Raw genomic sequence first — 55,809 nt, forward strand, 5'->3', positions numbered from 1 at the left:
TGCATGAGAGCTCCTCTGATCTCGTGCGCGGACCGGGTCCAGGCTAAGGCCTGTCTCGTAGATCATGTGAAGTCCCGCGCCGACCACCGGAACCTCAGGGGACCGTGACGACACCCAGCCACCACCCACCTCGACACCCACACCATTCGCCGGAACGCAACCCACACTTTAAATCCGGGGAGGCGGACCAGGTGAAGTCCCGCGCCGACCACCGGAACCTCAGGGGACCGTGACGGTACCCAGCCACCACCCACCTCGATACCCGCACATTCGCCGGGACGCAAGGCACACTTTAAATCCCGGGGAGGCGGACTAGCACGCGGGCCAAGTAGGCGTTGGTGAACTTGCCGGCCGGGTCGCGGTCCCGGCGCAGCTCCGCGAAGTCCGTCCACCGGGGATAGCGCGGGGCCAGGTCCGCGGCGGTGGCCGCGAAGCACTTGCCCCAGTGCGGGCGGGCGCCCAGCGGGAGCAGCGCGGCCTCGAGGTCGGGCAGGAGCGCGAACACGGCGGCGGGCTCCAGCCGCCAGGTGAAGTGGATCGCCACCGCGTCGTAGCCGCTCGCGCCGCTCAGCCACAGGTCGTCGGCGGCGACCGTGCGGACCTCGGTCACGTGCAGCAGGGGTGCCACGCGCTCGCCCATCGCCCGGACCCTGGTCAAGGCTTCGACCGCCGCCGGGCGGGGCACCAGGTACTCGCTCTGCAGCTCCTCGCCGCTGCTCGGCTTGTGGCCCATGCGGAAGTGCGGCAGGCGGTCCAGCCAGGGACCCGGCACCCCGAGCTGCTCGGTGACGGCCGCGGCGGGCTCGCCGTCGATCATGTGCACCGGCACGGGTGACGGTGGCGCGCCGAAGAGGTCCGCCGGCGGGGTCGTGCCGGTCGACTTCACCCAGACCTGCCAGGGGCCCACCCAGTTGGTGAACAAGCTCACGCTGTAGCCGCACGCCAGCACCGCGTCCAGGTCGGCGAGCACCGGTGCCCACGGGACGCGCGGGTAGACGTCCTGCCGCACGGCGAAGGTCGCCAGCACGTCGAGCGTCACCCGGACCACCACGCCGAGCGCCCCGAGCGCGACCACGCTTCCCGCGAACTCCGGGTCCTCGCGGGTGATCCGCCGCAGCTCACCGTCCGCGCCGACGAGCTCGAGCGCGGCCACCGACGTCGACAGGCACCCGTTGCCGACACCCGAGCCGTGCGTCCCGGTGGCAACCGCTCCGGCGACCGAGATGTGCGGCAGCGAGGCGAGGTTCGCCAGCGCCAGCCCCCGCTCCTCGAGCGCGGCGGCGAGCACCCCGTACCTGGTGCCCGCGGAGACCGTCACCGTCTCGCCGTCCACCACGACATCGGGCGGCAACCCCTCGAGCGACACGAGGACCCCGCCGGTGTCGGCGAGGTCGTTGAACGAGTGCCGCGACCCGAGCGCCCGAACCCGCGGATGGTCCACGACCGCCTGCTGCACACCGGCGACACTGGCCGGCCGCAGGATCTCGGCCGCCGAGTAGGTCAGGTTTCCCGCCCAGTTCCGTTCCACTCAGCGATCATGCACTACGCCGGCCAGGGTCGGGGGTCGCGGCGACGTGGAGGGCCGTGCGGATCACGCCCGTCGGGTCGCCCGGGTAGTCGACGGGCGGCCGCTGCGGCACGAGGACATCCGTGCCGAGCGCGCGGCCCAGCCGGACGACCACCTCGGCCCACCACGGAGTGTCCAGAGTGGACGGTCCGGCTACGCCGAGGCGGTCCTCCCCGGCGGTGACCACCGCGCGGACCGTGCCGCCCAGTGTGCGGGCCCGGGGGGCGACCGAGTTCTCTACGGCCAGCTCTCCGCGATCGCCGCGACCACGGCCGCCCGCCCGGCCGGGTCGGTGCGCGGGCCCGGGGCCAGCTCCAGGTGCAGGAACGGCGACCCGCGCCCGGCCGCGGCGATGCCCTGCACGTTGGTGGTCCCCTCCAACCGCCCGCACGTGCCGAGCCACCACCCGGCACACACCCGGAAACCCCGCGCCGCCAACGCATCCCGCGCGGCCACGTGCGCCGCGGTGGCCACGCCGCCGCTTGCCGACGTCACCGCGTCGAACGCCGGCAGGCTCGCCGCCGCGTAGCCGTGCAGCTGGACCTCCGGCGCCCGCGTGCCGAGCACCCCGGCCCATACGTGGAACATCGAGTCCGTCCGGTGCGCGACGTCGGCCGCGCCGCCGCCCGCGGTCCGGTGCGCGCCCGCCACCAGGAGCGCCGAGCCCGGCACCGCGTGGAACAGCTCCAGGCCCAGCCGCGCGGTCCGCCGGTCGGACCTGGGGTGCGGTACCTCGATCACCAGCGTCGGCCGGCCGGTCGGCAGCACCACCGCGCCCCACGCCCGCTCGGTGTCCACCTCGTCGGCGACGAGCGTGTACGGCCGCCCGGTCGTCTCGTCCACACCGGACGAGACCGTGAACCCGAGCGCTGCCAACGAGTCCGCCGGCGCGCCGGCGAGGACCGCCTCGAGCCCGAGGACCCCGGCGTCGAGCTCGGCGGGCAGCGGCGGCCGGTAGGCAGCGCCGGCCCGCATCGCGGTCAACCGCGCGGACAGCCACTCCCGCAGGCCGGCCCGTGCCGGCAGTCCCGTCGCCATCCGCCCAGTCTCGTCGCCCCCGGTCCGGTGCTACGCCGTAGGTTGGGGGTGTGGCTGGGTCCGATGTCGACGCGGTCGTGATCGGGGCCGGGCACAACGGCCTCGTTGCGGCCAACGTGCTGGCCGACGCCGGCTGGCGGGTGCTCGTCGCGGAGGCGGCCGAGGAGCCCGGCGGCGCGGTCCGCTCGGCCGAGATCACCGCGCCGGGCTACCTGAGCGACCTGTGCAGCGCGTTCTACCCGCTGGCCGCCGCGTCGCCGGCGCTGCTCGACCTGGGCCTCGAGCGGTACGGGCTGCGCTGGCGGCACGCGCCCGCGGTGCTCGCGCACGTCTTCCCGGACGGCCGGCACGTGAGCCTGTCGCGCGACCTCGACACGACGGCGGCCTCGGTGGCCACGTTCGCGCCGGAGGACGCCGACGCGTGGCGCGCGGAGTTCGCGTACTGGCAGCGGGTCCGCGACGACGTGCTCGACGCGATCCTGCGGCCGTTCCCCCCGGTGCGCGCGGGCGCGCGGCTGCTGCGCACGCTGGGTGCGGGGGAGGTCCTGCGGCTGGCCAGGATGCTGACGCTGCCGGCGCGCACGCTCGGCCGCGAGCGGTTCGCCGGGGACGGCGCGCGGGTGCTGCTCGCCGGCAACGCGCTGCACACCGACCTCGGGCCGGACAACGCGGGCAGCGGGGTGTTCGGCTGGCTGCTCACGATGCTCGGCCAGGAGGTCGGCTTCCCCGTGCCCGAGGGTGGCGCGGGAAAGATCACCGAGGCGCTGGTGCGCCGGCTGTCCGAACGGGACGGTCGGGTCGACTGCGGCCGGCCGGTCACGGAGGTGCTGGTGGCCGGCGGCCAGGCGGTCGGCGTGCGGGACGCGTCCGGGGTGGCGGTCCGGGCCCGCCGCGCGGTGCTCGCCGACGTGCCCGCCCCGCTGCTGTACCGCGACCTGGTCGGCGAGGCGAACCTGCCGGCGCGGCTGGTGGCCGACCTGGCCCGGTTCCACTGGGACGACGGCACGGTCAAGGTCGACTGGGCGCTGTCCGGCCCGATCCCGTGGACGGCGTCGCCGGTGGGCGCGGCCGGCACGGTCCACCTCGGCGCCGACCTCGACGGGCTGTCCGGGGTCGCCACCGACCTCGCGTGCGGCCGGGTGCCGCGCGCGCCGTTCCTGCTGCTGGGCCAGATGACGACGGCGGACCCGTCCCGCTCGCCGGCCGGCACCGAGGCGGTGTGGGCCTACACGCACGTGCCGCGCGGGGAGTCGTGGCCGGAGGCGCGGCTGCGGCGGCGGGCGGACCGGATCGAGCAGGTGATCGAGGCGCAGGCGCCGGGCTTCCGGGACCGGATCGTGGGCCGCGCCATCGCCGGCCCGGCCGAGCTGCAGGCGCACAACCCGAGCCTGGTCGAGGGCGCGATCAACGCGGGCACGTCGGCGATCCACCAGCAGCTGGTGTTCCGCCCCGTGCCGGGCCTGGGCCGCGCGGACACGCCGGTGGACCGCCTGTTCCTGGCGGGTGCGTCGGCCCACCCGGGTGGCGGCGTCCACGGCGCGGCGGGTGCCAACGCGGCCCGCGCGGCCCTGGCCCGCAACGGCGCCCTGGGTGGTGGCTACCGCGCGTTGATCCAGACGCTGCACCGGTCCCTGTACTGAGGTCAGCCACCCCGGCCGGTCGCCAGGTTGCCGAGGCGGCTGAGCGACTCGCGGTTGCGGGGGATCAGCAGCAGCGCCTGCGCCGACCGGGGCAGCAGCGCCGCCGGGCCGCGCTCCGCCAGCTCGGCCATCGACACCGTCGTGCCGCCCGGTGCCGGGGTCAGCGTGAACCGGACCCGCGCCGCGCCGACCGGCCACACCTGGGCGTCCAACTCGAGCAGCCGGTCCCGCGCGACGGCCGTCACCGTCGTCACGTCGTTCGCCGTCAGGGGCCACGGGCCCACGCTGTGGTGGATCCGCGTGCCGACCGCCGGCCAGCCCTCGTCCACGGCCCGCACGTGCGTGGCGCCCACGACCCACCCCGCGTACGACCAGCCGTCGGCGAGGACGGCGAACACCTGCTCCGGCGGCGCGTCCACCTCGGCCGTCACCTCGATCATCGGGCTACCTCCCCCGTCTGTCCGGCGGGGTTCCCCGGCGCGCCCGGCCGACACCTGCCGCCTCCCGTTCGACCACGTCGCCCAGCACGTGCTGCTGGCCGAACGTCCACACGTTGGTGGCCAGGAAGTACAGCAGCACCGCGATCGGCACCGGGAAGAACGCGCCGGACACCAGGACGCCGACCGGTGCCAGGTACCGCATCACCCGGGTGACCGTCGCCAGCTGCGGGCTCGCCGGGCGCGGACAGCCGCCTCGTGCAGCCGCCTCGGACAGCGGGCGCAGTGGGTCCACACCGGACGGCGTGCCGGGCCGGCGGTGCGGGCGCGCGGCCCGGCCATCCGCCCGCATGCGTCTGTCCCACGTGGCAACCCTCGGATATCGGCGCCGGGTCCGGTGCTGACGGTTACCGCACCGGGTGATCTGGCTCCCTGAAGGTTTCGCCGCTCCCGGTACCGGGCAGCCACTGGCAGGAGGGGATCCACGGGGTTCCCACAGGGGAAAAGAGGAGATCCGAGATGAGCGTGTTCGACAAGGCCAAGGACAAGGCCGAGCAGCTGGTCGGCGAGGCCAAGGAGCGGCTCGGTCGTACGACGGACAACGAGGACCTCGAGAACGCCGGTAAGCGCGACCAGGTGAGCGGCGAGGCCAAGGAGACCGGGCACGACCTGCGGGACAAGGCCGCCGGTGCGGTGCACGACGCCAAGGACCGGATGCAGGGCGACAGGTAAGCCGCGGGGCGCGCGGGCCGGGAGTACGGCCCGCGGCGACCATCGGCGAGACCCGCGGAGGCCGGCGGTGACCCCGTCGGCCTCCGTGCTGTCTGGTCGCTAGGCCGCGCGGGCCACGACCACCGGCTGGTAGTAGCCGGACTCGTCGGGGGTGAGCCAGCGGATGTCCCGGAAGCCCGCGGCGGCCAGTGCGGCGGACAGCTCGTCACGTCGCAGCGCCCGGTAGGTGGTCGAGCGCACCACGGTCGTCCACTCGGGACCGTCCTGGCGCAGGAAGAACACGTTGATCTCGACCGTCCGCCGGTCGGCCGACCACTGCCACGCCTGGCCCACGATCCGCCGCCGGCCCTCCACCTCGCGCACCGCCGGCAGGACGCCGTGCACCTCGTCGCGCAGGAGCTGGTGGTAGTCGCGCGTGCTCGCCACGAAGAGCCCGCCGGTGTCGAGCTGGGTGCGGATCGCGTGCAGCGCGGTGGCGAGGTCGGCGTCGGTGAGCAGGTGCGGCAGCGAGTTGTCGCACGACACGACCGCGTCGAACGGCCGGGCCGGCGCCGGGAGCGCGCGGACGTCGGCCACGGACAGCTCGATGGCGATGCCGCGGTTGTGGGCCTCGGTGGCGGCGCGGGCGACCGCCGCCGTGCTGAGGTCCGACCCGGTAACCCGGAAGCCTTGCGCGGCAAGGGGAAGTGCCTGGGTGCCGATGCCGCACGTGCAGTCCAGCAGGGCGGCCGGCGGGTGGACCCCGTTCCGGCGCAACAGCTCGCCGATGACCACGCCCTGGCGCTCGGCGCTCGCCCACCAGTCGCCGAACATCAGGTGGTAGTCGCCGGCGAGGTCGTCGTAGAACGCGCGCGGGTCGGCCATCGCCTCACTTCCCCGACGGCGGCGCCACGTACGGCAGCAGCACGGCCACGCCGGCGAGCTGGTCGAGCAGCGCGTCGGTCTGCTGCCCGGTCACCGGCTCGGCCTCGGCGACCACGGCGAGCGTGCCCTCGCGCCGGGAGCGGTAGTGCTGGCCGGAGAGCCGGACGTTCGGGATGCCCGCGGTCGCGCCGGGCAGCGGGCTGATCTGGCCGGTGCCCCAGATGTCGTCGATGCGCCGGAACTCCCGCGCCTGGGCGGCGGTGGGGAAGTCGACCCAGGCGACGGCCACCGCGATCGTGCCGCCGCGCGAGTCGCGGATGGTGAACAGCAGCCGGTCGAGCGAGCGGCACGGGGTGCGGGCCAGGTAGGCGCGCACCTGGCCGAAGGCGTTCGCGGCGCAGTCGGTGTCGTGCCGGCGCCCGCCCGGCCCGGCCAGCATGCCCATGGCCCGGGAGGCGGCGGCGAGGTCGCCCCGCTGGGCCGCCGCCTGGCTCGCGGACAGGCCCAGCGCGGCCGCCGGGCCGGTGCCGCCGCCGGGCGCGGCCGTGCGCCCGCCGCCGTTGTTGGCCACGACGAGGGCGAGCACTGCCGCGCCGAGGACGACGCCGGACCGCTTGGCCATGCTGATCCTCCCGGCCCCTTTGTAACCGGGGACGGCCACCGGTCGCGACGAAGTTGCGGACAAAGCGTCCGAATGGCCGAGCGGCGAACCGTCGACAACTCGCGAGTAACAACGGTGCCCGGTTCGGCGACGTACCGTCACGTGGAGGGTACGAAGGGCGAGTTCGCGCAGCTCATGGCGCTGTTCGCGGCCTGGCGGGCGGACATCGACGCGGAGCCGTTCGCGTACACCGACGCCGACCTCCTCGACGCCTGGCGGCGGCCGGAATGCGTGCGCCTCGACCACCGCGCCCGGCTGAGGTTCGCGCCCTTTCCCCGCCCACGTGACGGTGACCGGCCGTAGCCGAAGCCGGGCCGATTGCCCGGCCGGGGTCATGTGATCAGAACGGTGACCACGCCCGACGCGGCGGGGTGGCGGCCGTCCGAGTTTCGGCCGCCACATCTGGTAACCGCGCGACCGCCGGCCGTGGGGCTTGCCGGCGGATTCTGTAAACGGCTGAGAAGAATTCAGCTCTTCTTCGCCCGGGCCCGCCGCTTCGGTGCGCCGTTGGTGGCGGCCTTCGCCTTCTCGTCGGCCTGGGCCTGGCGGTAGGACTCGGCCACGTGCGAGGGAATGCGACCCCGCGCCGCCAGCTCGATGCCGTTCGCCTGGGCCCATTCCCGAATCTGGCCGGCGTCGTTGTTGGCCGCGCCACCGGCGCCGCCGGGACGCCCGCCGCGCTTGACCCGGCCGCCCGTCCGGCGCGCCGAGCCGACGTACTCCGCCAGGAGGTCACGAAGTCGATCTGCGTTGGATTCCGTGAGATCGATCTCATATGTGACCCCGTCCAGCCCGAACTGGACAGTGGTGACATCCTCCGCGCTCGTGCCGTCCAGGTCGTCTATGAGCTGGACAAGTACCTTCTGTGCCATCGTTGTGCTCCCGTAGAGGTGGTGATGCATGCAGACCTGGTGGTTTGTTAGTGCGCACCGTATCCCACGGGTGGCCGTCATGTCATGAGTTGATCGGTGAACTTAACTTTCGGAATGTCGAATGTCTGGCTCGAGGGAAATCAATTCGTGACTCTAGCGCCGCGCCCATGGTCCCGACGATGCCCGCGATCGTACCCAAACCGCCCGGCCTCGTGCCGAACCGGGAACTACTCGAGCAGGTGATTCCGGGCCGGCACCCGGCCGTGTCCGTATTGCGGTTCGATGTTCGGGGTCGAACGGTTGGGAGTCGCCCGCCCGGCTCGGGCCCGTCGAAGGCACGACATTTCCGCACAACCCGGGAATCACCCGCGCCGGCCTCCGGTGAAGTCCGGTCAGGACGCGGGTAACACGTCGAGCCGGTAGGTGAGGGCCACCAGGTCGCCGCCGACGGCGTAGTGCTCGGACACCGAGATGTCCCATTCGGGCGCGCGCCGGTAGCCGAGCTGCTCGTAGAGGCGGACGGCGCCGGCCATGAAGGCGAACGTGTGCAGGCTCAGCGCGGCCGTTCCCGGCGTGGCGGCGAGGCCCGTGCAGTGGGCCATGAGCGCGCGGGCGACCCCGCCGCGGCGCAGCGACGGGTGCACGGCGACGGCGCGGACCCAGGCCCAGTCCGCGGGTAACGGCACCTCCTCGACCTTGCCGGCCGGGTAGAACCGGGCCGTGCCGACGACGCGGTCGTCGTCGAGCGCGACCAGCGTGGTGGCCCGGCCCGCCGCGTGGTCGAGGTCGGTGAGGTCGTGGACGTAGTGCTCGAACAGCGCGGCCGGCACCTCGCCGACGTACTGTCCGTAGGCGGTGGTGAGCAGCGCACGGATCTCGTCGTGCTCACCGGGATGAGCCTCGCGGACGTTCATGCCGCCGTTCTACCAACCACCACCGACAGAACGCACCGGCGTTTCAGCCCGCTCGGTGATCGCGCGGGGCCGCTGCGCCGGCGGCAGGTATGGGCAGTCGTCGCCGATGTCGTGCCGGTGGCATTCGTCGTAGGAATGCATGCGGCGAATGGAGAAATGCACATGGGAAAGCCGGACGTGCTGTCGCGGCCGACCGGTCCGGCCATTTGTGCCGGCGCTGCTCCTCGATCCTCGGGCATGCTGTCCGGATGACGACCGCACGACTGGACGGCGCGATCCGGCTGCCCGACGGGGCCTGGGTGCGGGGGCGGGGACTCCGCAACCCGGCCCCGGCGGGCCCGGCTCCCGACTTCGGGCTCTACCTTGGCACCCGCCGGCTCTGGCTGCGGCACGGGCCGGACCTGCGGTGGCCGCAGCGGTGGATCGGCTGGCCGGACTTCCTGCTGCCGGTCGACCGCGAGCGGGCCGCCGGCCACATCCGGGCGCTGCACGAGCGGGCCCGCGCGGGCGAGCGCGTCGAGGTCGCGTGCGGCGGCGGGGTCGGGCGGACCGGCACGGTCATCGCCTGCCTCGCGGTGCTCGCGGGGGTGCCCGCGGCCGGCGCCGTCGGCTGGGCCAGAGCCAACTTCGATCCGCGCGCGGTCGAGACGCCCTGGCAGCGGGCCTGGGTCGGCCGCTTCGCCGGCACGGTCGCGCGGGGCGGCGTAGCGTCGCAACGGTGACGACCGCGGAGCTGCTCACCGACTGTTTCGGCCGGATCCAGGGCGTTGTCCACCGGGCCGTCGACGGTCTGTCCGTCGACGACCTCGCCTACCGGGTCGACGCCGAGGCCAACTCGATCGCCTGGCTCGTGTGGCACCTGACCCGCATCCAGGACGACCATGTCGCGGGCGTCGCCGGCACCGCGCAGGCGTGGACCGAGCAGGGCTGGGCCGAGCGGTTCGCCCTGCCGTTCGGGTCGGGCGACACCGGCTACGGCCACGGCCCCGACGACGTGGCCAAGGTGCGCGTCGCGGGCGACCTGCTCCTGGGTTACCACGACGCGGTCCACGCGCGGACCGTCGCCTACGTCGGCGGCCTCACCGACGGCGACCTCGCCCGCGTCGTCGACCGGCACTGGGACCCGCCGGTGACCTTGGGCGTGCGCCTCGTGAGCGTCATCTCCGACGACCTGCAGCACGCCGGTCAGGCCGCGTTCGTGCGCGGGGTGGCCGAGCGCCGCTGAGGACGCTCGTCGGCGAGTGGTGACCCAGCGCGGTCCTGCGGAAATTCGCGGAACAGCGCCGTATTTCGGCAGAAATGAAACAGTGATAACGCCGTCACGGCACGCCGTGCGCCTTCGGATCCCCTATCGAGTCCTTTGTGGGCTCGCTGTCATGGGGGTTGTTCGAGGAGAGGTCTGGCTATGCGTGCCACGAGGTCTCGTCTTGCCGCGGCTGTCGTCGCGGCCGGCACGGTGTGTTCGATTCTGGTCACTCCGGGAGTCGCCCAGGCGCATTCCGGGATGACGACCGTCGCGGCTGGGCTCGACAATCCGCGCGGTCTCGCATTCGGGCCGGATGGGTCACTCTACGTGGCCAAGACCGGCCGAGGGGGTACCGCGGTGTCGTCGCGGGGGAAGGTGTCGACAGTCGCGGTCTTCCCGGACCGGCTCGTCGACGCGCCGCCGTTCCTCGGCCTGCCGCCGGGGTACCGACGACGCCCGGCCGCCTCGTGACGGCCGGGCGTCGTTCGTCCACTTCGGACCCGGCGGCTAGTGGACGGCGCGGTGCCGGCTCTGCGCGATGCCCTCGGCCACGCCGATCAGCAGCACCGAGGCGATCACCGCGACGATGAAGCCGAACACGTTCAGCTCCATGATGTCGCCGGTGCCGAGCAGGTTGGCGATCGTGCCGCCGATGATCGACCCGACGAGCCCGAGCAGCAGGGTGGCGAGGATGCCGAGCCGCTGCTTGCCGGGCTTGATGAGCCGGGCGAGCGCGCCGATGATCAGTCCGGCCACGATGAAGCCGATCATGTGGACCTCCAGGGTTGTCGTCGAACCCAGCCTAATGGCGCATTTCGGGCACCGCTGAGCGGGCCCCTCTGGGGTATCCCGCGTCCGCGGCGTCGAAACCGGGGCCGGCACGCCGGATTTGTCCGCGATAACACGGTGCGACCACTTGACTACCGCTCTGTCATGGTCTAGACCATAAAGTGTGGTCTGGACCACGTCGCCGGAGTCCTTCCCTGCATCCCGGGAGATGCCATGAGCCTGAAACGAAAACTGGCCGTACTGTCGGCCGCCGTCGCGCTCGCCCCGCTGAGCCTGCTCGTGCTGCCGGCCGCCACGGCCAGCGCGCACGGCTACATCTCGTCGCCGCCGAGCCGGCAGGCGCAGTGCGCGCAAGGAATCGTGTCCTGCGGTGACATCAAGTACGAGCCGCAGAGCGTGGAAGGCCCCAAGGGCCTGCGCAGCTGCAACGGCGGCGTCGCGCGGTTCGCCGAGCTCAACGACGACAGCAAGCCGTGGCGGGTCACCTCGGTCGGCAGCACGGTGACGTTCAACTGGACGTTCACCGCCCGGCACGCCACCCTGAACTTCGAGTACTACCTGGGCAACACGCGGGTGGCCGTGTTCAACCTCAACAACCAGCAGCCGCCGCCGACGCTCTCGCACACGGTGAACCTCGGCAGCGCGACCGGCCGGCAGAAGCTGCTGGCGGTGTGGAACATCGGCGACACGGCCAACGCGTTCTACTCCTGCGTCGACCTCCAGGTCGGCGGCCGCGCCCCGGCCGCCGCCCCCGCCGCGCAGCAGAGCAACCCCGCGCCCGTCAGCGGCACGTGGTCGGCCAGCACCGCCTACCCGGCCGGCGCGAAGGTCACCTACGGCGGCACGACGTACCGCTGCCTGCGCAGCCACACCGCGCTGCCGGGCTGGGAGCCGTCGAGCACCCCGGCGCTGTGGCGCGCCTTGTAGCACGAGCCGGCCGGCCCTCCGTCGCCCGGCGGGCCGGCCGGCAACCAGGGGCGGCACCCATGACGCGTTGGCTCATCGTGGTGTTGTTGCTGCTGGCCGGTTGTAGCAGCCCGCTCACCGCGACCACGGGCACGGTCGAGAGCGCGCCGCCGCTGCCGAGCGGCTTCAACGACACCGACGTGATGTTCCTGCAGATGCTGATCCCGCACCATCGGCAGGGCGTGCGGATGGCGGAGCTGGCCGAGACCAGGGCCACCAGCGCCGAGGTCCGCGATCTCGCCACCGCGGTGGCCGTCACGCAGAACGACGAGCTCGCGGACATGAAGGCCTGGCTGCGCGCGTGGAACCAGCCGCTCGAGGCAGACGCGGACCCGCACGCGCACGCCGGCCACGGCGGGATGCACACCACCGACCCGGCGGTCGTCGAGTCGCTCGCCACGACGCCGGCCGCGCGGTTCGACCGGACGTTCCTGAACCTGCTCACCGGCCACCAGCACGGCGCGGTCGAGCTGGCCCGGCTGGAGACCGGCGGCGGGGCGGACCCGCGCGCGAAGGACCTGGCCGCGCGGATCGTCAGATCGCGCACGGCGCAGGTCCAGCAGATGGCCCACCTTCTCGAGCGGGCGTAGCCACGGCAGGTGGACGTCGGGCCGACCGGTGGGGGCACCGGCCGGCCCGGCCTGTCCTAGTAGTCCTCGAGGTCGATGCCGGTGGCGAACTTGTCGGTCAGCTTGAGCATGGCGCGCAACAGGAAGCTGGACTTGAAGGTCCAGTTCCGCAGCCGTATCCGCGCCTTCGTACGCGGCGCGAGGAACGGGCCGGCGCTGCCCTGCGCCGAGATCTTGGCGTAGCCGCGGAACTCCTCCTCGTACCGGCGGAACGCGACGCGGTGGTCGCCGCCCGCCGCGCGGAGCTCGCCGGCCAGGACGTACGCGCCGACGATCGCGAGGCCGGTGCCGAAACCGCCCAGCGTGTTGCCGTAGGCGGCGTCCCCGAGCAGCACGACGCGTCCGGTGGCGTAGCGGTCGACGACCACCCGGCTCAGCGAGTCCAGGTAGATGTCGGTGGCGTGCGGGACCTTCGCCATCAGCCCGGGCAGCCGCCAGCCGCCATCGGCATACGCGGCCATCAGGAGCTTCTTCTGCTGCTCGGGGTCGTAACGGTCGTAGCTGAGCTGCTCGGAGGCGAACACGAAGAACGCGGGCGCCTTGGGACCGCCGACCGCGGCCATGCGGCCGGGCTCGTTGTACATCACCGGCTTGCCTTCGCTGCCGCCCAGGTCGGCGAGCGCGTAGTAGTAACCGAGGTGGCGCACGTAGTCCGACTCCGGGCCGAACGCGAGGCGGCGCACGGTGGAGTGGATGCCGTCGGCGCCGACGACGAGGTCGAAGGTGCGGGGGGCGCCGCGCTCGAAGGTGACGTGCACGCCGCTGCCGGTCTCGGTCAGCGAGGTGACCGAGTCGCCGAAGACGTACTCGCAGGTGTCCTTGGTGCGCTGGTAAAGGAGGTCGGCGAGGTCGCCGCGGCGGATCTCGATCTCGCCGCCGGTGAACTCGCCCGGGAGCACGGCGAGCGGCGTCTCGTCGGCGTCGACGATGGTCTGGTCTTGGCCGCCGGTCTGCCGCGCGAGGACCTCCTCGAGGATGCCCATGCGCTCGAGGACGGTGCGGTGGGTGGTGCCCTTGAAGTCGACGGTCTGGCCGCCGGGGCGCATGGTGGCCGCCTTCTCGACGACGGTGACGGTGCAGCCGTAGCGGCTGAGCCAGAGGGCGAGGGCGGGGCCGGCGATGCTCGCGCCGGAGATGAGGACCGTGGTGTTCTTCATGCTCGTCATGGCCCGAAGGTTCGCCGGGCGCGTTGACAGTTGGCTGTCGGTCGGCTGTCAGCCGCCATCGAGGGTGGTCAATGCCCGGTCGGGGGGCATGGCGGCGCCCCGGGCGTAGGCGGCGGCGAACGCGTCCGGGCCGAGGAGGTCGCTCGCCGTGGCGGCCACCCGGGCCACGTCGGGATCGCCGGTGAGGGCGGTGCCGCGCAGGGCCACGGCGGCGCCGAGCAGCAAGGCGGCCCGCTCGGGGTCGGCGGGCAGAGCGGTGCCGGCGAGTCCCTCGACCGCGCCGGCGAGCTCGGCGCGCATCGGCGAGGCGCGGGCGGCGTCGACGGCCTCCCGGTGCTGGCGGCGGGCCTCGGCCGGGTCGCCGCCGGCCTCGGCCAGCCGGCCCAGCGCGGTGCGGATCCGGGCGCGGGTGACCTCGGCACCGAGGTCGCCCTCGGTGGCGGACGCGGTGCCGAGCAGGGCGCGGGCCTCGTCCGGATGGCCGCGCAGCCGGGCGACCTCGGCGAGACCCAGCCGGACCGCCGGCGGGTCGGGCCGCCCCGCGCGGGCGCTGAGCACCGCCGCCCGCCGGTAGTCCGCGGCCGCCGCGTCCAGCGTTGCCTGGCGCACCGCGCAGCCCGCGCGCCGGCACAGGACGTCGACGCACTCCTCGAGCGCGCCGAGCCGTTCGTACAGCTCCAGCGCCTCGGCCCACAGCTCGTGCGCGCGACCCCACTCGCCACGCCAGCCCGCGACCTCGGCCAGCCAGTCCAGCGCCTGGGCCGTGCCCCACCGCTCACCGAGGCCGCGGAACGCCGCCAGCACCTCGCGCAGCTCCTGCTCGCCCTCCGCCGTCCGCCCGCCGAGAACCGCGCGCAGCCCGTTGCCCAACCGGCCCAGCGCCACGTTCCACGGGTCCGTCCCCAGCAGCGGCTCGGCGTCGGCCGGGGGGCCCCACGGGCCGACCGCCATCCCGAACAGGGCCGCCGTGAACGGGTACCGCAGCTCGCCGTCGCGCGGGCGCATGATCTGGTGCGCCCGTGCCCAGTGCTCGGGCGCCGCCCGCGGCACGGCGTGCACCACGCAGCTGACGTACTCCTCCTCGAGCCCCTCCGGCACCTCCTCGGTGAGCAGCGCGGCGGCCGCCTCCCCGGCCTGGCTGCGCCGCCCGGACAACCACCAGTACGCGGCGAGCGCCGCCACCAGCCGCAACGCCGTGACCCGATCCTGGCGCACCGCCCAGCGCAGCGCCGCCATGAGGTTGTCATGCGCCACCGACAGTTCCGCGAGCCACTCGAGCTGTTCGGCCCGCCGCAGGTGCGGGTCGGCGCGCAGAGCCAGGTCGAGGTAGTGGGCCGCGTGCCGGGCGCGGACCGGCTCGCCCGACTCGGCGAGCCGCTCCGCGCAGAACAGCCGGATCGTCTCGAGCATCCGGTAGCGCGTGCCGTCGGTGTCGATCAGCGACCGGTCGACGAGGTCGGCGAGCACGTCGTCGGTCGTTCCGCACACGGCCTCCGCGGCGGCGAGCGGCACGGCGCCGGTGAACACCGAGAACCGCCGGGCCACCGTCTGCTCCTCGGCGCTGAGCAGGTCCCAGCTCCACGCCACCACCGCGCGCAGCGTCCGGTGCCGCGCCGCCGCGGTCCGGTCGCCGCGGGAGAGCAGCCGGAACGGGCCGTGCTCGGCAAGCCGGGCGGCCAGCTCGTCGACGGTGAACTGGCGCAGCCGCGCCGCCGCCAGCTCGATGGCCAGCGGCAGCCCGTCGAGCCGCGCGCAGAGGTCGGTGACCGTCGCCAGGTTGTCCGGCGTGACCGTCCAACCGGGCCGGACGGCCGCCGCCCGATCGGCGAACAGCCGGACGGCGTCGTCGAGCGGCGCCAGCGGCACGAGCGTCTCGCCGGTGAGCCCGAGCGGCTCGCGGCTGGTGGCGACGATCCGCAGTCCCGGGCACTCGGCGAGCAGCGTCCGGGCGAGGGCGGCTACCGCGGCGACGACGTGCTCGCAGTTGTCGAGGATGAGCCGCAGCTCCTCGCGGCCGAGCGCGGCGGCGAGGCGGCGGGTGGGGTCGGTGGCGGGGGCCTGGAGCCCGGCCTCGCGCACGCCGAGCGCCGCGAGCACGGCGTGCGGCACGGTGTCCGGGTCGTCGACCGGCGACAGGTCGGCGAAGCACGCGTCCTCGCGCGCGGACTCGACGGCGAGGCGGGTCTTCCCGATGCCGCCCGGGCCCAGGATCGTGACCAGGCGCGTGTCCCGCAGCGACGCGAGCCGGGCGAGCTCGGCGCCGCGGCCGACGAAGCTGGTCAGCTGGGCGGCCGGGCCCCGGCGGGCGGGTGCCTGGTCCGCGCGCAGGATCGCGAGGTGAACGGCGGCGAGCTCGGGGGAGGGGTCGGTGCCGAGGTCGTCGGCGAGGAGGCGGCGGACGTCCTCGAACTCGGCGAGCGCCTCGGCGGGGCGGCCGCCTGCGTGCAGGGCACGCATCAGGTGGCCACGGAGCCGCTCGCGCAGCGGGTGCTCCTTGGTGAGCCGGCGCAGCTCGGCGACGTCGGTGCCCTCGGGGAGGGCGAGCTCGGCCTCGACGAGGTCCTCGGTCGCGTCGAGGCGCAGGTCGTCGAGGCGGGTTGCCATGGCGGCGCCGTGGGGGAGGTCGGGGAGCGCCGGGCCGCGCCACAGGCCGAGCGCCTCCCGGAGCGTGGCCGCGGCGCGCGCGTGGTCCCCGGCGGCGAGGCTGCGGTGCCCGTCCCGGGCGAGCCGCTCGAAGCGCAGCGCGTCGACGTCGCCGGGGTCGACCGCGAGCCGGTAGCCGGCGCCGGTGAACTCGATGCCGGGGACGGCCTTGCGCAGCCGCGAGACCTGGACCTGCACCGCGTTGGCCGCACCGGCGGGCGGATCGTCGTCGTACTGCCCGGCGATGAGCTGCTCGAGCCCGACCGTGCGCCCGGCGTTGAGCAGCAGCAGCACGAGCAGCGCACGCGGCCGCGGACCGCCCACCACGACCGGCTCACCGGTGGCGGTGCGGACCTCCAGCGGACCGAGGACGCCGAACTGCATGCCGCTGATTCTTGCGGCTCGGGTTCGCTGTCGTGTGCGCGGTCAGTCCATCGCGCGCGTGTCGCGGGGGGCGAGGAACGGTTCCTCGCCCTCCGGCATGCCGCGTTCGATCTGGCGGCCGCGGGCCAGCTCGGCGTCGAGCTCGGCGCCGAGCAGGATCGCGAGGTTGGAGATCCACAGCCAGACCAGGAACACGACGACACCGGCGAGCGAGCCGTACACCTTGTTGTACGAGGCGAAGTTCGCCACGTAGAACGCGAACCCGAGCGAGGCCACCACCCACAGCAGCACCGCGACCGCGCTGCCCGGCGTGACCCAGCGGAACCCGGGGTGCCGCACGTTCGGCGACGCCCAGTACAGCAGCGCGATCGCGAGGCTGATCAGCAGCGCCAGCACCGGCCACTTCGCGATGTTCCACACCAGCACGCCGGTGCTGCCGATGCCGAGCAGGTTGCCGACCCGTTCCGCGAGCGTGCCGGTGAGGACGACGCCGATCGCGCTCACCGCCAGCAGGATCACCATCGCGAGCGTCAGGGCGACCCGCAGCGGCAGCGTCTTCCAGGCCGGCCGCCCCTCCTCGATGTCGTAGATCGCGTTGGACGCGCGGATGAACCCGCCCACGTACGCCGACGCGGCCCACAGCGCGCCGAGCAGGCCGACGACGGCCACCGGGCCGGCCACCGACCCCGAGTCCTCCAGCTGGCGGATCACGTTGACGACCGTGTCGCGGGCCTGGCCGGGGGCGAGCTGCTGGACGTTCTCGATCAGCGGCCGGGTCGCCGACGTGCCGAGCAGCCCCACCCCGGCCATGAGCACCACGATCGCCGGGAAGATGGACATGACGCTGTAGTACGTGAGCGCCGCCGCCCAGTCCGGCATGTCGTCGGCGACGAACTCCCGCACCGTGCGTTTGAGCGCCGCCCACCACGCGTGTCTCGGCAGGTCGCCGGGGGTCTGGTTGGTGTCGCCGCGCTGCTCGGCCATGACGGTTCACTCCTTCGGTGCCCTGCGTGCCGCACCGAATACCCGTCCCGCGCCGGGTGACACCTACGGCCTGCTCACCCCCGGACCGGTGAACGTGTAGCTGTCCAGGTCGAGGATCGCGCCGCCGCCGCCGGTGAACACCACGTACAGGTCCCGCGTCGCGTCGACGGCGTTGGTGACCGGTGCGGTGACGTCGGTGTAGGTCTCCCAGCCACCGGTGTTCGGCACGACGATCCGCGCCACCTCGGGGCCGGTGACCGAGTCGTACCGGAACGTCGCCACGTTGCCGGCCTTGTCCGAGGACACCCTGGCCCGGATGCCGGTGATGCCCTTGAGGCTCACCGGGTGGTAGCGCACCCACTCTCCATTTTGGACGTCACCGAGGCGCTTGCCGCCCTCGGCGCCGGCCGCGGTGATGAGCTGCGGCCCGGACAGCTGCGCGAAGTGCTCGGCCTGCCAGCGCTTCGGCCACAGCGTCAGGTCGGTCTCGCCGGTCAGCGCCACCGTGCCGGACCCGCCGGCGTCGGTGTAGGTGGCCCGCACGACGTAGAACTGGCGCGCGTCGAGTCCGGAGTGGATCGAGCCGGTGTTGAACGTGGCGCCGCAGCCGGTGCCCTGGCCGACCTCGTGCGCGTGGTCCTCGTGGCCCAGGGCGATCCGGACCACCACGCGCGAGCAGTCGATCGTGCCGTCCTGCGGGTCGGTCGCGGTGGCGGTGACGGTGAAGTTCTCGCTCCACTCGTACATCCCGCCGGCCGGCAGCGACGTGATCCGCAGCGTCGGCCGGTCGTTGCCGACCACGATCGGGACCGTCGCGGTGCCGGTCTTGCCCGTGCTGTCCCGCACGGTGAGCCGCGCCTGGAAGCTGCCGTTGCCGGTATAGGTGAACGCCGGGTTCGCCGCGGTCGAGTCGACGCTGCCGTTGTCGGTGAAGTCCCACGCGTAGGTCAGCGCGTCGCCGTCGGGATCGGCGCTGCCGGCGCTGGAGAACGACACGGCGAGCGGCGCGAGGCCGTTGTCCCGGTCGACCGACGCCGTCGCGAGCGGGGACCGGCCGCCCTGCACGAAGTTGATCTTGTACAGGCCCGCGTCCGCCGCGCCGGAGAAGTAGCCGCTGCCGTACTCCAGCAGGTACAGCGACCCGTCCGGGCCGAACTCCAGGTCGATCGGGTGCACCAGGTTCATCCCGGCCAGCACCGGCTCGATCGTCGTCGGCCGCCCGGTCGCTGGGTTGCCGTTGTCGAAGTGGACCTGCTTGATCCAGTTGCGGCAGTACTCGGAGATCAGCCACGTGTTGTCGTAGTACGGCGGCCACTTCACGTCCGAGGCGAGGTTCGCGTCGTAGTGGTAGACCTCGGTGTGGTTGGGCGACCCGCAGCCGCCCGGGTTGTCCAGCTGCGGCCACTCGACGCTGCGCCCGTGCTGCTCCCACACCAGCGCGGGCTGGGTCGGCGGGAGCTGCTGGCGGCCGGTGTTGCGCGGCGAGTTGTTCACCGGACCGGCCGAGCCGCCGCAGGGGAACCAGCCGCGCGGAGCGTTGGCCGCGAAGTCCCAGTCGTTGTAGGCGACGTTGGGGCCGCCGCAGTAGGGCCAGCCGAAGTTGCCGGGGCCGGTGGCGCGGTTGAACTCGTCGTAGGCGGCCGGGCCGCGGTTGGCGATGGTGGCACCGGCGTCCGGGCCGACCTCGCCCCAGTACAGGGTGTTGTTCGCGCGCTTGTCCACCCACACGCGGTACGGGTTGCGCAGGCCCATCACGTAGATCTCGGGCCTGGTCTGCGCGGTGCCGGGGGCGAACAGGTTGCCGCCCGGGACGGTGTAGGTCCCGTTGGCCTCCGGGTGGATCCGGTTGATCTTGCCGCGGAGGTCGTCGGTGTTGGCGGAGGTGCGCTGCGCGTCGTACTGCGGGTTGCGGCTGGTGCGCTCGTCGATGGGTGCCATGCCGGCCGAGTCGCCGCCGGAGTTGGTGTTGTCACCGACGGCGAAGTACAGGTTCTCGTCGCTGTCCCACGTCATCGAGCCCGCCGAGTGGCAGCACAGGTCCCGTTCCGTGGGCCACTCGACGATCATGTCCTCTGTGGACGCCGGGAGCGTGTTCGTGCCGGGGTCGAAGGTGAACCGGGAGATCCGGTTCACCAGCGGCGTGGCCTTGGGCGAGTAGAACAGGTACACGTAACGGTTCGTGGCGAACCGCGGGTGCGGCGTGATGCCGATCAGGCCGTCCTCGAACCGGGCGTCCAGCGGCAGCGTCAGCGCCACGGTCGTCGACTTCGTGGCCGGGTCGTAGAGGCGGACCTGCCCGCCGCCGTCGGTGGTGCCGCGGTTGATGTAGAGCACCTTCTGGTCGGGCAGCACGGCCAGCTCGATCGGCTCGCCCATCGACAGGCCCCCGTCGAGCTTCACCTTCTCGAACCCGCTCGTCGGCGGCGGCGCGGCCGGGGTCGTGCTGGTGCCGTACACGTTGAGGTCCCACAGCGAGTAGCCCCACTGGGTCGCCCGCTGGGTGCCGTAGACCCGGACGTACCGCGCGGTGCCGCTGACCGTGAGGTCGTCGACGCCGCCGTCGCTCGTCGCGGTGGTGTAGACGTCCTGCCACGTCGCGTTGTCGTCGGACGTCTGCACCTGGTAGGCCCGCCCGTACGCGGTCTCCCAGTTGAGCCGGACGCGGTTGAGCTGGCGGGCCTGGCCGAGGTCGACGGTGATCCACTGCGGGTCGGCGTAGGCGCTGCCCCACCGGGTGCCCGCGTTGCCGTCCACCGCGTTGGCCCCGGCGTGCGGGCTGCCCGGCTCCACACTGGACACCGTCACCGGGCGGCCCTGGGCGAGGTCCGTCGGGGGCGGCGGCGTCGAGCCCGCCTTGATGCGGATGTCGCGATAGCTGATGTCCGCGCCGGCGCCGTCGTTCTGCACGCCGACGTACCCGGTGTCGATCGCCCGGGTACTGGTGTAGTCGTTGATCTTGACGCCGTTGAGCCAGATCTCGACCCGTTTGCCGTGCACGCCGATCTCGTAGGTGTTCCACCGGCCCGGCGGGTTCAGCGCCTGCGCGCGCAGGGCGGTGTCCGGCGCCTTGAGGCTGTAGACGCTGCCGGTGGTGCGGGTGGGGTCGGCGTCGGTGGCGTCGATCTGGATCTCGTGGCCCTGGTCCACCGGTTTCCACGGATCGCCCTGCGGGTCGGGGAAGCCGATGAACACGCCGCCGTTGTCGTCGCCGGGCATCATCCAGTCGAGCTTGAGCGAGTAGTCGCCGAACTGCTGCACCGGGTACCACAGCAGGCCCATGCCGCCGAAGGAGGTGAGCGTGCCGTCGGCGAGGGTGAACCCGCCGGGGCCGGCCTGCCGCCATTTGTCCAAACTGGACTGGGTGCCGTCGAAGAGCGTGGTGTAGCCCGTCTCCGGGCGGCAGTCGGCGGCGACGTTGCCGGCCGCGACCTTGATGCCGCCGAGGAGCATGGCGGTGAAGTCGGGGTCGGCGTAGGACTCCTGGGTGTGGCCGAGGCCGGTGTACCAGGCCCGGCCGCCGTCGTAGCTCTTGCACCAGGTGATCGGATGGTCGCCGCTCATGTTGCCGCCGGTGTAGGACGACTCGTCGAGGCTGGCGAGGACCTTGGCCGTGGCGCGCACGTTGGTGCGGTAGTTGTACCACTCGTCGGTGCGGGTCCAGGTCGGCGGCAGGTGCGCGGTGGAGGCGTTCGACCGGTCCTCGACGTTGATGCGGGCTTGCTGGATGGCGGGGTGCGAGTCGAACCACGCGCCGACGAGGTTGCCGTACCAGGCCCAGGCGTACTCGGTGTCGGCGGCGGCGTGGATGCCGACGTACCCGCCGCCGCCGCGGATGTAGGACTCGAAGGCCGCCTGCTGGGTGTCGTCGAGGACGTCGCCGGTCGTCGAGAGCCACACGACGGCGTCGTACTGGGCGAGGTTGGCGGTGGTGAACGCTGCCGCGTCCTCGGTGGCGTCGACGGCGAACCCGTTGCTCGTCCCGAGCTGGCGGATCGCGGCGATGCCGTTCGGGATGGAGTCGTGCCGGAAGCCGGCCGTCTTGGAGAACACGAGGATCTTGGTGAGCGGCTCGGCCGCGGCGGCCGTCGGAGGGGCCGCGAAGGCGAACAGCGAGGCCGCGAGAACAGCGAGGAAAACGACCGCTTTGCGCATGGCTCGGTCCTCTCTCGAGCGCCATGCGAAGGCCCGGCCGCCAGCAGACCACCGGCGGTCCGAGCACGTGCAGGGCGGGATCAGCCGCCCTGCGGGAGCGGGTGACCCAAGGGAGACAGCAGGGATGTGTCACGAGAAGTTAACATCCGAGGTCTCCTTACCGTCAACCGCCGAACGGGCGCCCGGGAAGGGGTCCGTGATCGGTTCCGGAGGTCCGGAAGGTCGGATGTCTGTCAGCCGCCGACGTGGATTCCTGGGCGTTTGTGGGGGTCCCGCTCGTGCTGGCGGATGATCTCGCGCACCACCGGCGGCGTGTCGCCCTGGCCGAGGAGCAGGTAGCGGAACAGGTGGGCGAGCGGGTTGCCCTCCGACCATTCGAAGTGCGCGCGCGGGCGCATGCCGGTGGCGTCGCGCAGGGCCAGCAGGATCGCGGCGATCGCGTTGGGCGCGGCCGGGCTGCTCGCGCGCAGGATGCGGTGGCCGCCCACCTCGACGCCGCGGACCTGGAGCACGTGGCTGAACTCGGACGGGTCCACCACGTCGATCTCGAGGAAGAGCACGTCGGCCGCGCCGGGTAGCGGGTTGAGGCCGCGCTGCTCGGCCTCCTTGGCGTCGTACTCGGCCTTGTCGCCGCGCTGGCGCTTGTTCGCCACGAGGTCCAGCCGGCCGTCGTGCTCGATGTTGTCGGTGATGAAGCTGCGCGCTGTCTCGTCGAACTCGATCTTGTCCACGCGCAGCTCGGTGGTCCGGGTGACGCGGGAGATCAGCGAGACCACCACGATGCCGGCGATGAACGCGGCGGAGATCGCGATGCCGTCCGGCTTCTCGATGACGTTCGCGCCGAGCGCGTACAGCAGGATCAGCGTGAGGATCGTGAACGCGATGCCGGCCTTGCGCTGGCCGTGCCGGAAGGCCGAGATCGTGACCGCGACCGCGCCGGACACCATCATCGCGAGGATCCCCGTGGCGTAGGCACCCGCCTGGGCGTTGACGTCGGCGCCGAAGGCGATCGTGATGCCGATGCTGATCACCGTGTAGACCAGCACGACCGGCCGCACCGCGCGGCCCCACTCCGGTGCCATGCCGTAGGAGGGCAGGTAGCGCGGCACGATGTTGATCAGGCCGGCCATCGCCGAGGCGCCGGCGAACCACAGGATCAGGATGCTGCTGATGTCGTAGATCGTGCCGAAGACATCGCCGAGCAGGTGGTGGGCGAGGTAGGCGAGCGCGCGCCCGTTCGCCGCACCGCCCGGCTCGAACTCCTTCGGCGGGATGAGCACGGTGGTGATGAAGCTGGTGGCGATCAGGTAGACCGACATGATCAGCGCGGCGGTGGCGAGCAGCCGGCCGGTGTTGCGGACCCGGTTGCGCAGCCGTTCCTCGGGGTCCTTCCCGTCCGCGGCGATCAGCGGCATCATGCTGACCCCGGTCTCGAACCCGGACAGACCCAGCACCAGCAACGGGAACGCGACCACCGCCGGGCCGAGGAGGTCGAAGAACCCGCCGCCGTGCGCGGTGAGCGCGTCGACCCAGCGGGACAGCGTGTCGGGGTGGCTGAGCACGTCGGCCAGGCCGACGACCACGATGACCGCGTTGAGCACCAGGAAGACCGCCACGAGCGGGATCGCCACGCCGATGGCCTCGCTGAACCCCACCAGGAACACCGCGCCGAGGATCAGCAGCAGCACGATCGTGATCAGCACCTCGTGCCCGTGCAGGAAACCGGGCAGCGCGGGGTTCTCGACCATGTGCACGGACGCGTCCGCGGCCGACAGCGTGATCGTGACGATCCACGAGGTGGCGACGAAACCCAGCAGCACGAGCACGAAGATCTTGCCGCGCCAGAACGGAAGCAGCTTCTCGAGCATCGCGACCGAGCCCTGCCCGTGCGGGCTCTCCTTGGCGACGCGGCGGTACATCGGCAGCATCCCGCCGAGCGTCAGCGCGACGATGAGCAGCGTGGCCAGCGGGGAGAGCGCGCCGGCGGCGAGGGCGGCGATGGCGGGCAGGTAGGACAGGGTGGAGAAGTAGTCCACTCCGGTCAGGCACATGACCTTCCACCAGGGCTGCGGATCGCCGTGCCCCTCGTCGCTGGCCCGGCCCACCGGCGCGACCTGGTGATGCAGCAACCATTTCCCGAGCCGGCCGCCGGGTTTGTCCGGTTGCGCCGGACTCTCCACACTGGCCGGTACGGCGAGCTCTGGTGCCGCTGCCATCTGTGCCTCCACCCCTGCCTGCTCGTCACCCGCGCCGCACAGGATGCCGGACCGGCCAGGCGCGGCACACCCCGAGGTGCCCTCGTTGCCCGACCGACGGCTCGACCGACTCGATCGGCGGTCGCGCGGACGACGGACCGTGTTACGGCGTGTCGCCATCCGGCGGGGGCATGGGCCACCCGTTCGTGCTGCCCGGCTGAGCCGGCCGTTTCGGCGCGCCGGGCCGGGGTAGTCCATGCTCGTGGACCTCTCGGACGACGGCCCGCTGGGCGGTCGCTACCGGCTCGGCGCCCGGCTGGGCGCCGGCGCGGCGGCGACCGTGTACGTCGCGGAGGATCTCCGGCTGCTCAGGCGGGTCGCGGTGAAGGTCTACCGACCGATGCCCGACGCGCGGAGCCTCAGCCGGTTCGCCGCCGAGGTGCGGCGGCTGGCGGGGCTGTCCCACCGCGGGCTGGCCACCGTGTACGACGTCTGCCTCGACGCGGACCGGCCGTTCCTGGTGATGCGCCTGGTCGGCGGCGGCTCGCTGCGCGGCGTCATCGACCGGGGCACGCCGGCGCCCGGCGCGGTGGCCGGGCTGGGGACGCAGCTTGCCGACGTGCTGGCCTACGTCCACGCCCGGGGCATGGCGCATCGCGCGATCACGCCGTCGACCGTGCTGGTCGACGAGTCCGGGGACGCGTTCCTCGCCGCCTTCACCCCGGCGGAGGCGGACGACGAGCTCGGGCCGGCGCTCGACGTGCACGCGCTCGGCTCGGTGCTGCTGGAGTGCCTCACGGGGGAGCCGGGGGCCGAGGTGCCGGAGTGGTTGGGCCAGGAATGGCGCGACGCGCTCACCGCGATGACCGCCCCGTCGCCGGCGGACCGGCCGGACGCGGCCCGGTGCGTGGACCTGCTCGCGAGCATCGGCGACGGCGAGACCGTCGTGGTGCCGGCGGCCGAGCCCGAGCCGACCGCGCCGTACGGCCTCGACCTGGGCACCGTGACCGACGACGCCGGGTCGGTCGTCGAGTCGGCCGCCGAGCCGGTCGTCGAGCCGGCCGCCGAGTCGGCCGCCGAGCGGACCGTGGTGGTGCCCGCGGTGCCGGCCCCGCGCGCGCCGCAACACACGGTGCGGCCGACGCACGCCGGGCTCGCGGGGATGGGCCTGGCCGCCGCCGTGGTGGCGGTGTTGCTGTCCACGAACACGACGAGCATGTCGGGCACCCCGTCCGGCGACCCCCGCCAGCCACCGGTCCAGCAGGCCACCTCCGAGACCGCCACGACTCCACCGACGACCGCGACCGCGCCGCGGCCGGTCACGGCGGCCGAGGTCGCGCCCGTCGCCCCCGCCCGGACGCGGGCCACGCGGTCCGGCAACTCCGGCCGGGGCAACGGCCATGGCGAGGGAAGGAGCAAGCACAAGGGCGGCGACAACGGGAGCGACAGCGGGGACGGCTCCGGCCGGTCCGGGGACTGACCCGGGGCCGGCGCGTCAGCCGGCGAGGCCGTGCCGGAAGGCGTAGGTCACCGCCTGCGCGCGGTCCCGCACGCCGGTCTTCGCGAACAGGTTGTTGATGTGGGTCTTCACCGTCGCCTGGGTGATGAACAGGCGCTCGGCGATCTCCACATTGGACCGGCCGGCCGCGATCAGGCGCAGCACGTCGGTCTCCCGCGGGGTCAGGCCGTCGGGCAGCGCGGGCGGCGCGGCCGCCGGCACCGTCTCCACCAGCCGGCGCTGGATGGCCGGGTCGAAGTGCGCGTCGCCGCGGTGGACGGTGGCGATGGCGGCCGCGATCTCCGCGCCGCGGGCATCCTTCGTCAGGTAGCCGCGAGCGCCGGCCCGCAGCGCGGCGAACACGGACTCGTCGTCGGAGTAGGTGGACAGCACGACGACCTGGGTGGCGGGGAACTCCGCGCGGATCCGCCGGGTCGCGGCCACCCCGTCCAGCCGCGGCATCCGCAGGTCCATCAGCACGACATCGGGCCGGCACGCCGCTACGACGGTCAGCGCCTGCTCACCGTCCACAGCGGACCCGACCACCTCGACGTCCGGCAGCATCCCGAGGATCAGCACCAGGCCCTCGCGCACCACGGTCTGGTCGTCCACCACGACGACCCGCGCGGTCACGCCGGCACCCGCAGCAGCACCCGGAACCCCGTCCCGGACGGGCCCGCGTCGAGGTTGCCGCCGATCAGCTCCGCCCGCTCACGCATGCCGACCAGGCCGTACCCACTGCCCACATCGGACAACGCGCCGGGCCGGCCACCGGTGTCGCACACGTCCAGCTCGCAGCGGCCGGCCGCGCACCGCAGCGTCACCGTCACCGACGCGGCCGGCGCGTGCTTGTGGACGTTGGTCAGCGCCTCCTGCGCGGTGCGCACCACCGCGAGCCGGGCTTCGGGCGAGAGCACCGCCGGGTTCCCGGAGACCACCACGGCACACGGGTTCCCGGTCGCCGCGCGGAACCCGGCGGCGAGGCTGTCCAGCTCCTCGGCGAGCGACCCCGACTCCCCGCGCAGCGCGGCGACCGCCCGCCTGGTGTCCTCGAGCCCGGCCCGCGCCAGCTCGCCTGCCCGGACGACCCGGTCGAGCACCCGCGCCGGGTCGCCGTCGCGCTCCAGCAACATGCGGGTGCCCTCCAGGTGCACCACCTGCGCGGACAGCGAGTGCGCCAGGATGTCGTGGATCTCCCGGGCCATCCGCTGCCGCTCGGCGAGCACCGCCTCGCCCGCCCGGGCCGCGGCCACCGCCGCCGACTGCCGCTTGGTCGCGGCCAGCTGGTTCAGCACCGCCGCGAAGAACACCGACCAGCCCAGCCCCGCGGCGATCCCGCCGGTGGCGCTGGCCGGCAGGTCGATCGCGATCGACACCCCGACGAACCCACCGGTCGTCAACACGGCCAGCGACACCGCCTGCCACAGCGGCATCCGGAACGGCGCGAGCCAGGTGACGATGAACAGGACGGTCGTGCCGGTGTAGGCCACGTACCCGTGCATCACGAGCCCGGTGACCGCCGCGACGCTCAGCAGCAGCGCGCCGCCCTCGGTGCGCCACGCCAGGAACCCGCACGCGACCCCGACCAGGTACAGCACCACCGTGAGCACCACGCCGAGCCAGCCCTGCTCGTCCGCCGCCGCGACGGCGCTCGCCACGAGGCCCCACCCCAGGTACGCCGCGACGACGACGATCACGGCATAGCGCCACCGGCCCATTCGCGCACCGTAGTCCGGCCGGCCCCGGACCGCCTCCACCCACGGGTGGGGACCTCTCCACCCGCGCCGGCCGGTGCGGAACCCACCCGCGGGGCCAGGCTTTCGCGCACCGTGCCGGGCAGTGTTCCCGGGCATGACCACGATCTCCGTGTCCCACCTGGGGAAGTCGTTCGGCCGGGTCAGGGCCGTCGACGACCTCTCGTTCACCGTCCCGGCCGGCCGGGTCACCGGTTTCCTCGGCCCGAACGGCGCCGGCAAGACCACCACCCTGCGCATGCTGCTCGGCCTCGTCCGGCCGGACACCGGCACCGCGCTCGTCGGCGGGCGCCGCTACGCCGACCTGCCCACGCCCGTGCGCACGGTCGGCGCGGTGCTCGAGGCCACCGCGTTCCACCCCGGCCGCACCGCCCGGGTGCACCTGCGCGCGCTGTGCCTGGCCGCCGGGCTCGCCGCCGGCCGGGTGGCCGAGGTGCTCGACGACGTGGACCTCGCCGCCGCCGCGGACCGCCGGGTCGGCGGCTTCTCCCTCGGCATGCGCCAGCGGCTCGCGCTCGCGTCGGCCCTGCTCGGCGACCCGGAGGTGCTGGTCCTCGACGAGCCCGCCAATGGTCTCGACCCCGAGGGAGTCCACTGGCTGCGCGGGTTCCTCCGGGCCAAGGCCGCCGACGGGCGCACGGTGCTCGTGTCCAGCCACGGGCTCGCCGAGCTCGCCCGCACGGCCGACCGGGTGATCATCATCCGCGGTGGCCGGCTGGTGGCCGAGCGCACGGTTGGCGCGGACCTGGAGGACAGGTACCTCGAGCTGGTCCGGGAGGCGTGATGTTGCGGGCGGAGCTCTTGACGGCGCGATCGACCAGGTCGGTGTGGGCGCTCGCCGGCGTGGCCGTGCTGGCGTGCGCCGGGTGGACGGTCGCGGACGTGCTGGCGTTCATGACCGGGCCGGACGCGGGGCAGGTGGAGAGCGCGTACAGCATGGCCCAGCAGGGCTACCTGTTCGCGATGATCATGGGCGTGCTCGTGGTGGCGGGCGAGTACCGGCACCAGACGATCACCTGGGCGCTGCTGGTGACCCCGCGCCGGGAGCGGGTGATCGCCGGCAAGCTCGTCGCCTGCGGGGTGCTCGGCCTGCTGACCGGTCTCGCGGCGGTGGTGGTGACGGTGCCGGTCGCGGCGTTGCTGCTGGCCGGCGCGGGCTACCCGGCCTGGGCGCCGGGGGTGCCGGTGGCGCTGGCCGGCTCGGTGCTGAGCACGCTGCTGTGGACGATGTTCGGCGGCGCGCTCGGGGCGCTGCTGCGCAACCAGGTGGCCGCGATCGTCGTGGCCTTCGGCTGGTTCTTCTACGCCGAGTGGGCACTGGTGGCGCTCGTGCCGGCAGTGGGCCGGTGGACCCCGACCGGCGCGGCGAAGGCGGTGAGCGGCTGGACGCCGGTCGACGTCGCCGGCCCGCTGCTCCCGATGTGGGCGGGCGGGCTGGTGTTCCTGGGCTACACGGCGGCCGCCGCGGCGGTGGCCACGGCGGTCAGTGTCCGCCGCGACGTCACCTGAGCCTGACTGAGCCCTGTCGGGAGGCGACGCGGGCGCACCATGCGCCGACCCCAAGTCCGCGGCCGTTGCGAGAGATGGAGGGCAGCCGGGCTGACAGCCGGCCGATCCTCGGGCAAGGTGGCGGCCAGGAACACACATGGGAGGACCCAGATGCCAACTCCGGCACAGATCGGCGTCACCGGTCTCGCGGTCATGGGCCGCAACCTCGCCCGCAACCTCGCGCGCAACGGGTTCTCGGTCGCGCTGCACAACCGCAGCGTCGCCAGGACCAAGTCGCTCGTCGAGGAGCACGGGGACGAGGGCACGTTCGTCCCCACCGAGAGCCTCGAGGAGTTCGTCACGGCCCTCGAGCGGCCGCGGCGGGTGGTGATCATGGTGCAGGCGGGCGCGCCGACCGACGCGGTCATCGACCAGCTGGTGCCGCTGCTCGAGGAGGGCGACATCGTCATCGACTGCGGCAACGCGCACTACGCCGACACCCGCCGGCGCGAGGCCGACCTGCGCGAGCGCGGCCTGCACTTCGTCGGCACCGGCGTGTCCGGCGGCGAGGAGGGCGCGCTGCTCGGCCCCAGCATCATGCCCGGCGGCTCGGCGGAGTCCTACAAGACGCTCGGCCCGATGTTCGAGAAGATCGCCGCGCACGTCGACGGCACGCCGTGCTGCGTGCACATCGGCCCGGACGGCGCCGGCCACTTCGTCAAGATGGTGCACAACGGCATCGAGTACGCCGACATGCAGCTGATCGCCGAGGCCTACCACCTGCTGCGCGACGGCCTGGGCGCCACCCCGGCCGAGCTCGCCGCGATCTTCGCCGAGTGGAACTCCGGCGACCTCGAGTCGTTCCTCATCGAGATCACCGCCGAGGTCCTGGGCCACGTCGACGCGGCGACCGGCAAGGCGTTCGTCGACGTCGTGCAGGACCAGGCCGAGCAGAAGGGCACCGGCCGCTGGACCGTGCAGACCGCGCTGGACCTGGGCGTGCCGGTCACCGGGATCGCCGAGGCCACGTTCGCCCGCGCGCTGTCCGCGCACCCCGAGCAGCGTGCGGCCGCCCGCGCGACGCTGCCCGGCCCGGGTTCACCGCAGACGGTGGCCGACCGGGACACCTTCATCGACGACGTGCGCAAGGCGCTCTACGCGTCGAAGGTGGTCGCCTACGCGCAGGGCTACGACCAGATGGCCGCGGCGAGCGCGGAGTACGGCTGGGACATCGACCTCGGCGCCACGGCCACGATCTGGCGCGGCGGCTGCATCATCCGGGCCCGGTTCCTCAACCGCATCCGGGAGGCGTACGCCGACCAGCCGGACCTGCCGTCACTGCTGGTGGCGCCGTACTTCCGGGACGCGGTGGCGCAGGGCCAGGACGCCTGGCGCCGGATCGTGGCGCACGCGGCGCAGGCCGGCATCCCCACGCCGGGCTTCTCCTCCTCGCTCGCCTACTACGACGCGCTGCGGGCCGAGCGCCTGCCGGCCGCGTTGATCCAGGGGCTGCGCGACTTCTTCGGCGCGCACACCTACCGCCGGGTGGACCGCGAGGGCAGCTTCCACACCCTCTGGGGCGCCGACCGCACGGAGGTCGACGCCTGAGCGTGACAGTCCATTAGGGAATCGCGCCGCGCGGGTGAACGCTCACCGGCCCGGCCACGGACCCGAGCTCGCCCGACGCATCGAGGAGACGATCGCCGAGCTGTCCACCCATGACCATCATCATCGTGACCGGATCTTCGCCGCCCCGACCGACGACCGCACCGACGGCTACGTCCACGGCCGCTTCGGCTGACCACCGTTGGCGTGCAGGTCGTGGAGCGCGCCGGTGACGAGTGCACGCGCGGCGGGTCCGTGGACGGCTTGCCGGTTGAGCTCCGCGAACGCCTTGACGTAGAGGGCGATCTCGCGCGGTTGGCTGATGGTCACTTCCGCGGAGATCGTCTCCACGTGCACCATGCGGTCGTCATACATGATGAACTGGTTGGTGGGTACTCGGTACGCGGCACGGGCGGGAATGATGCCGAGGTGGATTCGGGGCAGGGACATGACTGCGAGGAGTCGGTCAAACTGACCCGTCATGACGTCAGCGTCACCGACGATCGTGCAGAGTGCTTGCTCGGCGATGATGAAATGGAATCTGTGATCGCCGCGGTACAGAATCTGTTGGCGCTCCATCCGGGCGGCGACTCCGGCGTCGAGATCGTCGTGGATCTGGTAGAAGTCTATGACCCGACGCATGACGGCTGTCGCGTACTCCACGGTGTGCAGAATTCCGGGAACGAGAAGCGGCTCGTACCAACGCATCAGCCGGGTTTGGGCCTCCAAGTCGTGGGAGACTCGCTGTCGACGGCGGGTTCCGGTGCCGAGCGTTCGCCGCCATTCCACATACATGGCTTCGATGTGCCGCATGGTAGCGACAAGATCCCGCACTTGGTCGGTGGCACCGGTGTGGCGACACCAGGTGTGGATGTCGTCCTCGGACGGTGTCTGTTTCCCGTACTCGATCTTGGAGACCTTGGAGCTGTGCCAACCGGCGAGCTGGGCCAGTTGCTGCCCGTTGAGCCCTGCGTCCCGGCGGATGTCTCGTAGCCGATGACCGAGGGCTTCGCGCGCCTGGTGGACCGAGCTCGTCACAACGCGGAGGGGAATTCGCCGGCGACATACTGGGCGTGCGGAATGGCCAGCTGCCAAAGGCGGTCACGGATGGCGCGACAGTAGCCGACGATCGTGGGATCAACGGTGGACGCCCCGCCTGCGAACCGACCGTCCGGCTCGAACACGGTGAACGCCACCCGGTCATCATCCAGCAGCCAGTAGTCGTCTGCTGGCAGATCGGCGGCATCGACGAAGTGGCGCGGCAGGTATCGAATGTCTTCCCCAGCGGCGATGTTGTGTCGGGCGATCGTGAGTCCCCATCGCGTGTAGTCGACGTGGGGGACGGTGACGACCCGCAGCCGGTGAATGCTCTTACCCGCCTCCGTGACCTCTCGAACGAGACTCAGCCACGGCTCGAACCAGGAAAGGTCGTCCGGCCGGCCCGTCAGAAACGACTGGAACGGACCGGCTTCTTCCGGGGTGTGGTAGCTGTCCTGCACCTCCAGATGAAACGCCTGATGGGCGATGGTACGAAAGAGGTCGTCAAACGCGTCACCCTGTAAGAACTCCACCGAACCAGACCTCTTCCTTCTTCCCCACTTCCACACATGCCTCATGTCCGGGAATGTCCATCTGCGACAGTGCATCGACATCGGTGACCAGCGAGCCCGAGAGCGTGAAGCTGCCGCGTCCGGTGTCATCGAGCGTCGCACCCAGATAGGTGCCCGGTTCCAGAAAGGCCAGCAGCCGTTGCGGGATCTCCACGCTGTCCTGCTTCCCGTCCACCTTCCAGCCCTGCACCACGTAGGTCGACCGGTCCGTGGCGAACAAGGTCGGCGAACCGCCACCCTGGGTTGCCTTGCCCAGAAACTTCAACCGCATGACTGCCCCTCTCGCCGTGCTGTGCATGAGTTTGCTTGGCAGCGAAATATTGCCTCTACCTCGGGAGACTGGTCAATGGCTACCCGCGATCGGACCTCAATTTGAGCAAACTCTAGCAAACTCGTCGGACCGCGGGTGTGCGTCGTCGTAGCGTCACAAGGCCACGCATCGCCGTTGACACCCAGGAGGCATGTGGTGACCACGTCACTGGACAAGACGTCCGACGTTCCGCTTGCGCCGAGCCGCGATTCCGCGGTCGATCGTCGTGTTGTCGTGCCGTATGTGACCAGTTGGAGTGAGGAGGAGGACCCGCCGTACGAGTTGGTGGAGCGTCGGGGGTTCGGTCTTGCGTATGCGGACGAGACGCTGGCCGACCGGGATCGCAGGGGTGTGCTGTGGCAGCGGGCCGGCTTCGGTCCGGGGCGTGGTCGGCCGGAGTTCGGGAAGGTGCATCCGTTGCGGCAGCGGCGGGCGATGCTCAGGTTGTTGTGTCAGGTGTGCGGGGGTCCGGCTGATCGCACCGAGGATGGTGTGTTGTGGTTGTTCCTGGATGATCGCGACGACTGGCCGGGTTGGCCGGAGAACGTGGCCGAGACCGAGCCGCCGGTCTGCCTGGCGTGTGTGCGTACGTCGGTTCGTCTGTGTCCGGCGTTGCGGCGGGGTGCGGTCGCGGTCAGGGCACGCCGGTTCCCGGTCGCCGGTGTTTATGGCGCCGTGTACCGGGCCGGGTCGTCCGGCCCGGTCGCGATGCGAGATGGGCGGATCGCGTTCGACGACCCGGCGATCCGGTGGGTGCAGGCCACGAGGTTGATCCGTGAGCTGCACGAGTGCGCCATCGTGCCTTTGGCTCAACTCTGATCCGCCGACAGCTCAGAGATCACGGCGGTCCGGGCGGTCGGCCAGCAGCGGCAAGGTCGGGTCCCACGTCGTGCCGTCGGCGGCGTCGCGGTGGCGGCGGGCCATCGCGGACAGCACCTCCAGCACCACGCGGTTCGCGAGGAACGAGGTGAGCTCCGCGTGGTCGTACGGCGGGGACACCTCCACCAGGTCCACGCCGAGCACCGGCAGCTCGTAGGCGATGCGGCGCACCGCGTCCAGCAGCTCGCGCGCGGTCAGGCCGCCCGGCTCCGGGGTGCCCGTGCCCGGTGCGTGGCCGGGGTCGCAGACGTCGATGTCCACCGACAGGAACACGCCGTCGCAGTCGTCCAGCGCGATCTCGAACGCCTCGGTCAGGCACGAGGACAGGCCGCGCGCCACGATCTCGGTCATCTCGTAGGACCGCATCCGCTGCTCGGCCATCCAGTCCAGCGTCTCCGGCTCCGGCCAGTACCCACGCAGCCCGAGTTGCAGGAACCGGTCGCCGCGCACCGCGCCGGACTCGATCAGCCGGCGCATCGGCTGGCCGTGCCCCACCAGCGAGCCGAACGTGATGTCGCCCGTGTCCGCGTGCGCGTCGAAGTGGATCATCGACACCCGGCCCTGGCCGACGTGCTGCGCCACGCCCGCCGCGTCCGGCCAGGCGATCGTGTGGTCGCCGCCCAGCACCAGCGGGATCGCGCCGTTGGACGTCACCGTGTGGACGGCGTGCTGGAGGTCGCGCACCGAGCGGGCCGCGTCGCCCGAGAACATCTCCACGTCGCCGGCGTCGAGCACGGCCAGGTCGCGAAGACCGTCCACGCGCAGCGCCAGCGACGGCCGCGAGCCGTCGTGCGGCAGGTAGCACGACTGCCGGATGTACTGCGGCCCGAACCGGGTGCCCGGCCGGTGCGAGGTGCCGCCGTCGAACGGCGCGCCGAGGATCACCACGTCCGCGCCGGCATAGGTCGACGGGTCGGCCCAGTCGCACCGGGGCACCCCGAGGAACGTCAGATCCGGACCGTACTGCGCGCCGTACCGTGCCATGCGCCGATGATCCCGAAGCTCACCCCGCGAGACCAGCGCTCGTCGTCGAGTGGTCCAGCGCGGCCAGGTAGCGCTCGGCGTCCAGCGCCGCCGCGCAGCCCGTGCCCGCCGCCGTGATCGCCTGCCGGTAGGCATGGTCGACGACGTCCCCGCACGCGAACACGCCCGCGACGTTCGTCGCCGTCGACGGGGCACGCACCACCAGGTAGCCCTGCCCGTCGCGGTCCAGCTGGCCGGCGAACAGCTCCGAGCGCGGCTCGTGCCCGACCGCGACGAACAACCCCGCGACCGGCAGGTCCTCGAGCCCGCCGGTGCGCACGTCCCGCACCCGCACGCCGCTGACCGTGCCGTCACCCAGGACGTCGACGACCTCGCTGTGCCAGCGGAACCGGATCTTCTCCTCGGCGAGTGCGCGCTCCTGCATGATCTTCGACGCGCGCAGCTCGCCGCGCCGGTGCACGACCGTCACCGAGGTGGCGAACCGGGTGAGGAACGTGGCCTCCTCCATCGCCGAGTCGCCGCCACCCACGACCGCGATCTCCTGGCCACGGAAGAAGAACCCGTCACACGTCGCGCACGCGGACACGCCGTGCCCGGTGAGCCGCCGTTCGTTGGGCACGCCCAGTTCGCGGTAGCCCGAGCCGGTGGCCACGACGACCGCCCGCGCCCGGTAGCGGGTGCGCGCCGTCGAGACGATCTTGACCGGGCCGGCGAGGTCGACCTCGGTCGCGTCCTCGGCCACGAGCCGCGCACCGAAGCGCGCCGCCTGCCGGCGCAGCCGGTCCATCAGGTCCGGGCCCTCGACGCCGTCGGGGAAGCCGGGGAAGTTCTCCACCGTGGTGGTGGTCATGAGCGCGCCGCCGAACACGGCGCCCTCGAGCACGAGCGGGGCGAGGCTCGCCCGGGCGGCGTAGGTGGCCGCGGTGTACCCGGCCGGGCCGGAGCCGATCACGATCAGGTCGAGCACCTCGTCCACACTTGCCTCCATCCGACGGTCGACGTCGGTTAGTATACGATATATGACTGCCGTTTCTGGAGGAGCGACGATGGACTCTGCTGCCGTGCCCGAGCCGGCCGAGGTCTCCGGCGGCGTCTGGAGCGTCGCGCTGCCGTTCCCGAACCCGCTCGGTTTCGCCTTCTCCTACGTGGTTCCGGCCGCCGGCGGCGTGCTGGTCGTCGACGCGGGCTGGGACTCCGACGAGTGCTGGGACGCGTTCCAGGCCGGGCTCGCCGCCGCGGGTGCGGGCCTCGACGACGTCGTCGGCGTGGTCGTCACGCACGTCCACCCCGACCACTACGGCCTGGCGGAACGGATCCGCGCGTCCTCGCCCGCCTGGATCGCCGTGCATCCGGCCGAGCGGCCGCGGATCGCCGAGGGTGAGCATGACCGGGTCCGCGCGGTCGAGGACATGGCCGGGTGGCTGGGTCAGGCCGGCGCGCCGCCGTCGGAGTTCGCCGAGCTCGAGGCGGACGCGGCCGACATCAGGTCGCGCATCTCCATGGTGGTCCCGGACCACGACCTGGTCGACGGCCAGGCCGTGCCGGGGACCGAGGACGCGCTCGTCGCCGTGCACACCCCCGGTCACACCCCAGGACACCTGTGCTTCCACGACCGGCAGCGGCGCCTGCTGTTCACCGGCGACCACATCCTGCCGCGGGTGACGCCGAACGTCTCCAAGCGCCCGCAGTCCGATGTGGACCCGCTGCGGGACTTCCTCGGCTCGGTCCGCAAGGTCCGCGACTTCGGCGACGTGTCCGTGCTTCCCGGCCACGAGTGGGTCTTCGCCGACCTCGACGCGCGGCTCGACGACCTGCTGGTCCACCACGACGAGCGGCTCGCCGAGATCGAGGCCGCGGTGTGCGCCGGCGCCGGCACGGTCTGGGAGGTCACCCGCGCGGTCACCTGGGCCCGGCCGTTCGACGGGCTGCGGGGCCGTGCCCGCCGCTCGGCCATCGGCGAGACGCTCTCCCACCTGTACCGCCTGGCGGTGGCCGGCCGCATCCGCTGGGTGCCCGGCCGACCGGACCGCTGGCTGCCCGCGTCCGGCACGGCCGGCGAGCAGCGGGCCGACATCGCCTAGCGAACTTGGACGGTGATCCCGTCGACCGCCGGGATCAGCTCGCCCACCACCGGCGCGCCGGGGATCTCGCCCGCCACCAGCAGGCCGCCGGACGTCTGCGCGTCGGCGAGCAGGAGCAGGGTCAGCTCGTCGGCGGTGCCGGGGTCGAGGTGCGGGCGCACCCAGTCGAGGTTGCGCTTGGTGCCGCCGGAGACGAAGCCCTCGCGGGCCGAGGACACCGCGCCGTCCAGGTAGGGCATGTCGGCGGCGGAGACCACCGCGGTCACGCCGCTCGCCCGCGCCAGCTTGTGCAGGTGGCCGAGCAGGCCGAAGCCGGTGACGTCGGTGGCCGCGCGGAGGCCGGCGGCGACCGCGGCCGCGGCGGCGTCCCGGTTGAGCGCGGCCATCGACGCGACGGCGTGCGCGAAGACCTCGCCAGTCTGCTTGTGCCGGTTGTTGAGCACGCCGACGCCGAGCGGCTTGGTGAGGCTGATCGGCAGGCCGGCCGCCGCGGAGTCGTTGCGCAGCAAGCGGTCCGGGTGCGCGGTGCCGGTGACCGCGAGGCCGTACTTGGGCTCCGGGTCGTCGATCGAGTGCCCGCCGGCCAGGTGGCAACGGGCCTCCCCGGCGACCGCGAGGCCGCCGCGCAGCACCTCCTTGGCCAGCTCGGTCGGCAGCACGCCACGCGGCCAGCCCAGCAGGTTCACCGCCAGCAGCGGGGTGCCGCCCATCGCGTAGATGTCCGACAGCGCGTTGGCCGCGGCGATCCGGCCCCAGTCGTAGGCGTCGTCGACGACCGGGGTGAAGAAGTCCGTTGTGGACAGAATGGCGGTGTCCCCGTCGAGCCGCACCGCCGCCGCGTCGTCGCCGTTGTCCAGGCCGACCAGCAGTTCCACGTCCGACGGCCCGGTGCCGAGCAGGTCGCGCACCATGTCCTCGAGCTCGCCGGGCGGGATCTTGCACGCGCAGCCGCCGCCGTGGGCGTACTGGGTCAGCCGAACGGTCATGTGTCGCACGATACCCGCGGGGCGCACCGACGCTATACTCTCTATTCGGAGGCGTACGTGTTCCTGGTGGACGCCGCGGTCTTCAAAACCGACGTGGCCCGGTATCCGGGTCAGGCAGGTTCGATTCCTGTCCGCCTCCGCCATTCTTCCCCGAGGGGCCACGCCATGCACGTTCTCGCCACCGCCGGCCACGTCGACCACGGCAAGTCGACGTTGGTCCGCGCGCTGACCGGGATCGAGCCCGACCGGCTGGCCGAGGAGCGCCGCCGCGGCATGACCCTCGACCTGGGCTTCGCGTGGACCACGCTGCCCGGCGGCGAGACCGTCGCGTTCGTCGACGTGCCCGGGCACGAGCGGTTCATCTCCACCATGCTCGCCGGCGTCGGCCCGGTGCCCGGCGTGGTCGTGGTGGTCGCCGCCGACGAGGGCTGGCGGGCGCAGACCAGCGAGCACGTGAGCGTGCTGGACTCGCTCGGCGTGCGGCACGGCCTGCTCGTCGTCACCCGCGCCGACCTCGCCGACCCCGGGCCCGCGCTGGCGTACGCCCGCGAGCGGCTCACGCGGACCTCGCTCGGCGCGGTCGAGGCGGTCGCGGTCAGCGCGGTCACCGGCGCCGGCCTCGACGAGCTGCGTGCGGCCCTGTCCCGGCTGGTCGCGGCGTTGCCGGCGCCGGTCACCGATGGCCGCGTCCGGCTGTTCGTCGACCGCGCGTTCACCGTCCGGGGCAGCGGCACGGTCGTCACCGGCACGCTCGGCGCGGGCACGATCCGGCACAACGACCGGCTGCTGCTGGCCCCGGCCGGCACCGAGGTCCGGGTGCGGGGCCTGGAGTCGATGGGCGAGAGGCACGACGAGGTCGCCGCGGTGGCGCGGGTCGCGGTCAACCTGCGGGGCCTGCCGGTCGAGGAGGTCCGCCGCGGGCACGTGCTGATCACCCCGGACCGCTGGCCGCTCACCGACGTCGTCGACGTGCGGCTCGCCTCCGTCGACCCGGCCGACCTGCCCGGTGACCTGATGCTGCACATCGGGTCGGCGGCGGTGCCGTGCCGGGTGCGGCCGTTCGCGGGTGGCGTCGACACGGACACCGCGCGGCTGCGGCTCGCGAGCGGGCTGCCGCTGGAGCCGGGGGACCGGGCGGTGCTGCGGGAGCCGTCCAGCAGGCTGGCCACCGGCGTCGTCGTCCTCGACGTCGACCCGCCGGAGCTGCGCAGGCGCGGGGCCGCGCTGAACCGGGCCATCGAGCTGGAGGACGCCACCGGCCGGCCGGACGTGCTCGTCGAGGTGGCCCGGCGGGGGAGCGTCACCCGCCAGTGGCTGGCCGCGCTCGGCGTCCTCGGCGGTGCCGACCCCGCGCCGACCGAGCTGATCGAGATCGGCGAGCACCTCGTCGACCCGGACACCTGGCAGCGCTGGGGCAAGGAGCTGGGCGCGGCGGTCGACGCCCACCGCGCGGCGGCGCCGCTCGAGCCCGGGCTGCCGGCCAAGGCGGCCGCCCAGGCGATCGGCGCGCCGGACCTGCGGCTGGTCGAGGCCCTGGTCCGCGACTCGGGCGGCGCGCTGCTCGCCCGCGGCGGCCGGATCACCCGTCCCGGCACCGCGCCGGGCTTCAGCAACGCGGCCCGCCGCGCCCTCGACGAGGTGTGCCGGCGGCTGGCGGAGGACCCGTTCGCCGCGCCGAGCGTGCCGGAGCTCGCCGAGGCCGGCCTGACCCGCGAGATCCTGGCCGCCGCCGCGGCGGCCGGCATGGTGCTGCGGCTGCCGGGCGAGGTGATCCTGCACCCGTCCGCCCCGCAGGCGGCCGCGACGGCGCTGGCCGGTCTGGACCAGCCGTTCACCCTGTCCGATGCCCGCCAGGCGCTGGGCACGACGCGCCGGGTGGCGGTCCCGCTGTTCGAGCACCTGGACTCGCTCGGCCTCACCGTCCGCGTGGACGGCGCCCTGCGCCGCGTCAGCCCGGCCTGAGGGCTCAAGGACATTCATCACAGCGTGACCACTGTTCCCGAACACAGGAAAGCTATAATATAGCGTCTACCATAGCCGCTACCGCCCTCGCGGCGAGGTTCACGACACGGGCGCACGCGAACGGGAGGTCAGATGAGCGACGACGACGCGAATCCGGAGTACGGCAAGATCACCGACGAGGCCGTGGCCAGACTCAAGGCCAGGCTGGGCAAGCGGTATCCGATTCAGCAGCCGTACCTGCGCTACGTGAACCAGGACAGCATCGCCCACGTGGCCCGGAGCATCGGCGACGACAACCCGCTCTACGTCGACCCCAAGTACGCCACGACCACCCGGTACGGCCGGCTGGTCGCGCCGCCGGCGATCTACTACGCGGCGGCCTGGGGGAGCTGGGACCTGCGGCGCGGCCAGGGCCTGCCCGGGGTGCACGGCCTGCACTCCGGCGACCAGTGGCGTTACTTCCAGCCCCTGTTCGAAGGTGACGAGCTGCACGCCACCAAGGAGCTCGTCCGCGCCGACCCGATGGAGGGGCGGCTCGCCGGCAAGAAGATGTACATCCAGGCCGACGAGATCCGCTTCTACAACCAGCGCGACGAGCTCGTCGCGATCCAGGTGATGCCGGTGATCCGGGCCGAGCGCGAGGAGTCCAAGAAGCGCGGCAAGTACACCCAGATCGCGAAGGCCACCTACACCGACGAGGAGATCGCGCAGATCGACGCGGAGCTCGAGCGGGAGCTGCCGCGCGGGGCGACGCCGCGGTACTTCGAAAGCGTCGAGGTCGGCCAGGACACCGACCCGGTGGTGAAGGGTCCGCTGACATTGCCGGACATGGTCACCTGGTTGCAGGGCATCGGGTCCCCGCACGTGCGCAGCGGCAAGTACTGGATGGAGTACCGCAAGTCCTCGCCGAAGGTGGCGGTGAAGGACCCGGTCACCGGCATCCCGCAGGCGGTGGAGCGGGTGCACTGGGACGACTACATGGCCGCCGAGATCGGTATGCCGGCCGCCTACGACTACGGCTCCCAGCGCGGGGGTTATGCGACGTACTTCGCCACGAACTGGGTCGGCGACGACGGTTGGGTGGCCGAGCTCGACTTCCAGTTCCGCGGCATGTTCTTCAACGGCGACGTGTTCCGGATCGGCGGAAAGGTCGTCGACAAGTGGCGCGGGGCCAAGACCGGCACGGGCTACGTGAAGGTGGAGTTCCACTCGATCAACAACCGCGGCGACGACATCATGCCCGGCACGGGGATCATGGCACTGCCGTCGGAGGAGACTGGTCCCGTCGAGTTCCCGGTGGACGTCCGGGAGGACGGCCGCGCCTAGTTCGTGCCCCCGTTGAAGGAGACCATCATGACCTTGCACGTGTTCCGGCCGGTGCCGTTCGACGACCAGCAACAGCTCCAGCTCGCCCGCCGGCTGGACACGTTGCGCGGCAAGCGGGTCGGCTTCATCGGCAACCTCAAGCCGAACTGCGACGTCCTGTTGCACACCACCGAGGACCTTCTCGGTGCGCGGCAGGGCATCGCGGGGACGGTCTACCGCGAGAAGGCAAGCTGTAGCAGCGGTGCGCCGGTCGCGATGCTCGACGAGCTCGGGCGCACCTGTGACGCGGCCGTCGTCGCACTCGGCGATTGAGGCTCCTGCACGTCGTGGAGTGTCCATGACGCCGTGGAGCTGGAGAAGCGCAACCTGCCGACGGTCACCCTCGTCGGCGAGACGTTCCGCATGATCGCGGAATACGAGAGTGAGGGTCTCGGCCTCGCCGGGCTGCCGCTCGCGATCGTGGAGTACCCGATGGGCGGAGTGCCGACCGAGGAGGCCGTGGCGCGCGCGCATCGTGCGTTCGACCAGATCCTCGCGGGCCTGACTATCCCTGGGAGGCCCTGATGTCCTTCGCGGACAAGGAAGTCACCGGCGACCTGCTCGGCTACGACGACCCCGAGGCGATGGAGGACTTCTTCTACGCTTCGAAGTGGACGGACGGTCTGCCGGTCGTCGCCCCGACCGAGGCCCGCGTCGAGCGCATGCTGGGCGCGGCCGAGGGCGGCGAGCTGCTCGGCACGATGCCACCTCGCTGGCGGCGGACGTATGTCCACCACGTGGCGGTGAACGCGGTGTTGGCGGGTTGTCGCCCGGAGTTCTTCCCGGTCGTGCTCGCCGGCGTCCGGGCGATCCTGGATCCTCGGCTGAACCTGTACGGCGTGCAGGGAACCACGAACCCGGCCGGCGTGATGCTGGTGGTCAACGGCCCGGCCAGACTCGACCTGGACGTCAACAGCGGCCACAACCTCTTCGGCCAGGGCTGGCGGGCGAACGCCACCATCGGTAGGGCGATCCGCCTCTGCATGATCAACATCGGCGGCGGCCTTCCGGTGCTGGGCGACATGTCCACCCTGGGCAACCCGAACAAATACGGTTCGTGCATAGCCGAGAACGAAGAGGAAAGCCCGTGGGACCCGTTCCATGTGGAGCGCGGCTTCGCCCCGGAGGACTCGGTGGTGACGGCGGCGGGGGTGACGGCCCCCCAGAACATCGCGATCCTGTCCCAGGACCCGATAGCGATCCTCGACGGCCTGGCCGGCGCGCTGATGAGCAGTGGGAGCAACCTGTTGCTGTTCACCGCCCAGCCGCTGGTCGTGATAGGCCCGGTACACGCGAAACACCTGTCCCGCAACGGTTACGACAAGCCGTCCATTCGCCGGTACCTGTGGGACCACGGCACGATAGAGCTGACGGGCGTGGGAGGAACGGACGGCAAGGCGATGCGCGAGTGGAAGGCCCGCTGCCTCCACGTGGAGGGCGACCGGGAGTTCCTCCGCCCGTCGGTGACCCCGGAGGACATCGGGATCGTGGTGGCGGGAGGCAAGAGCGGCCCGCACAGCGCGGTGCTGCAGCCGTTCAACATCACGCAGCTGGTGAGCATGCCGGTGACCACCCCCTGACCCACGGCAAAGCGGAGCGAACAGCAGAGCCCTCACCCCGGAAGGCAGCCGGACTCAGCCGTCGGCAGCCGAGGCGAAGTGACACCGCGAAGGATGCCCCTGCCCCCGATCCACCAGCTCCGGCACCTCCGTGCCACACACCTCGGCAGCCTTCCAGCACCGGGTCCGGAACGAACACCCGGAGGGCAAGGCGGTAGGACTGGGCAGGTCCCCCTCCAGCAAGATCCGCCGCACGCTGTCCCGCCGAGAAGGATCCGGAACGGGTACCGCGGACAACAGGGCCTGGGTGTACGGATGAGCAGGCCGGGAGTAGATGGCGTCTTCGGAGCCGAGCTCGACGATCCGCCCGAGATACATGACGGCGACCCGATCCGAGATGTGCCGCACCACGGACAGGTCATGCGCGATGAACACATAGGACAGTCCGAAGTCGGCCTGGATGTCGGCCAGAAGGTTGATCACCTGCGCCTGCACGGAGACGTCCAAGGCGGAGACCGGCTCGTCGCACACGATGATCTCGGGATCCAGGGCCAGCACCCGGGCGATGCCGATCCGCTGCCGCTGCCCCCCGGAGAACTGGTGCGGATAACGGTCCATGAAGGACGGATCCAGCCCGACCCGCTCCAGCAGCTCCCCGGCCCGCACCCGGTGCTTGGCCCGCGGCACGATCCCGCGGTGGATGGCCCACGCCTCGGTCACCAGGTCGCCGACCGTCATCCGCGGGTTCAGTGACGCGTACGGGTCCTGGAAGATGATCTGGATCTTGCGCCGCACCTCCCGCAGCTCGCGCCGGCCCATCGCGAACACGTCCCGCCCGCGGTAGAACACCCGGCCCGAGGTCGGCTCGTCCAGCCGCAGCAGCGTTCTGCCCAAGGTGGACTTCCCGCACCCGGACTCGCCGACCAGCCCGAGCGTCTCACCGGCCCGCAAGGAAAAGCTGACCCCGTTGACCGCCTTGACCTCGCCGGAGTGACGACGTAGCCCCGTGCCCTCCCGCACCGGGAACCACTTCACCACGTTCTCCACCCGCAGCACGGGTTCTTCCACGCTCGCTGTGTTCATGGCTCGCTCCGCTCATCACGCACCACCTCGCCGGCGAAATGACACGCCGACCGCCGGCCGGCGCCCACCTCGACCACCGACGGCCGCTCGACCGAACACACCGGCGCCGCCAGCGGGCAGCGCGGGTGGAACTCGCACCCGGCCGGAATCGCCGACAGGTTCGGCGGCGATCCGTCGATCGCCTCGAGGCGGCCGCCCTTCTGGTCCGCCCGCGGGATCGAGCGCATCAACGCCCGGGTGTACGGGTGCGCCGGGCTGTCGTACACCTCGCCGATCGACCCGTACTCGATGCCGCGGCCGGCGTACATCACCACCGCGTGGTCGGCCACCTCCGCCACCACGCCGAGATCGTGCGTGATGAGCACCAGGCCCATGCCGAGGTCGTGCCGCAGCTCCGCCAGCAGCGCCATGATCTGCGCCTGCACGGTCACGTCCAGCGCGGTGGTCGGCTCGTCGGCGATCAGCAGGTCCGGCTCCAGCGCGATGGCCATCGCGATCATCACCCGCTGCCGCATGCCGCCGGAGAACTGGTGCGGGTAGTCGCCGATCCGGTTGCGTGCGTTGGGGATCCGCACCCGGTCGAGCAGCTCCACGGCCCGGGCGGAGGAGTCGGCGCGGGACATGCCGCGGTGCACCCGGAACATCTCCGCGATCTGGAACCCGACCGTGAACACCGGGTTCAGCGCGGTGAGCGCGTCCTGGAAGATGATCGCTATCCGCTCGCCGCGGATCCTGCGCATCTCCCTGCGGGACAACCGAAGCAGGTCGACGTCGTCGAACAGCACCGCGCCGCCGGTGACGTAGCCGGGCGGCGACTCGACGATGCCGAGCACCGCCCGCGCGGCGACCGACTTGCCCGACCCGGACTCGCCGAGGATCGCCAGCGTCTCCCCGCGGTTCACCGCATAGGACAGCCCGTTGACCGCATTGGTCAGCCCGTAGGAGGTGCGGTACTCGACCCGCAGGTCCCGCACCTCCAGCAGCGGGTGCCCCGCGCCCGACGTGGGCCGGGGCGCCGCCCGGGTCGAGGACACAGGCGAGCTCATCACGGCCAGCCGAGCCACTCGCGTACCCCGCGGCCCATGATCCACTCGAGATCGGCGGGGGAGAGGAACCCGAGCTCGTCGGCGAACAGCCGGCGGACCTCGTCGTAACTACACGTCAGCCGGGTGATGTCGCTGCCCCAGAACACCCGCGGCGGCTCGAAGGCGTCGACCACGCGGCGGATCCGGTCGTGCAGCGACGGGAACGGGTAGCCCTCGGTGACGTTGCTGGGCAGGCAGGTCGCCTTCACCGCGATGTTGTCGTGCCGCGCGAGCTTCACCAGGTCGTCGAGCACCGGGTCGATGCCCTCGTCCCGCACGTCGGTCCGCAGCGCCAGGTGGTCGAGCACCAGGCGCAGGTTCGGGTGCCGCGCGGCGATCTTGTCCACCGCCTCGAGCCCGCCCGGCGCGAACACCATCACCGGCACCCCCGCGGCCTCGGCCTCCGGCCACACCCAGTCCGCGGTGCCGTCGGTGAGCCAGTCCGCGGCCGGTCCCCGGCTGAACGTCACCCGGATGCCGAGCATGCCGGCCTCGTCCCGCCAGGTCGCGAGCTTGCCGCGGCTGGCCTCGTCGGTGAGCGTGATTCGGCCCATCACCCGGAACTTGTCCGGGTGCTCGCGCGCGGCGGCGAGGCAGGTGTCGTTGCGGTCGCCCTCGAACGAGGGCGGTACGAGCACCGCCGCGTCCACCCCGGCGGCCGCCATTTCGGCGAGCAGCTCATCGGCGGCGAACTGGTCGCCGTGGGCGAAGTCCCTCCCACCGGGAAGCCACGGGCGGTCCGGTGTCTCCGGTTCCCAGATGTGTGCCTGGGCATCGGTGATGATCACGTGTGCACGCTCCCGTTCTCGTCGGTCAGCTGGTCTTTCGGCCGGTCCGCGGCTCGACGCGGCGGCTCACCGGCACACCCTGCCCGTGGTTGCCGACGTAGGCGCGGGACTGGTTGCGGCCCGGGTTGCCGGCCACCACGATGTCGATCCACTCGGGACGCATCAGCCCGCGCACCGGCCGCCCGGTCTCCTCGGCGTCGGCGTACTCGGCCGGCGCCTTGCCGCGGGCGACGAGGTCCGGCCACTCGAACTTCTTGCCGCTGACGCCGCGCCCGTAGCGGGCCACCCACGCGCCGTCGAGCCACACGTTGTCGTAGAGGTAGCGCCGCACGTCGTCCTTGGTGAGCCCCTCGGCGGCGATGATCCCGGCGATCGCGGGGCCCAGCACCACGAACGGGTGCTGGGCCTCGTAGATGAAGTTGTGGTAGCACCACGGCCCGAGCACGTCGGTCAGCAGCCGGGCGATCGTGGCGAGGTGGTCGGTGGCGCGGGCGCCGCCGCTGTAGATCGGCGCGCTGGCCGCGTACACGCTGCGGACGGTCACCACGTCGTCGGCCTCGGTGAAGCCCCGGTCGACCCGGTAGGGCGCCCAGCCGATGTCGCGCACGGCCGCCTCGTGCTCGGCCAGCGCGACGTTGAAGGTGGCGCCGATCGCGCCCTTGTCGGTCTCGTCCGGGATCGGCCGCAGGCCCGCCACGTTGCGCAGGTAGAGCCGGAGGAACCGGCCGACCGAGGTGTTGGCCCGCTGACCGACGCGCAGCGCACCGGTGCCGGAGTTGAAGTCCAGCTCCTTCGCCGACGGTCCACTCAGGAGCACCATCGGCTCCCAGCCCGGGGTGCTGCCGGCGTCCTCGACGCGGAACACCGGGTCGGCGATCGCCTCGACCGCGGCGACGAGGATCGGCAGGTACTCCGGCCGGCAGCCGGCCATCACCCCGTTGACGGCGACCGTGTGGACGGTGGCCTCGCGGCTGGCCGGCAGGAGGACGCCGAGGACCTCGCCGGGGTCGCGGCCGGTGTGCCGGAGGAACGCGGCGACCCTGGCGGGGGTCGGGGGGACGATGGGGAGGCCGTCGGTCCAGTGCCGGTCGGTGAAGCCGTCGAGGATCTCGTCGTAGCCGCCGCGCAGGACGATCTCGTCCCGGGCCGGCTCCGGCTCGGGCCGCGCCGGGTGCCGGGTGGGCGTGGTGAGGAGCCCGGCGAGGAGCGCGGGCACGACCTCGGCGTCCACTTTGGACTCGAAGGTGGTGTCGGAGTCGGTCAGCATCACGCCCGGGTAGACCGCGAGCGGGATGTCGGCCACGCCGAGCGCGCCGGCGATCATGCCGGCCATGACCTCGAACTCGGTGGAGACGATCGCGACCGTCGGGACCCCCGCCCGCTCGATCGCCACGCAGGCCCGCAACACGGCGGGCGTGCAGGAGCCTCAAGCCCCGACACCGACGACCGCCGCGTCGATCTCGTGCTGGCGCAGGCGTTGCGGCAACCGGGCGACCGCGTCGTGCTCCTCGGTGGTGGTGCCGTGGATGTTGCCGAACTCCGGGTGCGGGACGAACTCCGTGCCCGCGAAGCGTTCCCGTGCGGCCTGCTCGAAGCGGGCGAACATGAGGTCGCCCTTGAACACGTGGTCCCAGACGAACGCGACCCGCTTGCCGGTGAGGTCGGTCGGTCGCGGGGCGAGGTCGCCGGCCGGCAGGCCGCCACGGCGCCCGAGCGGCCAGAGGACCTCGTAGTGGGGTTCGGGCGGTGTGGTCATCGGCGACCTCGCTTGGTTCCGCGGCTGGCGATAAAAAATATATCCTAGCGACTGGAGCGAATGCTACGTCGCGATGTCCGCCGGCGCCAGAGCCCCCGCGGTCCGCCACTCGTTCTGGACCTCGGCCACCGATGTCGACGCGAACAGGGGCGCGGCCGTACGGACGCCGACCGGCATGCGGCGGAACCGCCACGGGCTCGTGAACGCCAGCCGCTCGCCGAACTCCGGCGACCAGCCGCGGACCAGCACCGACCGGTACAGCTCACCCAGCGCGCCCGGCGCGGTGCCGGCCAGGTGGGCCGGCGTCACCTCCGCCGCGGCCGGCAGCTCGACCTGCGGCGGGTCGGCCCCGCGGTAGTGGCTCACGCAGGTGTTCACCAGCGCACGCAGCTGGGAGAGCAGCAGGTGGCTGCCACCCCGGTCGGCGGCCAGCGCGGACACCACCGCGAAGCTCGCCCAGGCACCGGCGTTCGGGTCGGCCACGCCCCAGTTCAGCAGGCCCAGCGGGGCGCCGGACCGGTCGGTGACCGCGGCCTCGAGGCCGGCGAGCGCGGTGAGCATCGGGGCGTAGCTGCGGGCGAGGTACTCGCCGTCGATCGTCCGGCCGCCCATCGACAGCAGCACCAGCGCGGGGTTGGCCGCGAACAGCCGTGTCGGCGCCAGGTCGAGCCGCTCCAGCACCCCGGTGGCGAAGCTCTCGACGACCACGTCCGCCGACGCGACCAGCGCGAGGAACCGCGCGTGGTCGGCGGGGTCCTTGAGCTCCAGCCGGATGCCGCGCTTGTTCCGGTTCGCCGCGTTGTACAGCCACGCCCGCTCGTACCCGGGCAGCGTCGCCCGGTCCGAGGCCAGCCCGGCCGGGAAGTCCACGCCGCGCCGCCGGCCCACGTCGAGCCGGTCGAGGCTCTCGACCTTGACGACGTCCGCGCCGAGGTCGGCGAGCCACGCGCTCGCCACCGGCGCCGCCCACACCCAGCCGAGGTCGAGCACCCGCAGCCCCGCGAGCGGGCCGCCGGGGCGCGGGGTCCACGAGCACGGGCGCGGCGTGGGCCGGTGCGCGGTGACCGCCGGCACCGGGTCCGTCCCGTCGAGCAGCCGCGGGTCGGCCAGCGCCTCTCCGGCGGTCCGAAGTGGAGCGATCGGCACCCGGAACGCGCGGCCGGCGGCCACGACGTCCTCGACGGTCCGCTCGCGCAGGATCTCGGTGATCAGCGCGGCGACCTCGTCGGCGTGCTCGGCCGCGATCACGAGCTGGTCGGCGAGGTCCGGGCGGGCGGCCCACGGCGGGTCGCCGAGGAGGGCCAGGAACGCCTCCCACTCCACCCGCGCCCGGCAGATGACGACGACCCAGCCGTCGTGGCAGCGGAACATGCGGAACGGGAAGGGGCCGCCGGAGCCCGACGCGCTCGGCCCCGAGCGGCGCCACGGGCGGCCGTAGTTGAGGAACTGGATGGCGTTGACGCCGGACATCCCGGCCAGACAGGCGACCGGGTCGACCACGACGTGCTCGCCGATGCCGTCGCGCCGCGCGCCGAGCCAGCCGGCCAGCGCACCGGTGGCGGCCTGCAGCCCGGCGATCGCCTCGAGCATCCGGCCGGGCGGGGCGAGCCCGGGCCCGTCCGGCTCGCCGATGGCCGCGCCGATGCCGGACAGCTCGGCGATCCGCGCGTTCGCGTCGGGCAGCGCGGCCGGCCACCCGAGCTCGACGAGCGTCAGGCTCCGGTGCGCGGCCGGCCACGGTTCGTCGCCCCCGAGGAGGGCCGCGAGTGGCTCGGGGTCGTCGGTGAGACAGATGTCGAAGTCGGCGAGCTCGCCGGTGGTCTCCACCGGGAAACCGGCTCGCCGCAAGGTGTCCGCGGCGAACCGGCAGGCGTAGCCGCGGCCGAGGGTGAGGATCCGGGGCGTCATGTCGAGACCGCCTGGGGGAGGGCGTCGTACGCGTCTGGGTGCGGAAGGGGCGGGAGCTCCATATCAGGATATGATATAGCAAATCGGTGAGTGAAAGGCGGCAGGCCAATGGCGGCACCGAACACCCTCCAGCCGGACCGGACCAGCGACGCGATGCTCGACCTGGTCCGCTGGGCGGGCGGGCTGACCCTCGCCGACATCCCGGAGGCGGTCCTCGACGGGACCAAGCGGCGGCTGCTCGACCTGGTCGCCGCCGCCCTCGCCGGCACCCAGGCCGACGGCGTCCCGCAGCTGCTGCGCGCGGTCGAGGACTGGGGCGGCCGCCCGGTCGCGAGCGTCATCGGATCCGCGGTCCGCACATCGGTGCCGCACGCGGTGCTGCTCAACGCGACGATCAGCCGTGCGCTCGAGCTCGACGACGTGCACGAGAAGGCGTTGCTGCACCCGACCGTCGCCACCGCGCCGATCGCGTTGGCGCTCGCCGAGCAGGACCCGGCGCTCGACGGCGGCCGGCTGCTGACCGCGCTCGTCGCCGCGCAGGAGGTGATGTGCCGGCTCGGGCTCGCGCCGGAGTACCACGTCGCCGGCCCGCGGCACCGGCCGCGCGGCTGGTCGTTCACCTACCAGTGCGGCGCGCTCGGCGGCGCGCTGGTCGCGGCGCTGCTGCGCGGGCTCGACGAGTCCCGCACGCTCGACGCGCTGGGCAACGCCTACACCGCGCTCGCCGGCAACCAGCAGGCGATCAAGGAGGCGTCGCTGGCGATTCGCGTGCAGCAGGGGGTGACCGCGCAGACCGCCGTGCAGTCCGCCGACCTCGCCGCGCTGGGGATCACCGGGCCGCACGAGGTGCTGGAGGGGGAGTACGGCTGGCTCAGCTACTGGCACGGCGGCACCTACGACCGCTCGGTCCTCGTGTCCGAGCTGGGTGATCGGTGGGAGTCGGCCGGCGCGAGCGTCAAGCCGTACCCGGTCTGCCGGATCACGCACAACACGGTCGGCGCGACGCTGGCCGCCGGGGTCGCGCCCGCGGACATCGAGCGGATCGTGGTGCACGTCAACAGCCAGGAGAGCTGGGACGAGGTGGTGCACCCGCTGGAGCGCCGCCGCCGGCCGGCCTCGTCGATGGACGCGCAGTTCAGCCTGCCGTTCATCGTGGCGATCGCGGCCGTGCGGGGCGCGGTGACGCTGGCCGGCCTGACCGAGTCGGCGATCCGCGATCCCGAGGTGCTGGCGCTGGCCGAACGTGTCGAGCCGGTGCTCGACCCCGGGTTCGACCGGTCCGCCGGCCGGGTCATCCCCATGCCCATCGTGGTGGACGTCCACCGGCGGGACGGCACGGTGGTCACCCGGCGGTCGGAGCATCCGCTGGGGCATCCGGGAAACCCCATGGACTGGGCCGCGGTGGAGGCGAAGGTGTGGGACTGCGCCGCGTGGGGCGCGGCGCCCGCCGACCACGCGGTGGTAGCGGAGCTGGTCGCGGCGGTGCGGGGGCTGGCGGCGGACCGCGCGCCGGGCCGGCTGGCCGGGCTGCTCGCGCGGGCGAAGGCGGTGCCGGCATGAGGGCCGCGCGACTGCACGAGTTCAAGTCCCCGCTGCGGATCGACGACGTGCCGGACCCCGTCGCCGGGCCCGACGAGGTGCTCGTCCGGCTGACCCACGCCGGCGTCAACCCGATCGACCTCCGGCTGCGGGACGGCGGCGCCGGCCGGGTCGACCTGCCGTTCGTGCCGGGCTGCGACGGGGTCGGGGTAGCGGGCTCGGGGCCGGTCGTCGTGTACGGGGCGGGGCTGGGGCTGCGGCGGGCCGGTACCTACGCCGAGCAGGTCGCGGTGCCTTCGGCTGGTGTCGTGCGGCTGCCGGACGGGGTGGATCCGGTGCAGGCGGCGGGGATCGGGCTCGCGGGGGTGACCGCGTGGGCGCTCGTCGAGCGGGTGACGGCGGCGGACCGGGTGCTCGTGCTCGGCGCCAGCGGTGGGGTCGGCTCGCTGGCGGTGCAGCTCGCGCGGTCGGCGGGAGCCCGGGTGTGGGCGCAGACTCCCTCTTCGTCCGACCGCCTCGACCTCGGCGCGGAGCGCGTCGTCGGGTGCGACGCGGACGGCTTGCGGTCCGCCGTCCGCTCGTTCGAGCCGACGGTGGTGCTCGACGGGCTCGGCGGGGCGTTCACCGGTGCGGCGGTGCGCTCGGTGGCCGACGGCGGGCGGATCACCGTGTTCGGCGTGAGCGCGGGGGCGCGTGGCGAGGTCGACTTCGCGACGCTGTACCGCAGGTCGGTGACGCTGCGCGGGCACGCGAGCCTGGCCATGCCCGCCGCCGCCGTGCGGGACGCGCTGGTCGGCTGCCTCGAGCTGGTTGCCGGCGGCCAGGTTCGAGTGCTGGTCGACGAGGTGCTGCCGCTGGGCGCGGTGAACGCGGCGCACCGGCGCCTGGCCGAGCGGCGCGCGACCGGCAAGCTGGTGCTGGCGAACTAGTCCGCCTCCCCGGGATTAAAAGTGTGCGTTGCGTCCCAGCGAATAGTGCGGGTATCGAGGTGGATGGTGGCTGGGTGCCGTCACGGTCCCCTGAGGTTCCGGTGGTCGGCGCAGGACTTCACACGATGATCTACGAGACACCTAGTCCGCCTCCCCGGGATTTAAAGTGTGCGTTGCGTTCCGGCGAATGGTGTGGGTGTCGGGGTGGGTGGTGGCTGGGTGGCGTCACGGTCCCCTGGGGTTCCGGTGGTCGGCGCAGGGCTTCACACGATGATCTACGAGACACCTAGTCCGCCTCCCCGGGATTGACAGTGTGCGTTGCGTTCCGGCGGATGGTGTGGGTGTCGGGGTGGGTGGTGGTTGGGTGTCGTCACGGTCCCCTGAGGTTCCGGTGGTCGGCGCAGGACTTCACACGAAGATCTACGAGACGGGCCTTAATGCTCCGCCGGGGCGTCGAAGCCGACCTTGTCGACGTGGATCCGGCCGACGCCGGGCTCCTCGTCGCGAATGGCCTTGTCCAGGATCGCGACGAGCACCGCGTCGGGCACGAGGCACTCCATGCACGCGTCGGGCAACGCCTCGAGCACGACCCGCACGGAGTTGTCCGGCTCGATGGACCCGATCCGCAGATCGAACCCGTCCGCGGCGAGCGCGGGCCGCACGTTGTCCAGTGCCTTCTCGACGGCCTGCTGCATGTGACCACTCCTCTCGCCTGCGGCGGCCTCGATGCCACCGATGGTGGGCATATCATATATCAGGATGGGAGGTGCGGAGGTGGACGTTTGCTCGGTCGGTCTTGACGCGAGGGGCGGCTCAGGGGGTGATCTCGGCTGAGCGGGCCTGGCCGTAGTGGCCGGCCGGGAGGAAGCAGGAGTGGCCGCCGCCCATGCCGCCCGTCACCACCAGCATCAGCGAGGCCGGGTCGTTGACGATCGGGATGCGGCCGTTCACCAGGTAGTGCTCCGCGCCCTCGCCGCGGCGTAGGTGCGCGCGGCGGTTGGACAGCGCGTCCGGCGGCAGGGTCGTGTTCTCGACCAGGTGCCGCCTCAGCCCGGCCTTGTCGAAACCGCCGTCGCGCAGGATCTGGGCGTGGAGCGGGTTCAGGGCCAGCACCGGGGTCGCGTGCGGGTCGACCACGTTCGGGGTGCCGAGGCTGGGCAGGCTGCCGCACAAGGTCTTCACCACGTCCGTCCAGTCGGCGCTGGAGTCGTGGATGTTCATCGCCGCGTTCACGCCCACCACGGTCACCACGTCCTGCGACAGCGCGAAACCGCGTTCCACGTGCAGCGGCTCCCAGGGCGAGTCCTCCTCGTTCTCGCCGGCGCACAACGTGTACTTGCCGACGAAGCCCTGCGTGCACTTGTCCACCTCGCCCGGTCGCGCGCCGCCGAGGTTGATCAGCGCCAGCCGCACCGCGCGGCCGATCGTGGCGTTCGCCTGCCAGCCGGGCCCGAGCACGCCGGTCGAGCAGTTCAGTCCGATCCGTTGCCGGATCGGGCCGTTGACGATCAGCATGGGGGTCAGCGGGTTCGTCGTCGGCTGCAGGCCGGCCAGCTGGAAACCGGGCTCCAGCATCAGCTCGAACGCGGTCAGCACCACCGGCAGGTACTCCGGCCGGCAGCCGGCGAGCACCGCGTTCACCGCGAGCTTCTCGACCGTCGCCGCGCCGTTGGCGGGCGGCACCGGGCCCAGCGAGGCGGCCGGGTCGCGCGTGGTGCCCGCGAGCATGCGCAGCACCCGCGCACGGGTGGGCGGCACGACGGGAAGGCCGTCGGTGTGGCCGCGCTCGTGGAACCACGCGCTGACGACCTCGACGTCGTCCGGCAGATCCTCCACAGAGGACATCAGCATGGCGAGGTCAGCCCTTCGACGATCGCGGCGGCCCGCTCGCGCAGTGCGGCCCGGATGTCGGGCTCGGGCCGGTCGTTGAGCGGGTGGGGGAGGACGACCTGCGGCAGCCCGACGGCCCCGGCCCCCGTGGCGACGGCCACCGCGAGACCGGCGAAGGCCGCGGTGAACAGCGTCACCGACGGCACCCCGCGCCGTTCGAGCTCAACGGAATCGTGGATACACCACGATGTGCAGGAGCCTCAATTGCCGATGCCGACCACGACGGCGTCGCAGTCGGCGGCCATGGCCTCGAGCACGTCGTCGGGCAGCGTCTGGGCCGCCGAGATCCGCCGCTCGACGATCCGCGCGACGCCGTAGTCGTCGCGCAGCAGGGCGGTGAGCTCGTCGGCGATGACGTTCATGCAACGCCAGCTGTTGTTGACGATGCCGATGGTCCGTCCGTGCACAGTGGACAGTCGGGGCGCGGCGAGGCCGGCCGAGCCGGTCGTCTGCTCCGCGTAGGGCATCAGGATGTCCACCATCAGCGTCCTCCGTTGTCGCCGACCCGCGGCGAGCGCGCCGGCCACTCGCGCGGGTACGTTGCGGTCGGAGGCGTGTGCGCTGAGCCGCCTCCGTCCGCACTTGATCTATCCTATAGTCACGGACTCTAGCAGCCGTTATTCCGTTGGGAGGCGATCGTGACCACGGAGTTCGGCGTCACGCTGCAGTCCGGGGCCGACCCCGCGGCGTTCGCGCGGCTGGCCGAGGACGCCGGGTTCGACTACCTGGCCTGCGGCGAGCACCTGGTCTTCCACGGGCCGACGACCAACGCGTTCATCTCGCTGGCGTACGCGGCCGGGGTGACCTCGCGGATCAAGCTCGTCAGCGCGGTGACCCTGCTGCCGCTGTACCAGCCGGCGGTCGCCGCCAAGCTCGCCGCCTCGCTCGACGTCACCAGCGGCGGCCGGTTCACCCTCGGGGTCGGCATCGGCGGGGAGTACCCGCGGGAGTTCGAGGCGGCGGGGGTGCCGGTCGAGTCGCGCGGCGCGCGGACCGACGAGGCCCTCGAGATCGTTCACCGCCTCCTGACCTCCGCCGACGTATCGGTGGACGGTCGGTTCACGTCGTTCTCCGGGGTCACCCTCGCGCCCCGGCCGACGCGGCGCACGCCGTTCTGGATCGCCGGTCGCCGGCCCCCGGCGCTGCGCCGGGCCGCCCGGTGGGGTGACGCGTGGCTGCCGTACCTGCGCACGCCCGCGCAGGTCGCCGACGGCCGCGCGGCGATCGAGGCGTACGCCCGGGCCGACGGCCGCCCGGAGTGGGGCGGGCGGACCGCGTTGTTCGCGTTCACCACGGTGGACAAGGACGGCGACCGGGCCCGCGCGATGGCGGCCGAGCGGGTGGGCCGGACCTACCGGCAGGACTTCTCGTCGTTCGCGGAGAAGTACCTGATCGCGGGGACGCCGCAGGAGTGCGTGGCCCGGCTGCGCGAGTACCTGGCGGTGGGCGTGGACGTGGTGATCTTCCGGATCGCCTGCCCGCGACGCGAGGCCGACGCGATGCTCACGCTGCTGGCCGAGGAAGTGATCCCAGAACTGCGCTGATGGGTGAATCGCCGCGCCTGCCGGATGAATGCCGTGCGAACGGCCCATTCGCACGGCCCGGGGGCCCCCCGATTTCCACGTTACCGGCGGGGACCGACAGTTCCGCGGGGTCAGTGGACGGCGCCCGCACCCGTGAGCCCGTTGATCTCCGTTGGCGTGAAGCCCCAGTCGGACAGCACCTTCGCGGAGTCGTCGCCCGGGGCGGGGGGTGGGCAGGCCACCGCGCCCGGGGTCCGGCTGAACCGTGGGGCCGGGGCCGGGTGGGGCACACCGCCGACGTCCACGAACGCCTCGCGGGCCACGTGGTGCGGGTGCGTCGGCACCTCCGCCAGGCCGAGCACCGGCGCGTAGCACGAGTCGGTGCCGAGGAGGAGGGCGGACCACTCGTCGCGGGTGCGAGTACGGAACAGCGTCGTCAGCCGCGCGCGCAGCGCGGGCCAGTCGGCGTGCGCGATGGGTTCCGCCAGACCGGCGAGGTCCAGGCCGATCCGGCGGAAGAGCTGGCGGTGGAACTTCGGCTCGATCGCGCCGATCGACACGTACCGGCCGTCGGCGGTCTCGTACACGTCGTAGAACGGGGCGCCCGAGTCCAGGTAGTTCGTCCCGCGCTCGTCGCGCCACGTGCCGTTGCGGCGGCGGCCGTGGAACTGGGTCATCAGCAGCGACGCGGCATCCACCATCGCCGCGTCGACCACCTGGCCGCGGCCGGACACCCGGGCCTCGAGCAGGGCGCACACCATGCCGAACGCCAGCAGCATGCCGCCCGCGTTGTCGCCCACCAGGTTCAGCGGGATCACCGGCGGCCCGCCCGCCCGGCCGATCGGCTCGAGGGCGCCGGCCAGCGCGATGTAGTTGATGTCGTGCCCCGCCGCCGCGGCGAGCGGACCGTCCTGGCCCCAGCCCGTCGCCCGCCCGTACACCAGGCGCGGGTTGCGGGACAGGCAGACCTCCGGCCCCACGCCCAGCCGCTCGACCACCCCGGGCCGGAACCCCTCGAAGATCCCGTCGGCCTGGTCGGCCAGGCGCAGCACCACGTCCGCGCCGGCCGGGTGCTTCAGGTCCACCAGCACCGACCGGCGCCCGCGCACCACCAGCTCCAGCCGCGGATCGGGCGCCTGGACGTGCCGGTCCCCGCCCGGCCGGTCGACCCGCACGACCTCCGCCCCCATGTCCGACAGCATCATGCCGGCGAACGGACCCGGTCCGCGGCCGGCCAGCTCGACGATCCGCAGCCCGCTCAGTGGCCCCACCCGCTACCTCCCTTGTGCACCACAAATCGCTAGAATATATTCTAGAGTACCCAACGGAGGGGAGCACGGCACGTGGC

53 protein-coding genes, 1 tRNA gene and 1 pseudogene (1 of these 55 only partly in view) are annotated in these 55,809 nt (G+C 72.8%); 23 read left to right on the plus strand and 32 right to left on the minus strand.

The features are described from left to right. Positions 1 to 292: 292 nt before the first annotated feature. Genes VGD70_RS00830 through VGD70_RS00840 form a run of 3 tightly spaced genes read right to left on the minus strand, consistent with a single transcriptional unit; the run spans position 293 to position 2,605 of the window. A complete protein-coding gene (locus VGD70_RS00830; protein WP_331077053.1) occupies positions 293 to 1,528 on the minus strand; it encodes a D-arabinono-1,4-lactone oxidase in 1,236 nt (411 codons plus the stop codon). Between the two features lie 7 nt (positions 1,529 to 1,535). After that, a complete protein-coding gene (locus tag VGD70_RS00835) occupies positions 1,536 to 1,754 on the minus strand; it encodes a hypothetical protein (protein ID WP_331077055.1) in 219 nt (72 codons plus the stop codon). Positions 1,755 to 1,804: 50 nt separating this feature from the next. Beyond that, on the minus strand, positions 1,805 to 2,605 hold the full coding sequence (locus tag VGD70_RS00840) for a hypothetical protein (RefSeq protein ID WP_331077057.1): 801 nt from the start codon (positions 2,603 to 2,605) through the stop codon (positions 1,805 to 1,807). A 50-nt stretch (positions 2,606 to 2,655) separates the two neighbouring features. On the opposite strand from VGD70_RS00840, the gene VGD70_RS00845 reads away from it, so the two are divergent. After that, positions 2,656 to 4,245 carry an NAD(P)/FAD-dependent oxidoreductase gene (locus VGD70_RS00845; protein WP_331077059.1) on the plus strand — a complete coding sequence of 530 codons (1,590 nt, stop codon included), beginning with the start codon at positions 2,656 to 2,658 and terminating at the stop codon, positions 4,243 to 4,245. A 2-nt stretch (positions 4,246 to 4,247) separates the two neighbouring features. Here VGD70_RS00845 and VGD70_RS00850 read toward each other — a convergent pair whose 3' ends face one another. Both VGD70_RS00850 and VGD70_RS00855 read right to left on the minus strand, forming a co-directional pair. After that, positions 4,248 to 4,685 (minus strand): SRPBCC family protein, encoded by a 438-nt coding sequence (locus tag VGD70_RS00850; protein WP_331077061.1) that lies wholly within the window; start codon positions 4,683 to 4,685, stop codon positions 4,248 to 4,250. 4 nt (positions 4,686 to 4,689) lie between these two features. Continuing rightward, positions 4,690 to 5,034, minus strand: a complete 345-nt coding sequence (locus VGD70_RS00855) for a hypothetical protein (RefSeq protein WP_331077063.1) — start codon at positions 5,032 to 5,034, stop codon at positions 4,690 to 4,692. Positions 5,035 to 5,201: 167 nt separating this feature from the next. Here VGD70_RS00855 and VGD70_RS00860 point away from each other — a divergent pair, with 167 nt between their 5' ends. Continuing rightward, positions 5,202 to 5,414 (plus strand): CsbD family protein, encoded by a 213-nt coding sequence (locus VGD70_RS00860; protein WP_331077065.1) that lies wholly within the window; start codon positions 5,202 to 5,204, stop codon positions 5,412 to 5,414. Between the two features lie 99 nt (positions 5,415 to 5,513). Here VGD70_RS00860 and VGD70_RS00865 read toward each other — a convergent pair whose 3' ends face one another. Then, the gene (locus VGD70_RS00865; RefSeq protein ID WP_331077067.1) at positions 5,514 to 6,278 is read right to left on the minus strand and encodes a class I SAM-dependent methyltransferase; all 765 of its coding nucleotides are present in this window, start codon (positions 6,276 to 6,278) and stop codon (positions 5,514 to 5,516) included. A gap of 4 nt (positions 6,279 to 6,282) precedes the next feature. Further along, positions 6,283 to 6,900 (minus strand): hypothetical protein, encoded by a 618-nt coding sequence (locus VGD70_RS00870; protein WP_331077068.1) that lies wholly within the window; start codon positions 6,898 to 6,900, stop codon positions 6,283 to 6,285. Positions 6,901 to 7,041: 141 nt separating this feature from the next. On the opposite strand from VGD70_RS00870, the gene VGD70_RS00875 reads away from it, so the two are divergent. After that, positions 7,042 to 7,242 carry a hypothetical protein gene (locus VGD70_RS00875; RefSeq protein ID WP_331077070.1) on the plus strand — a complete coding sequence of 67 codons (201 nt, stop codon included), beginning with the start codon at positions 7,042 to 7,044 and terminating at the stop codon, positions 7,240 to 7,242. 164 nt (positions 7,243 to 7,406) lie between these two features. Here the strand turns inward: VGD70_RS00875 and VGD70_RS00880 are convergent, their stop codons facing one another. Together VGD70_RS00880 and VGD70_RS00885 are read right to left on the minus strand one after the other, a co-directional pair. Further along, positions 7,407 to 7,811, minus strand: coding sequence for an Lsr2 family protein (locus tag VGD70_RS00880; protein WP_331077072.1), 405 nt, complete (start codon positions 7,809 to 7,811; stop codon positions 7,407 to 7,409). Between the two features lie 392 nt (positions 7,812 to 8,203). Further along, positions 8,204 to 8,725, minus strand: a complete 522-nt coding sequence (locus VGD70_RS00885) for a GNAT family N-acetyltransferase (protein WP_331077074.1) — start codon at positions 8,723 to 8,725, stop codon at positions 8,204 to 8,206. Between the two features lie 248 nt (positions 8,726 to 8,973). Between VGD70_RS00885 and VGD70_RS00890 the strand changes: the two genes are divergently transcribed. Next, positions 8,974 to 9,447 carry a protein-tyrosine phosphatase family protein gene (locus VGD70_RS00890; protein ID WP_331077076.1) on the plus strand — a complete coding sequence of 158 codons (474 nt, stop codon included), beginning with the start codon at positions 8,974 to 8,976 and terminating at the stop codon, positions 9,445 to 9,447. After that, on the plus strand, positions 9,444 to 9,950 hold the full coding sequence (locus VGD70_RS00895; protein ID WP_331077077.1) for a mycothiol transferase: 507 nt from the start codon (positions 9,444 to 9,446) through the stop codon (positions 9,948 to 9,950). The genes VGD70_RS00890 and VGD70_RS00895 overlap by 4 nt, the downstream gene beginning before the upstream one ends. 528 nt (positions 9,951 to 10,478) lie before the next feature. Here VGD70_RS00895 and VGD70_RS00900 read toward each other — a convergent pair. Continuing rightward, positions 10,479 to 10,742, minus strand: coding sequence for a hypothetical protein (locus VGD70_RS00900; protein ID WP_331077079.1), 264 nt, complete (start codon positions 10,740 to 10,742; stop codon positions 10,479 to 10,481). A gap of 231 nt (positions 10,743 to 10,973) precedes the next feature. On the opposite strand from VGD70_RS00900, the gene VGD70_RS00905 reads away from it, so the two are divergent. Continuing rightward, a complete protein-coding gene (locus VGD70_RS00905; protein ID WP_331077081.1) occupies positions 10,974 to 11,687 on the plus strand; it encodes a lytic polysaccharide monooxygenase in 714 nt (237 codons plus the stop codon). 59 nt (positions 11,688 to 11,746) lie between these two features. Further along, the gene (locus VGD70_RS00910; RefSeq protein ID WP_331077082.1) at positions 11,747 to 12,316 is read left to right on the plus strand and encodes a DUF305 domain-containing protein; all 570 of its coding nucleotides are present in this window, start codon (positions 11,747 to 11,749) and stop codon (positions 12,314 to 12,316) included. A 56-nt stretch (positions 12,317 to 12,372) separates the two neighbouring features. Here the strand turns inward: VGD70_RS00910 and VGD70_RS00915 are convergent, their stop codons facing one another. The 5 genes from VGD70_RS00915 to VGD70_RS00935 all read right to left on the minus strand — a co-directional run bounded on the left by VGD70_RS00915 (position 12,373) and on the right by VGD70_RS00935 (position 23,900). Continuing rightward, entirely contained in the window at positions 12,373 to 13,512 is a 1,140-nt protein-coding gene (locus tag VGD70_RS00915) for an FAD-dependent monooxygenase (protein ID WP_331077147.1), read from the minus strand. A 57-nt stretch (positions 13,513 to 13,569) separates the two neighbouring features. Next, complete coding sequence (locus VGD70_RS00920; protein ID WP_331077084.1) at positions 13,570 to 16,548, minus strand: BTAD domain-containing putative transcriptional regulator; 2,979 nt, start codon at positions 16,546 to 16,548, stop codon at positions 13,570 to 13,572. 42 nt (positions 16,549 to 16,590) lie between these two features. Further along, complete coding sequence (locus tag VGD70_RS00925; RefSeq protein WP_331077086.1) at positions 16,591 to 17,532, minus strand: YihY/virulence factor BrkB family protein; 942 nt, start codon at positions 17,530 to 17,532, stop codon at positions 16,591 to 16,593. A gap of 63 nt (positions 17,533 to 17,595) precedes the next feature. Then, complete coding sequence (locus tag VGD70_RS00930; RefSeq protein WP_331077087.1) at positions 17,596 to 21,684, minus strand: ThuA domain-containing protein; 4,089 nt, start codon at positions 21,682 to 21,684, stop codon at positions 17,596 to 17,598. A 233-nt stretch (positions 21,685 to 21,917) separates the two neighbouring features. Beyond that, a complete protein-coding gene (locus tag VGD70_RS00935; protein WP_331077088.1) occupies positions 21,918 to 23,900 on the minus strand; it encodes an amino acid transporter in 1,983 nt (660 codons plus the stop codon). A gap of 241 nt (positions 23,901 to 24,141) precedes the next feature. On the opposite strand from VGD70_RS00935, the gene VGD70_RS00940 reads away from it, so the two are divergent. Continuing rightward, positions 24,142 to 25,359 (plus strand): serine/threonine-protein kinase, encoded by a 1,218-nt coding sequence (locus VGD70_RS00940; protein WP_331077090.1) that lies wholly within the window; start codon positions 24,142 to 24,144, stop codon positions 25,357 to 25,359. A 15-nt stretch (positions 25,360 to 25,374) separates the two neighbouring features. Here the strand turns inward: VGD70_RS00940 and VGD70_RS00945 are convergent, their stop codons facing one another. After that, positions 25,375 to 26,010 (minus strand): response regulator transcription factor, encoded by a 636-nt coding sequence (locus VGD70_RS00945; protein ID WP_331077092.1) that lies wholly within the window; start codon positions 26,008 to 26,010, stop codon positions 25,375 to 25,377. After that, the gene (locus tag VGD70_RS00950; protein WP_331077094.1) at positions 26,007 to 27,095 is read right to left on the minus strand and encodes a sensor histidine kinase; all 1,089 of its coding nucleotides are present in this window, start codon (positions 27,093 to 27,095) and stop codon (positions 26,007 to 26,009) included. Before VGD70_RS00950 ends, VGD70_RS00945 begins: the two co-directional genes overlap by 4 nt. 121 nt (positions 27,096 to 27,216) lie before the next feature. Between VGD70_RS00950 and VGD70_RS00955 the strand changes: the two are divergent. The 4 genes and pseudogenes from VGD70_RS00955 to VGD70_RS00970 all read left to right on the plus strand — a co-directional run. Further along, positions 27,217 to 27,843, plus strand: a pseudogene (locus VGD70_RS00955) (ATP-binding cassette domain-containing protein); the annotation flags it as partial. A gap of 89 nt (positions 27,844 to 27,932) precedes the next feature. Continuing rightward, positions 27,933 to 28,640: an ABC transporter permease subunit gene (locus VGD70_RS00960; protein WP_331077095.1), complete on the plus strand. Its 708-nt coding sequence runs from the start codon at positions 27,933 to 27,935 to the stop codon at positions 28,638 to 28,640. Positions 28,641 to 28,790: 150 nt separating this feature from the next. Beyond that, the gene (gene gndA, locus VGD70_RS00965) at positions 28,791 to 30,227 is read left to right on the plus strand and encodes an NADP-dependent phosphogluconate dehydrogenase (RefSeq protein WP_331077097.1); all 1,437 of its coding nucleotides are present in this window, start codon (positions 28,791 to 28,793) and stop codon (positions 30,225 to 30,227) included. 34 nt (positions 30,228 to 30,261) lie between these two features. Next, the gene (locus VGD70_RS00970) at positions 30,262 to 30,420 is read left to right on the plus strand and encodes a hypothetical protein (protein WP_331077099.1); all 159 of its coding nucleotides are present in this window, start codon (positions 30,262 to 30,264) and stop codon (positions 30,418 to 30,420) included. Here the strand turns inward: VGD70_RS00970 and VGD70_RS00975 are convergent. Genes VGD70_RS00975 through VGD70_RS00985 form a run of 3 tightly spaced genes read right to left on the minus strand, consistent with a single transcriptional unit; the run spans position 30,396 to position 32,105 of the window. Continuing rightward, the gene (locus tag VGD70_RS00975) at positions 30,396 to 31,262 is read right to left on the minus strand and encodes a helix-turn-helix transcriptional regulator (protein WP_331077101.1); all 867 of its coding nucleotides are present in this window, start codon (positions 31,260 to 31,262) and stop codon (positions 30,396 to 30,398) included. The two genes, VGD70_RS00970 and VGD70_RS00975, sit on opposite strands and share 25 nt — an antisense overlap. After that, entirely contained in the window at positions 31,259 to 31,795 is a 537-nt protein-coding gene (locus tag VGD70_RS00980; RefSeq protein ID WP_331077103.1) for a DUF6879 family protein, read from the minus strand. Before VGD70_RS00980 ends, VGD70_RS00975 begins: the two co-directional genes overlap by 4 nt. After that, complete coding sequence (locus VGD70_RS00985) at positions 31,776 to 32,105, minus strand: hypothetical protein (RefSeq protein ID WP_331077105.1); 330 nt, start codon at positions 32,103 to 32,105, stop codon at positions 31,776 to 31,778. The genes VGD70_RS00980 and VGD70_RS00985 overlap by 20 nt, the downstream gene beginning before the upstream one ends. Positions 32,106 to 32,300: 195 nt before the next feature. On the opposite strand from VGD70_RS00985, the gene VGD70_RS00990 reads away from it, so the two are divergent. Further along, positions 32,301 to 32,963, plus strand: coding sequence for a hypothetical protein (locus VGD70_RS00990; RefSeq protein WP_331077106.1), 663 nt, complete (start codon positions 32,301 to 32,303; stop codon positions 32,961 to 32,963). 12 nt (positions 32,964 to 32,975) lie between these two features. Here the strand turns inward: VGD70_RS00990 and speB are convergent, their stop codons facing one another. Continuing rightward, on the minus strand, positions 32,976 to 34,007 hold the full coding sequence (gene speB / locus VGD70_RS00995) for an agmatinase (protein ID WP_331077107.1): 1,032 nt from the start codon (positions 34,005 to 34,007) through the stop codon (positions 32,976 to 32,978). 19 nt (positions 34,008 to 34,026) lie between these two features. Next, on the minus strand, positions 34,027 to 34,995 hold the full coding sequence (gene trxB / locus VGD70_RS01000; protein ID WP_331077108.1) for a thioredoxin-disulfide reductase: 969 nt from the start codon (positions 34,993 to 34,995) through the stop codon (positions 34,027 to 34,029). A 58-nt stretch (positions 34,996 to 35,053) separates the two neighbouring features. Between trxB and VGD70_RS01005 the strand changes: the two genes are divergently transcribed. Further along, positions 35,054 to 36,088: an MBL fold metallo-hydrolase gene (locus VGD70_RS01005; protein WP_331077109.1), complete on the plus strand. Its 1,035-nt coding sequence runs from the start codon at positions 35,054 to 35,056 to the stop codon at positions 36,086 to 36,088. Here VGD70_RS01005 and selD read toward each other — a convergent pair. Continuing rightward, complete coding sequence (gene selD, locus VGD70_RS01010) at positions 36,085 to 37,074, minus strand: selenide, water dikinase SelD (RefSeq protein ID WP_331077110.1); 990 nt, start codon at positions 37,072 to 37,074, stop codon at positions 36,085 to 36,087. The genes VGD70_RS01005 and selD overlap by 4 nt on opposite strands. 47 nt (positions 37,075 to 37,121) lie before the next feature. Here selD and VGD70_RS01015 point away from each other — a divergent pair. The 5 genes from VGD70_RS01015 to VGD70_RS01040 all read left to right on the plus strand — a co-directional run bounded on the left by VGD70_RS01015 (position 37,122) and on the right by VGD70_RS01040 (position 41,981). Beyond that, positions 37,122 to 37,217, plus strand: a tRNA-Sec gene (locus VGD70_RS01015). A 22-nt stretch (positions 37,218 to 37,239) separates the two neighbouring features. Further along, complete coding sequence (selB, locus tag VGD70_RS01020) at positions 37,240 to 39,036, plus strand: selenocysteine-specific translation elongation factor (protein WP_331077111.1); 1,797 nt, start codon at positions 37,240 to 37,242, stop codon at positions 39,034 to 39,036. A gap of 132 nt (positions 39,037 to 39,168) precedes the next feature. Next, positions 39,169 to 40,362, plus strand: a complete 1,194-nt coding sequence (locus VGD70_RS01025) for an FAS1-like dehydratase domain-containing protein (protein ID WP_331077113.1) — start codon at positions 39,169 to 39,171, stop codon at positions 40,360 to 40,362. 27 nt (positions 40,363 to 40,389) lie between these two features. Beyond that, positions 40,390 to 40,926, plus strand: a complete 537-nt coding sequence (locus VGD70_RS37040; protein WP_422653097.1) for a UGSC family (seleno)protein — start codon at positions 40,390 to 40,392, stop codon at positions 40,924 to 40,926. After that, positions 40,926 to 41,981 (plus strand): hypothetical protein, encoded by a 1,056-nt coding sequence (locus VGD70_RS01040; RefSeq protein ID WP_331077119.1) that lies wholly within the window; start codon positions 40,926 to 40,928, stop codon positions 41,979 to 41,981. Before VGD70_RS37040 ends, VGD70_RS01040 begins: the two co-directional genes overlap by 1 nt. A gap of 54 nt (positions 41,982 to 42,035) precedes the next feature. On the opposite strand, the gene VGD70_RS01045 is transcribed toward VGD70_RS01040, so the two are convergent. From VGD70_RS01045 to VGD70_RS01070, 5 genes are all read right to left on the minus strand, one after another. Further along, complete coding sequence (locus VGD70_RS01045; protein WP_331077149.1) at positions 42,036 to 43,028, minus strand: dipeptide ABC transporter ATP-binding protein; 993 nt, start codon at positions 43,026 to 43,028, stop codon at positions 42,036 to 42,038. 11 nt (positions 43,029 to 43,039) lie between these two features. Continuing rightward, entirely contained in the window at positions 43,040 to 44,089 is a 1,050-nt protein-coding gene (locus tag VGD70_RS01050; protein ID WP_331077120.1) for an ABC transporter ATP-binding protein, read from the minus strand. Continuing rightward, complete coding sequence (locus tag VGD70_RS01055; RefSeq protein ID WP_331077122.1) at positions 44,089 to 44,916, minus strand: amidohydrolase family protein; 828 nt, start codon at positions 44,914 to 44,916, stop codon at positions 44,089 to 44,091. Before VGD70_RS01055 ends, VGD70_RS01050 begins: the two co-directional genes overlap by 1 nt. A gap of 25 nt (positions 44,917 to 44,941) precedes the next feature. Continuing rightward, entirely contained in the window at positions 44,942 to 46,672 is a 1,731-nt protein-coding gene (locus VGD70_RS01060) for a UGSC family (seleno)protein (RefSeq protein ID WP_422653098.1), read from the minus strand. A gap of 63 nt (positions 46,673 to 46,735) precedes the next feature. Continuing rightward, complete coding sequence (locus VGD70_RS01070; RefSeq protein ID WP_331077128.1) at positions 46,736 to 48,580, minus strand: CoA transferase; 1,845 nt, start codon at positions 48,578 to 48,580, stop codon at positions 46,736 to 46,738. A gap of 108 nt (positions 48,581 to 48,688) precedes the next feature. Here VGD70_RS01070 and VGD70_RS01075 point away from each other — a divergent pair, with 108 nt between their 5' ends. Both VGD70_RS01075 and VGD70_RS01080 read left to right on the plus strand, forming a co-directional pair. After that, positions 48,689 to 50,140 (plus strand): MmgE/PrpD family protein, encoded by a 1,452-nt coding sequence (locus VGD70_RS01075; RefSeq protein ID WP_331077130.1) that lies wholly within the window; start codon positions 48,689 to 48,691, stop codon positions 50,138 to 50,140. Next, entirely contained in the window at positions 50,137 to 51,048 is a 912-nt protein-coding gene (locus tag VGD70_RS01080; RefSeq protein ID WP_331077132.1) for a quinone oxidoreductase family protein, read from the plus strand. The genes VGD70_RS01075 and VGD70_RS01080 overlap by 4 nt, the downstream gene beginning before the upstream one ends. 434 nt (positions 51,049 to 51,482) lie before the next feature. On the opposite strand, the gene VGD70_RS01085 is transcribed toward VGD70_RS01080, so the two are convergent. From VGD70_RS01085 to VGD70_RS01095, 3 genes are all read right to left on the minus strand, one after another. Continuing rightward, complete coding sequence (locus VGD70_RS01085) at positions 51,483 to 51,743, minus strand: NifU family protein (RefSeq protein ID WP_331077133.1); 261 nt, start codon at positions 51,741 to 51,743, stop codon at positions 51,483 to 51,485. Between the two features lie 118 nt (positions 51,744 to 51,861). Beyond that, a complete protein-coding gene (locus VGD70_RS01090) occupies positions 51,862 to 52,893 on the minus strand; it encodes a hypothetical protein (protein ID WP_331077134.1) in 1,032 nt (343 codons plus the stop codon). Continuing rightward, on the minus strand, positions 52,893 to 53,420 hold the full coding sequence (locus VGD70_RS01095; protein ID WP_331077135.1) for a UGSC family (seleno)protein: 528 nt from the start codon (positions 53,418 to 53,420) through the stop codon (positions 52,893 to 52,895). Before VGD70_RS01095 ends, VGD70_RS01090 begins: the two co-directional genes overlap by 1 nt. 156 nt (positions 53,421 to 53,576) lie before the next feature. Between VGD70_RS01095 and VGD70_RS01100 the strand changes: the two genes are divergently transcribed. After that, entirely contained in the window at positions 53,577 to 54,482 is a 906-nt protein-coding gene (locus VGD70_RS01100) for an LLM class flavin-dependent oxidoreductase (protein WP_331077137.1), read from the plus strand. 110 nt (positions 54,483 to 54,592) lie between these two features. Here the strand turns inward: VGD70_RS01100 and VGD70_RS01105 are convergent, their stop codons facing one another. Then, positions 54,593 to 55,732 (minus strand): CaiB/BaiF CoA-transferase family protein, encoded by a 1,140-nt coding sequence (locus VGD70_RS01105; protein WP_331077139.1) that lies wholly within the window; start codon positions 55,730 to 55,732, stop codon positions 54,593 to 54,595. Between the two features lie 72 nt (positions 55,733 to 55,804). Here VGD70_RS01105 and VGD70_RS01110 point away from each other — a divergent pair, with 72 nt between their 5' ends. Continuing rightward, positions 55,805 to 55,809: the start of a UGSC family (seleno)protein gene (locus tag VGD70_RS01110; protein ID WP_331077141.1), read on the plus strand. It continues 1,609 nt past the right edge of the window; the window shows 5 of its 1,614 coding nt (coding positions 1-5); it begins with the start codon at positions 55,805 to 55,807; its stop codon lies off the right edge, out of view.

This window comes from Actinophytocola sp., assembly GCF_036402745.1.
GTDB lineage: Bacteria > Actinomycetota > Actinomycetes > Mycobacteriales > Pseudonocardiaceae > Actinophytocola.

Excerpts from the sequence above, each read along its gene's own strand:
- VGD70_RS00840 (WP_331077057.1), bottom strand. The coding sequence starts at position 2,605 with ATGGCGACGGGACTGCCGGCACGGGCCGGCCTGCGGGAGTGGCTGTCC.
- VGD70_RS00850 (WP_331077061.1), bottom strand. The coding sequence starts at position 4,685 with ATGATCGAGGTGACGGCCGAGGTGGACGCGCCGCCGGAGCAGGTGTTC.
- VGD70_RS00855 (WP_331077063.1), bottom strand. The coding sequence starts at position 5,034 with ATGCGGGCGGATGGCCGGGCCGCGCGCCCGCACCGCCGGCCCGGCACG.
- VGD70_RS00860 (WP_331077065.1), top strand. The coding sequence starts at position 5,202 with ATGAGCGTGTTCGACAAGGCCAAGGACAAGGCCGAGCAGCTGGTCGGC.
- VGD70_RS00865 (WP_331077067.1), bottom strand. The coding sequence starts at position 6,278 with ATGGCCGACCCGCGCGCGTTCTACGACGACCTCGCCGGCGACTACCAC.
- VGD70_RS00870 (WP_331077068.1), bottom strand. The coding sequence starts at position 6,900 with ATGGCCAAGCGGTCCGGCGTCGTCCTCGGCGCGGCAGTGCTCGCCCTC.
- VGD70_RS00880 (WP_331077072.1), bottom strand. The coding sequence starts at position 7,811 with ATGGCACAGAAGGTACTTGTCCAGCTCATAGACGACCTGGACGGCACG.
- VGD70_RS00885 (WP_331077074.1), bottom strand. The coding sequence starts at position 8,725 with ATGAACGTCCGCGAGGCTCATCCCGGTGAGCACGACGAGATCCGTGCG.
- VGD70_RS00890 (WP_331077076.1), top strand. The coding sequence starts at position 8,974 with ATGACGACCGCACGACTGGACGGCGCGATCCGGCTGCCCGACGGGGCC.
- VGD70_RS00900 (WP_331077079.1), bottom strand. The coding sequence starts at position 10,742 with ATGATCGGCTTCATCGTGGCCGGACTGATCATCGGCGCGCTCGCCCGG.
- VGD70_RS00905 (WP_331077081.1), top strand. The coding sequence starts at position 10,974 with ATGAGCCTGAAACGAAAACTGGCCGTACTGTCGGCCGCCGTCGCGCTC.
- VGD70_RS00910 (WP_331077082.1), top strand. The coding sequence starts at position 11,747 with ATGACGCGTTGGCTCATCGTGGTGTTGTTGCTGCTGGCCGGTTGTAGC.
- VGD70_RS00915 (WP_331077147.1), bottom strand. The coding sequence starts at position 13,512 with ATGAAGAACACCACGGTCCTCATCTCCGGCGCGAGCATCGCCGGCCCC.
- VGD70_RS00920 (WP_331077084.1), bottom strand. The coding sequence starts at position 16,548 with ATGCAGTTCGGCGTCCTCGGTCCGCTGGAGGTCCGCACCGCCACCGGT.
- VGD70_RS00925 (WP_331077086.1), bottom strand. The coding sequence starts at position 17,532 with ATGGCCGAGCAGCGCGGCGACACCAACCAGACCCCCGGCGACCTGCCG.
- VGD70_RS00930 (WP_331077087.1), bottom strand. The coding sequence starts at position 21,684 with ATGCGCAAAGCGGTCGTTTTCCTCGCTGTTCTCGCGGCCTCGCTGTTC.
- VGD70_RS00935 (WP_331077088.1), bottom strand. The coding sequence starts at position 23,900 with ATGGCAGCGGCACCAGAGCTCGCCGTACCGGCCAGTGTGGAGAGTCCG.
- VGD70_RS00950 (WP_331077094.1), bottom strand. The coding sequence starts at position 27,095 with ATGGGCCGGTGGCGCTATGCCGTGATCGTCGTCGTCGCGGCGTACCTG.
- gndA (WP_331077097.1), top strand. The coding sequence starts at position 28,791 with ATGCCAACTCCGGCACAGATCGGCGTCACCGGTCTCGCGGTCATGGGC.
- VGD70_RS00985 (WP_331077105.1), bottom strand. The coding sequence starts at position 32,105 with ATGCGGTTGAAGTTTCTGGGCAAGGCAACCCAGGGTGGCGGTTCGCCG.
- speB (WP_331077107.1), bottom strand. The coding sequence starts at position 34,007 with ATGGCACGGTACGGCGCGCAGTACGGTCCGGATCTGACGTTCCTCGGG.
- trxB (WP_331077108.1), bottom strand. The coding sequence starts at position 34,995 with ATGGAGGCAAGTGTGGACGAGGTGCTCGACCTGATCGTGATCGGCTCC.
- VGD70_RS01005 (WP_331077109.1), top strand. The coding sequence starts at position 35,054 with ATGGACTCTGCTGCCGTGCCCGAGCCGGCCGAGGTCTCCGGCGGCGTC.
- selD (WP_331077110.1), bottom strand. The coding sequence starts at position 37,074 with ATGACCGTTCGGCTGACCCAGTACGCCCACGGCGGCGGCTGCGCGTGC.
- selB (WP_331077111.1), top strand. The coding sequence starts at position 37,240 with ATGCACGTTCTCGCCACCGCCGGCCACGTCGACCACGGCAAGTCGACG.
- VGD70_RS01025 (WP_331077113.1), top strand. The coding sequence starts at position 39,169 with ATGAGCGACGACGACGCGAATCCGGAGTACGGCAAGATCACCGACGAG.
- VGD70_RS01040 (WP_331077119.1), top strand. The coding sequence starts at position 40,926 with ATGTCCTTCGCGGACAAGGAAGTCACCGGCGACCTGCTCGGCTACGAC.
- VGD70_RS01050 (WP_331077120.1), bottom strand. The coding sequence starts at position 44,089 with ATGAGCTCGCCTGTGTCCTCGACCCGGGCGGCGCCCCGGCCCACGTCG.
- VGD70_RS01070 (WP_331077128.1), bottom strand. The coding sequence starts at position 48,580 with ATGACGCCCCGGATCCTCACCCTCGGCCGCGGCTACGCCTGCCGGTTC.
- VGD70_RS01075 (WP_331077130.1), top strand. The coding sequence starts at position 48,689 with ATGGCGGCACCGAACACCCTCCAGCCGGACCGGACCAGCGACGCGATG.
- VGD70_RS01080 (WP_331077132.1), top strand. The coding sequence starts at position 50,137 with ATGAGGGCCGCGCGACTGCACGAGTTCAAGTCCCCGCTGCGGATCGAC.
- VGD70_RS01085 (WP_331077133.1), bottom strand. The coding sequence starts at position 51,743 with ATGCAGCAGGCCGTCGAGAAGGCACTGGACAACGTGCGGCCCGCGCTC.
- VGD70_RS01090 (WP_331077134.1), bottom strand. The coding sequence starts at position 52,893 with ATGTCCTCTGTGGAGGATCTGCCGGACGACGTCGAGGTCGTCAGCGCG.